The following is a 46,947-nucleotide window of genomic DNA, read 5'->3' as shown; positions in this document are numbered from 1 at the left end:
CCCATAGTGGACTTTCACCACCTAGCTAATACCCATGCCGGGCGCACTAGCAAAAGCCACTGCAATCAATTGTTGACTGCAGTGGCTTTTTGTCGTTAGAAATCATGTCGGTAGCTGACCGTGCTCCTTCCCTGGTGCGCGGTGACGATCAGTTGGTCAGGAATCTGGTCTTCTAGTTCAGTGACGTGACTGATGATTCCAATCATCCGGTGGCCACCAAGCGCCTGTAAAGAGCGGAGGGCATCCATCAGTGCCTGCTGATCTAAAGAACCGAAACCTTCATCAATAAAGAAGGCATCAATGCTGATTCCCCCACTCTGCTCTTGGATAATCTGGCAGAGGGCTAGAGAAAGGGCCAGTGAAGCCATAAAGCTCTCACCCCCCGATAATGTCCGGGCACTCCGCGTTTTACCGGCATTATCATCATAAATATTGACCTCTAAGCCCGTCCACTTTGCACCGGCCCCATGACTCTCGTTAGCAAGCTCAAATTGGTACCGTCCGTTCGTAAGTTGGGCTAATTGCGAATTGGCCACAATTAAGACGTCCCGGAAATAAGATTGAAGGACATAGCGCTCCAGACTGATGTGGGTAATTGTATTTCCCGCAATAACGTCGGTAAGTGTTTGTAATTCACTGATACGCTCATCTAATTGTTGATTATTACTCATTAGCCGGGCCACTCTACCCGTGATTTCCTGGGCTAGTTTTTGTTGTCCCCGCACTTGGCCAATTTTTTCTTGGATGGCCGCCGCCTGCTGTTGGGCCGCCGACAAGGAAGCTTTAGTTTCCTCAATATCTGGCTGCTTTTTCCCCTTTATCTGGGCCTGGAGACGGTCATACTGGACTTGTGTGTCGTGCAAGGCACCCTGGTACGTTTGAACCCTTTGTTGATACTGTTCCAGTTCGTCTAAGTCTTCCGCGGCTTCCTGAAGGAAAGACCAGGACAGGTCACGGCGGTAATCATTTAGGGCGTTGGTAAGTTCCGTATGAGCTTTTCCCTGCTCTTCTTTCAGCCTTGCTTGATTTTCCTTTGCTTGACTAATTTGGCTGCGGACAACGGCAACCTCTTCGGCCAAATCCTGTTCTTTACTCTGGCAACTTAATAGGTGGTCCTTATGCTTATCAATTTCTCGTTGCCATTTTTTAAGTTGATTTTTAGCGACCGCACTGTCGGTAAAATTAGCCGGCAACCTCCCCTGCTTTTCGTCCAGCCTGGTTTGACTCGTCGCTAAATCCCGGTTTAATTGGGTGATGGCCACCTTGATCCGGCTGAGCTTATCTTGTTGCCCTGTTAGCTGATCATTGACGGCGCTTAATTGGTCTTGCCAGTCGTGAACCAGTTTCTGCTGGTCTCGCAGGCCTTTCTCCTGTTGTGCAAGCTGTTCGCCGTAGTTAGTAATTAGTTTCTCTCCGTCGTCTTTCGGGAGGCTGTCAACGCCCAGGTCCTCACTAACCACCGCACGTGATTTATCGATCTGCTTACCCAGATCACTAGCGTTCCGTTCTCCCTGCCGCAGTTGCTCACTAAGTTTGGCAACAGTGGTGCGCAAGCTTTGCAGCTCGGCAAGGGCCTGCTTGACTTGCTCTTCGGTAACCACGGGCCCATCTTGGGAGAAATGGGCTGGCTGGGGGTGGTCAAGCGAACCACAAACTGGGCATGGGCTACCCGGTTTTAAGCGGGTAGCTAATTCAGCAATTTGCTGGCGGGCATATGCGTCGTTAAGATCTTCGTAATAGTTCTTTTGACTATCGGCAGTGGCTTTTTGGCGTTGGAGTTTATCTGCCAGTTTTTTGTTCTGCTCCTGAATTGCTAGTTGCTTATCGACCAGCAATTTGAGTTCTTGACTTTCCTGAAGCAGGCGTTGATATGCGGCTTGTTTCTTGGCAAGCTTGACCTCTTCTGCAGTCAAGTGGTCCTTGATTTTCAACTGGTCAGTAAGCTGCGCCTGTTGACTAGTCAAATGGGTTACATTAACCTGGACAGCCTTTTCCTTCCTTCGCTTATCCGCAACTTCTTTAGTCAGTGTCGCCACCTTTGACCGTGCCGCATCAAGGTCTTGAAATAGCGGAAGAACTTCTTTTAGCTGGTCATGTTGGCGTTTCAAGTCGTTAATCTTTGCTTCTTGGTCCTGAAGCTTATTCAGCTCCGCAGTCATCGCCGCATGCTTAGTTCGCTTATCGGCTAATTCTGTACTTAACTCCCCTATTTTGGCTTCCAGCTGGTCGCTACGTTTCTTGTCAGACTGCCACTGGTGATAGAGCAACTGGTGCTTTTGAAACCACTGGAGGTCGTTCACCCGTTGCGAAATCTCTTCAATGCTGGACCGTTGTTCAAGTAGGACTTTCTCCTTCTTTTTGACCTCCGCTAGCTCCTGGAAGGCCTTTTTGAGCTGTTGCTCATTGTGTAATTGATCATTGTACCCATCAACATTCTTTTGTAGCTGCTGCTGGCTGGCTTTTAAACTACTGAGCTGTTGGCCCAACGATGCGGAATATTCTGCTGCAGCGGTACCCCACTGACTATTTGGTAACTGGGAATCGACCTGGGTAAGGGATTCCTTGGCCGACTGGATTTGTGTTCGCTGCTTTTCCCAGTTGCTTTTCTGGCCCCGGAGCTGGTCCTTGAGCTTTTCAGACCATTTAGCGTATAGACTGGTCCCAAAGAGGTCCCGCAAGAGCGTTTCCTTATCATTACTATTAGAGTCCAAGAATTGGCGGAACTTGCCTTGGGGTAAGAGGACAATCTGCTTAAATTGGTCCTTGGTCATGTTGAGAAGGTCCACGATAAAGGAATCAACATCCTTCACCTTAGTTAGCTCGTAGGGTGCAGAAGAGTCTAGTGGGTAGATGAGGCTAACGGCCTGATTATGCTGAATCAGTTTCCCTCGCTTTCCCTGAAGGACCTGTTTGGGGCGCCGGGTTATCCGATAACGTGTTCCATGATGGTTAAAGGTGAACGATACCTTAGTTTCCTGATCGGCGGGAGCAAAGTCGGAACGCAGGTCCGTTGCGGAGCGGTCACGATCGTTTGTTGTTTGACCAAAAAGGGCGTAGCACATGGCATCAAAGATTGTCGTCTTCCCCGCTCCAGTGTTTCCCGCAACCAGAAAAAGGGAACGGTCATAGAACTGGGTAAAGTCAATTCCTTCATGTTTATATGGCCCAAAGTAGTCAAGAATGATTTTCTCTGGTCGCATCCTACTTACTCCCTTCAATTTCACTAAGTGTTGACTTGGCCACCTTTAATTGGGTAGGTGATAACTGGTTCCCGGTTGTTTCGCTATAAAAGTCGGTCAAAAGGTCTAAAGGCGCCGCTTGAGCCCGCTTGGTGTTAGCCTGGTTACGGGTCATTTGTGCGAAAGCAGTCCGGTGAAGGGCCACTATCTTGGGATAATAAGCCCGCAAGCGGTTTAGCACATCGGGAATTCTTCCCTGGTCAGTCAGTTCAATGTCATAGAAATCGTCAGTCGGTTGCTGTGCAGCATCCTTAGCTAGTTCAGCAAAGCTACCCTTCAGGAGGTGGATATCGTGGACCGGCTTTAGGGGGATCCACTTGACCTGGAAGGGGTCAGTATCCACTAACCACATCCCCTTCTCCTGCTTGGCCTCCGAGACGGAAAACTTCATCGGTGAGCCGCTATACTTGATTCGCTCATCATGGAGGGCGTTTTTATTGTGAAGGTGGCCGAGGGCAACGTAATCAAATGGTGCCAGTGTTTTTGTAGAAACCGGACTAAGTCCCCCAACCTCAATTAATGTTTCGGAATCCGCTGTTCTTTTACTCCCGGCTGCAAAAAAGTGAGCAATTAGGACGTGCTTCTTATCTGGGACAAACGACTTCTCCATTTCAGCCACGATTCGCTGCATTGCCAGGTCAACGTTCTTAATCTTCGGATCGTTGAAATAATTGCGAACTGTTTGGATACCAAAGAACGGGAGGAGGAAGAATTGGGTATCTTCCAGGACTACCGGGTTAAAGGCTCCTTCAAGGCTAGTCTGTAAGAAGAAGTTCTGGAATGAAAACCAGTCGGCTCCGGTACTCAGGCGGGGGGCCGAATCATGGTTCCCACTGATGGCCAGGACTGGAAATTTATCAACGAGGTTTAGCTGCTTAAGCATACCGTTTAAAACGCGAACGGCCGTCTCGTTGGGGATGCTCGAATCATAAAGGTCTCCGGCAATGACAATGGCATCAACCCGTTCTGCCTTTGCCACGCGCTCAATTTGCTTGAAAAGTTCACGCTGGTCATTCAGTAAGCTAAAGCCGTTGAGGGTTTTACCAATGTGCCAATCTGCCGTATGTAAAAATCGCATCAAAGTCCTCCTAAAATCATGTTAATCCTGGATCATTTCTAACAGGTCATCCCCGACCTCCTGATTGCGGACATAGTACTGGTTCTTTAGTGACGGGTTCCCCCACAAAGCCTTGAGAATCTTCTCGGGGTCAAAATTGTCGGCGAGTGCCCCTAGCAAAATCGCGAGGTCTTTGACCCGGCGGCGCTTTAACCGGACTTGATGCAAGTGCTCCGCAAATTTTTCGGTGTCCAACTGACTGACATCAACCATTTCCACTGTATGGAGATAGTCTTGAAGAATATCTCCATCGTATTGAGCCAACAAATGGTCAACTTGCTCCTTCTGAGTTAGTGCCAGTGCAAGATATGATAAGGCATCAAAGACCTTCTGCGCATTATATTTAGTAAAATCGACCACGGGTAAGGGGGCACTACGTAGTTGCCGACTGACTGGCAAATTATTTATCGCCGGATCAAAATGCTCAGTGAGCTGCGTATGGAGACGCATCACCAGGTGCTGCACCAGCTTGGTATCAAAATCAGCTGCTTTTGGATTTGCCCCATGATTGACTTCACGTGGCCAAACGGTGAGTCCGGTACTCAAATCAATCACCGTTAGTTGGGCGGGATCTAAGGCAGGGTATTTTTTCCATAGTCGTTGATTATTCTGAACATTAGTGGCCGTCACCTCCGCCTTTCGCTGGTCGTTCCACCGCTTAACAGTCTGGTTGAGGGTGCTGACGAGTGATCCGTCCCGGCCACTGCTGTTGTAGAAGAACCGGCACGAAGCATTATCAATTGCGATTGCAAAAACTTTATTATCCGCTAACGAAATTGGGTATATCTGCTGTGAACTGTCCTTCTGTGGGTGGTCGTCACCCCTCAGTCTTAACGGTGTAATTGTCCCTTTTTCAAGGTCAAAGGCAGCTAATCGCTCGCGGCGGCGGTTCCTAAAGGCCGTTGGAAACTTATCCATTAGCTTGGGGATGTCTTGTTCCAATGCTGACTGCTCCGGCCACTTCCGACGGGCAAAGTCTTTTCGCGAGAAACTATTGTTAGCGGTCCAGTAGGTTCGATTACCGCTCTTAGCGGTATAAACAAGGTTGACAGCCATGATAATAACTCCTTTTGAAAGTCGGTTAAGTTACATTGCCAAGATTATATCAGTTTTGGTTTACTGAATTTATTTCCGGAAGAGCCGCGAGAACAGCCCCTTCTTCTTGGTATCTTGTTGGTCCTTCATCTGTTTCATCATCTGATTCATGATTTTTGTCTGATCCTGAATAACCTGGGCGTTTTGCTCATCGCGCTTTTTCTGGAGCTTAAGCATCTCCGCCAGTTGGTCATCTTGACGTTCACTCTTATGAACCTTGTTGTAGTAGTTACGAATAAGGGGCTCGCCAATGTAGTGGTCAAACTTATCAATATTTAAAATCATCCCGTTATCGTACTGGTAGATAGCAATTCCTAATTCCCGGGGAAACATATTGAAGTAGTTATCGAGGGTCTGGTTAATATTTTCGTAGGCACTTCCCTTCAGATTATTGAAGATGGCCTTGGAGACCGTAAACTGTTGGTCATCCCCTGACGTAAAAGCAATGTGCTGGAAGCCATCATCTCTAATCAGCATCTTCCAGGTGATTCGGTTACGGTCAACCTTGTAGTTATAGTTCTCATCGATAATATCTGCGAGCTCGCCTTCTAGGTTGAAATGAGCAAGCAGTTTTTTTACGATGGCCTTCGTTTGGCTCAAATAGTCATCTACCAGGTTACTTTCGTCGATCCCGGAAAGGTTATTCAGCCGATCATTTAATTCATGGGTGACGTAACGGTAAATGTGGTCGTTCGTGTTATTAACCAGAATCTCGAAGTTGTACTTCTGCTGGTCCATTTCCAGCCACCCAGCTTCAAAAGAAAGGTAGTAAACTCGTTTGGTAATTTCCTCAAGGTTATTAATGCTACGGCTTCCGGCATTATGATTCATGGCAAAGATGTTGACATTGTGGATGCCCTTGATTGTGTTGGACCACTGTTTGATGGCGTTAGTGGAAACCTTACTGTGGAGGAAGTTATCATTTAATTCATCAATAATCATCGGTGAAACAAACCGCCCCGACTGCAGATAGTGGCCGAGAAAGTCGACTGCCCGGTTAGTATGGGAACTAATTCCCTGATTAATTTGGAGGTATTCGATACTATCTGAGTGATCGCCGATAAAACGCTTAAAGTAGTCACGAACTAGTAAAGTTTTTCCCGTCGTTCCCCGTCCAATTAGGACCATCGAAACGGGGACCTGGTCAGGACTCTTAGCAAAGTTAGAATCCCGGTAAATTTGGCGGATCTTCCAAATTAACGGTGCCGTCATCAAATACATAAAGGCAGAGAGTGCCTGTTGACTTTCGTCTCGGACCTTGTTATAGCGGAAACTCTTGATAATCTGAATAAAGTTTACAACGTCCTCACGGCTGACAGTGCTGATGTCTGCCTGGAGGGGGTAGAAGTGATTAGTTGTCGGGTCCTGGACAATCAACTCACCCTTATCACTGTATGACCACATTGGCTTGGGGTACAAGGAACTTGCTGGAACGTCAGCGGTCTGCTTATCATCCTTGAAGGACTGGTAAACGATTTTCTTGACTTTCTCCTGGGTTTGCTGTGGCGTCCGGCGTTTGTTCCCCTTCGGCGTGTAAATGGCTTTGACGATCTCCGTTGCGGCCTGAGGAAGCAATTCGTAGGAATCGTCGGTAACAGCCCTTTTGGCAACAACCTTGCGCACGTCTTCGGGAGAAAATTTGACTTCGTTGCTTTCAACCGCGTTTAAGACATCGGTTGTCAATAATTCACCGATTTCTTGGCGGCTCTTATTCTTGAGCTGGTCGATAATCTTGCGGTCAAGGTACTCAGCACTATCCTCATTGAAATTCTTTAGAAATAGCTGATGGTGAGCTTGATATAATGGATCGTCAGTTGTCCCGGTATACATCCACATTAACTCGTGGTTAGAACTCGTTGCCCGCTTGGTTAAATTCATTGAACCGTTAAATAAGCGAAAATAATCACCCGAACGAAGGATGAAGTACTTGCTGTGAAAAAGCGGCCCCTTGGTAAACTTTAAGTGGAGGGTTTGGTCTGCCAGACGGCTAATAAAATTATCACTAGTGCTTGCTAACGCCTTTGCCCGTTGGCTAATATTAAAGAATTGGTTCATCGCTTGACTGGTCTGCTGATCTTCCAGACCCAAGATTAGGTTAACTTGTCTAAACCGGGACAACAGCTCCTGATCAATAATCTTAAAACCACTTACGAAAGAAACCCCTTCAAAGTAATCGTAACCATCCAGCAGTGAAAAGAAGTCAGGTTGATTAAGCATCTGCTGCTTATTGAGATCGTATATTGTCAGCATCGTGGATCCTCCCATTCGTATTCCCCTCTTATTCTACTAGATTGCAAAATGATTAGCGAATGTAAGATACTATCCACAATTTATTTATCAATAGTTTATTGAGAAAACGCCATATTTAAGGTTTCTAAAAGGGTTCGATATTATTTAGTTAAATAATTGACTTTTATTTTAATAATCATATAATAAGTGTGTTAGGTAGTTTATGGATTTACTACTTAACTCCCCCAGAATCTAAATAATGCTCTTTCCTAGAAACCATTTGAGTGTTACTTAGTGTGAGACTTCCCTATCTTACCTGGTCGACATCATCCCTCTTTGATGTCGGCCTCTTTTTATTCATACAAAAAAGCCACCTATTAGCTGATAGGTGACTTTTATTATTTAAGCTTACTCGCCAACGGTAGTGTTAACTGAGTAGTTTGGCTGCTGTGCAGGTGCGCTTGGCCGGTAATAGTTTCCCCCCGCATTACTGCTTTGTGCCCGGTTCGAACTGTTTGACGAGCCAGTCGAGTTATTGGTGGAGCTGCTATTGTTATTACTACTATGGCTGCTCGTTGAGCTGGTCGAAGAACTGTGGCTGCTTGCGGAGCCGGAAGAAGACGATGATGACTCAGAAGAAGATGACGATGAGCTGTCCGAGTCGCTGTCCTCGACAGTCAAGTGCTTGACAACCTTCTTGTCTCCGCGGGTCGCAATGACCTTGTAATCACCGGAGTAATCAAGGGTAACGGTCTTCGTAAAGGTGCCGTCACTCTTTGAAGATTTGAACTCAGCGTACTTGGTGTCGGTCCGCTTTCCCCGAATAACAACTTTGGTGTCTGGTGAAACCTTAATCTTGACCTTGACTTCATTGTTATCGTTGAGACTAACCTTATTGTTAAAGTCAAGCATAATCTGGTCATCCTGAGTAGAACTAGAAACCGTCTTTGCTGGAGCAGGAGTTGCCTCTTCTGTTTTCGCTTGGTGGTGGTCCGCATATGCAGAGACCCCCATGCCAACCAGGCTTACTAACAGGACCAGAACTAAGAACCGGTTCAAAAATACTCTTCCGCTACTAACGTTATTCCGCCCGTTGCGGATGTTATGAACTTGCCGTAGGAACTCAAACAATAAAATAATTACGACGACAACCGCAATTATTATTAGGATATTCATTGTATTCATTTTTATATAACACCATTCATTTTTAAGATATCTTTTTCTATTCTATCACGAATTATTCAAGAAAAGGTCTAGTTATTAGCAAAACTTTTCTTGTTGAAGGGATCCCATTCATATTTTGCCCGTGGTCCCCCAATATATTTTGGCCGAGAACGCAGGTAGGTCGTGTGAGCATTGCCAATTTCCTTAATTGAGGTCCTGACCGGGACCTGGACAAACTTGACCTGCATCCCGATGGACGTATCACCAATGTCCATCCCCGCCTCGGCCTGAATGTGCTCGACTTCGACTGGGTCATCCATATTTTCAAAAGCCGCAATTTGTCCCGCACCACCGGCATGGATCTGCGGGTACACCATCACGATTTCGAGCCCGCGTTCCTTTGCGACGGCCCGTTCGACAACGAGGGCGCGGTTCAGGTGCTGACAGCCCTGAACAGCAAGGTGAATGCCTAACGGTCGCAGCGTTTCAATGATTGTTTTGATGACGGCCCGGCCAATTTCCATACTTGGGGCTTCACCAATTTGTTCAGCGCGCACTTCACTTGTACTCAGGCCCACTGCGAGGACATCTCCTTGTTGGAGGTGAGCCTGGTTGAGCAGCTCAGTAAGGCCTTGCTTGGTCTGTTTCTTGATTTGCGTTAGGTCAATACTCATTAAAATACCCCTCCCTTTAACTTCCATAGTTTAGCATAATTCACCCTCTTCTTGGGGAATTAGGCAGAGAAGATTGTCACCAAGGCCAAAATAGAGCGAGCTTGCTGAAATTTCATAAAATAGGAAATTATCATGTTTTTGATAGTTATTCTTAGTCAGTAATCTTAAATGAGCTCGGCGAGCAATGTGTGCCAAAAATAAATTTTCACAGTTTTCCTCAGGATTCATTAAAAATAAAAACCGCTGCAAAGTACCGTCTTTACGGCGTTTACAGCGGTTCTACAATTTTACAAGACTCTTCACGACTCTTAAAAAATGCGCCCCCCGAGACTTGAACTCGGATTATGAGGACCGAAATCTCATGTGCTATCCGTTACACTAAGGGCGCCCAACAGTTTAATTATAGCACCCCACTTCAAAAGTTAAAGCAAACAAACACCACCCCTGTTATAATCAATCTAACAAGGAGGACTAACGATGAAGATTAAATACATTGCGGTAGATGTTGATGGCACCCTGTTAGACGACCATGATCACTATGATGAAAAACGGCTCGTTAAAGATATTACTGCTCTTCAGCAGCGTGGCATCACCTTCATTATCGCCAGCGGAAACAGTTTAGACGCCTTACTGACCATGTTCAAGGGGAAAGTAAATAACTTCGTCGCCGAAAACGGTGGACGGATCTTCGTTAATGGTCGGGAAAACAGTGATTATCCCCACCAGCGCCCCGTCCTTGAGGAATTACTCAGGTTCATCAGCACCCTTCCGACCCCAGATCTGCTGTCGGTTTCAGGAGCTAGCCAAACTTACATTGCTGACCAATTCATTAATGTTCCAGTTCCCTTTTATCCCCATCATGCTTACTTTCACCAGTTAGCCGATATCACGGAACCCATCTACAACCTGAACGTTAGCTGGTTTAAACAACGGCCCCGCCTGGAAAAAGTTAACACGATTGTTCGAAAGATTAATCAGGCCTTTCCAACGGTTAACGCTACCTACAGTGGGGCGTTTGGGATCGACATTATCCCGGCTGGAGTAAACAAGGCGGCTGGGCTGGAGCAATTCGTTAAACAAACCGGCGGCAACCTCCGGCAACTAATTGCGTTCGGGGACACCTCAAACGATATTGAAATGCTCAGGGCGGCCGGCCGGGGCATAGCAATGAAGAACGCTACGCCAGACCTCTTGGCGGTTGCTGACCAGGTTACCACCTTCGATAATAATCACGCCGGATTACTAAAAGAAGTCGAGCGTCTCTTTCACTTGTAACCAATATGGAGGGCAGCAGCTCCCATGTTGAGCGGCGAATAGGTACAGTTCTTGAAACCAGCCACCTTCATCATGGCAAGCAGCTGCTTGGCGGACACAAACTCCTGGGCCGTCTGCTTGAGGTAACGGTAGTCCTTACGGCTGGCTCCTGCTAACTGGGCCAGCCAGGGGAAGAACCTGAAGTACGCCCGCCAGCCAGCTTTTACGAGAGGGTTCGTCGGCTGGGACATCTCAAGGCAGGCAAATTGTCCGCCCTTCTTGAGTACCCGGTAACTCTCCGTTAATACTTGATCCGCATCTGGAACATTACGCAGGCCAAAGCCAATCGTCACCACCGAGAAGGAGTTATCGGGAAATGGCAGGTGCATGGCATCGGCCTGGACCAGTTCAATGTCCTTGCTGAGGTCTAATTGGCGGATCTTCTTATCCGCAATTGCCAGCATGGCAGCGTTAAAGTCGAGACCGATTACCCGACCACTCGGTCCTGATCGCCGAGCTAGTTCAATCGTTAGGTCACCGGTTCCGCAACACAGGTCCAAACAATCTGCTCCTGGGGCAACCTTTAATTGTTGAAAGAGCTTTTTTCGCCAGAGTTCCTGGGTTCCTAAACTAATTACGTTATTCATTAGGTCATAGCGCCCAGCAATTCGTGAGAAAAGCTGGCTTACCTCTTTTTCAGAGTGATTATTAGTTCTTGTCATTAATTTTCCTCCATTTAGACAAAATAAAATCCCTGGTATCTATTATACAGGTACCGGGGACTTTATTTTACCGATCTTCAACAATAAGGTAGGTACATTCAACGGGACCATGGACCCCCACGACTAATTCCATTTCAATATCACCCGAATTGGAAGGGCCCGAAATGAAGTTAAACGTAGACGTCGACAGGCCATTGGCGGTTTGCTCATTATACTTGTTGACCGCCTCCCGTGTAGACTTAACAAGACCGCTCTTTGGAACGATCAAAAGCAACCGGGTTGGAAGGTAATCGAAGCCCCGCCCCTGAGCTGACCGGTTGATTACCGTAACGGTTCCAGTGGCGGCAATCAAATAATCACCCATTCCCACGGCGAGGTCGGCTTGGTTGGCATTCTCCTCATTTTCCTGCCGGCTCAGTTTATCTGACCAGACAGCAACGTTTTCCACGCCGGGATTCTTGCTCCATTCCATCAGGCCATACTTTTCCCATTCTTCCGGGGTATTGTTTGGCAGCAAAAGGTGACTAATATTTTCCTGCTTAGCATATGCGGTAAGAAAATCGGCTAATTGAGCGGCCGGCTTTAATACCACCTGAGCATTTACTGATTCACTGTTTTTAATAGCAATGTTAAGCAGTTCTTCCGGACTCTTATCCGCTAACAAGTCATCAGGAAGGGTATTAAGGGGCTTAAATGGGTGATCCTTCAACGCATGACGAGGACGACCGGCTGCCTTTGCAATCCGGTTCAAGAACTGTTCACGATTATCCTTATTATTTGCTTGGTCAAGCAGACTAGTCATTGGCATGCCCCCCTTCCTTTTTTACTACTGGTGCCATCTCTTCTGGTTTGTGATCTTTAAACCAGTGCCGGAAGTTCTCCTTTGCCTTTACTGGCCGAGGGACGTCCCGCGTGTCAATCCAACCATGAATTAACTTTGGCACAATCTTCGGTACGTAGTCAATTTTTCCTTCATCATACATTCCTTCAACGGCCCCGGGCTGTTCCGTTTGTGAGAACATGTTACTTGCAGGATGGGCCATCTTCATGGCAGAACCAAACAGGAATGGGGATTGGGTTCCCTTGCCAACCATCTTTAGGATCAGGTTGGTCATACTATGGTCCATATGCTTACCATCCATCTCGACAATCCGGTGCTCACGAATCAGGTGCTGGAGCGGAATTTTTACTGGGCAGGTTTCGGTGCAAGCTGCACAAAGTGAGCAGGCATAGGGAAGGTCCTTAAACTTCTCATAGCCCCCTAAGATTGGGGAAAGGACTTCTCCTAAAGGCCCAGGATAAATTGAACCGTAGCCTTTTCCACCAACCTGCCGGTAAACTGGGCAAACGTTCATGCAGGCTCCACAACGGATGCACTGCAGAATCGGTTCAAATTCGGTCCCCAGTGCCTTGGAACGACCATCGTCCACAATTACAACCCAGAAATCATCAGGGCCATCAACTTCGCCGCCCTTTTTCCGGCCGGTAAAGGTACAGTAAGTAGTGAGCTTTTGCCCCACAGCGCTCCGGGCGAGCATGTTGTCGAGAACTTCCGCTTCCTTCATGCTTGGGACGATTCGCTCCATTCCCATTACGACCACCTGAGTCTTAGGAATAGCCATCGTGATGTCAGCGTTACCTTCATTGGTATCCAGGTTAATCATTCCGTTATCGGCGATTGCAAAGTTACAACCGGTGATTCCAAAGTCCGCCTTCATGAAGTACTTCCGGAGGTAACCGCGGACAAAGCGAGCTTCATGTTGGGGATCGTCATCACCATCATAACCGAGCTTTTGGAATTCCCTTTGGATCTGGTCCCGGTTTTTGTGGAGGGTTGGGAAGACAATGTGAGTTGGTTCATCCCAGTTATCCTCCTGAAGGATAAACTCAGCGAGGTCACTCTCTAACAGGTTAGCGCCCGGAATTGAAAGCAGCGTTTTATCAAGGTCAATTTCAGTAGTGACCATTGACTTGGATTTGACAATATTCTTCGCCTTTTTGGCAATCGCTAATTCCTTGATAAAATTGTGAGCTTCGTCTTCATCTTTGGCAAAGAAAACGTGGCCGTCCTGTTTTTCAACATTGTCAGCAAACTCCTCCAGGTAGTCAGGAAGGTATTTTAAGACGTGTTGACGAATTTGTTCCGCTAAATCGCGCCACTCGTTCCAATTACCAAGCTCGCGCCGGGCTTGCGTTCGCTTGATGAATTGCGCATCCTGAGCCTTGGCGACGGCTGCCCGCATGAAGTGGTCAGCTTCGTCTTCTTTGACCCGCGTTATAAACGGCTTATCACTTGTTGAAATTCCCATAGTCTAAAACACTCCTTCCCCATTGGCTGGGACAACTGGTTCGTTGGTGTCTTTAATGTACTTAATTCGGCTTGGGTCAACATCGTGATTAAGCACTTCCGCAATGTGCATCACCTTAATGTGGTCACCATGACGGTTCATGTAACCGGCAATATTCATTAGACACGAAGTTTCCATTCCTACAAGAATATCGGCCTTTGTATCCATAATATTTTTGACCTTGTCCTGAACCATTGCCGTCGACAATTCAGGTTCCTTAGCCGAGAACGTTCCCCCGAAACCGCAGCATAGTTGAACGTTATGCAGGGGAACCCGTTTAATCCCCTTAACATGATCTAAAAGGACAAACGGCGCTGTCCGTTCACCGAGCAGGCGGGTCATGTGACATGAACGGTGGACCGTAATAGTAGCATCTAACTCCGCTCCACAATCAATAATGCCAAGCACCCGATAAATGAATTGGCTAAATTCGCAAATCTTATCAGCCAGCTTCTTTGCCCGTGGGCCATAAACTGGATCGTCTGCTAAGATCCCCGCATATTCTTTAATCATGAATACACAGGAACCAGTGGGCCCCACGATATAGTCGGCATCAATACTCAAGAGGGCGTCAATCTCGTTTTTGAACGTCTTTAGTGACCCCTTAGAATAACCACTGTTATAAGTCGGCTGGCCGCAACAGACCTGCTTCTTTGGCAAAAAGGTCTTACACCCCAGTCGTTCTAGGACCTGCACCATTGCCTTACCAACATTTGGAAAAAGTAAATCAACTAGACATGATGAAAAAATGCACACGCGTGGCTGATTATCCATGATTTAACGCTCTACCCCGCAAATTAAGGGGTGAGCTTCCTCCCTTCTTCATCTATCACCCGCTTACATTGTAAGCGTTACCCACGACAGTGTTAATTAGTATTATCCCCGATTATACAAAAATATCTATAACTGGGGACCAAATAAAAAGGGTGGGAAAGTGACCATTATTTCCACCTTTTTTTCTCACGTCTATTAATACACGGCTCCCGCGTAAAAGTTGAAGCCTGGTTTATTAAAATCATAGTTGGCTAATTCAGACATCTTAATGAAGTTGTCAGCAATTCCCCAGCTCATCAAATTAATTGAGCTACCATAGTATTCATCAGGAATAACCACTGTAATGTACTTACCAAGTGCTTGAGCCATGCCGAGTTCGACACCCATGCCGATGTCTTCCTCTTCCGGAATGTACACAGCAAGCAACATGTCAGACGTTGCGACGCCAACCCGGTCGCCATTGTAAGTGGCAGTTGCCCACTCACGGTCTTTCAAAAGTTCCGGGTGTTCATCTACCCGTAGCCCCTTATACTGGTGCTGCAAAGGAACATAAGAGTTTTCTAGGTCAATGGTCGGGTTCTTCTTGATGGCGGCCATTGCGTCTTGATAAGCTTTGTTCTGTTTGTCAGTAAACCAGCCGGCACAAAAGTAAACGGTTTTGCTCTTTGTCATTTCTTACTAATATCCTCTCTTTATTAAAGCTACTTTTCAATTGCGTTTAACGTTTGGCTAATGATCAACTTTACCGCGGCCGAAACACTAATTCCCTTCTTCAAGGAATACTGGCGAAGCTTTTGGTAGGTTTCTAAGTCGTCAGGGCCCCGCCAAATTACCCCAGTTACTTGACCATGTTCTTTTTTCATCCTATTACTCCTTCATCCATAACTTATCTGCGATTTGATTAAGAATCACCGCCCGGTCGTGTAGTTGCCGATGGGTGGTTTGGGGATAAACCTTTTGATAGTACTGAATTGTCGGGTGGCCCTTAATTAAGGACTTCAACATTTCCGACTGGATCAGCGGTACTTCGCCGTCAGTGTGGGTACTTCCGGGTTTAGTTCCCATAAAGTTGTAGATTGTTAACTTCCCGGTTGGTTGCCAATCCTTCATCTGTTTACGTAGACGAATAAAGTTTTTATCTCGCGAATGCTTAATCAGGTGGTAGTGGTAATTTAACCGTGATGAAAGGCTTTCCTCGACTGGCACCCCTAAAAAGACGACTTTGTTCAACTGAAGATCCTTTTGCAGCTGGGGTGAGTTGAGGTAGGCATGCATAAACTCGGTTCCTCCATACGAATGAACAATTACATTCGTCCGGTCGATGTGGTAACGACTATGCAGGTATGACAATGCCCTGGAAAGCTGCTTGACCTGGGGATGAAATGTTGAATCGTAGTTCCAATCATATAGGACCTGGATCAGTGCATTCTTATCTCCCTTATTGAGGTGACCAGTGACGCGGATGTTTCCCCATGGTGAAATCCAGACAGTGAGGGTTTTCTGCGCAATGTGGCGCTCTTGGTAATAATTGATTAGTTTTTGGTAGGTCACCGTGTTGCCGCCCCAACCAGGAATAAGAATGGTCGGTGTTGAAGAATAACGAACATCGGACCGGTACTTTGCCCTAGTTAGTGGGACACCTGCTGTTCCTCGCAACAGGTAAGCCTGAATTCCAGCCCCGATAAGAATGAATCCGGTCAGTAGACTCAACAAAATTTTAAATAGTTTTTTCATCGTGGTCATCCCCTGAAAACCTAAGCCAAACCGAAAAGGGGCACTGTCCTAGCTAGCCAAAAAGCCGCGCCCAGAAGCCCTTCTTCTTTGGCTCCTCAGCAGCCTGCCCTGAATTGTCTTCATGCGTCTGTTCATCTTCCTCGTATGGATTGTGCTCACCAATCCACTTAAAGAAGTCCGGTGCCTTAATTTCAACGAATTTCCCCCGCTTACCATTAATACCGTCAACGCAGAGTTCAATTGGCAAAGCGTTACGATACTCCTCAATACTGTCTGCAGTGAAGCCGTTAAGGGTGTTCAGCTTGGAAATATCGAAGAGGAGGCTATCGTCTTCCTTCCGGTATTTGAAGTCATCTTCCTGGGTAAGGTAGAGCTTAGCCCAGGTATTTCGGGAGCTTTCCTTGAAGTCATCACAGATGGTATCGGCAAAGTATGGTGGAATTTCAATTCCAGCCATTTCGTAATATGACTTGAAGATTTTCCGGGTGTTTGCTAAGAAGTCTAGACGACCCGTCTTCTGGTCAAACATTCGCCAGGCAGTATTATCATCTTCAAGCAAGTTAGCCATCCGCATCACGAAGTCCTTGAACAGAGTGTTGTTAAGGGTCTGACGAACGTTATATATGTAACGGTTAGCTTCGCCCTTTAGCCGGTCATCAATCACCTTATCGATTTGCAGATAGTAAGTCCGGCGGGCCGTTTCCCGGAGCATCGTGAAACCTGAGTCATAGTTCGTCGTTCCAATCAGCGGAGCGACCGCTTGGGGATGGTTGATGAGTTCGTTCATCGTATCAACTACCAAGTGGCGGCTGTATTGGTCCTGCTGGAAAAAGTAGGGCTCAATCTCATCGAGGAGGACGGGGTAGGAACTCCCCTCTTTCATGTAATGTTCAATTGCTTCGACCGTCTTGTTCTTCTTCTGGGCGGTCTCTTCCGGATAAATCGTTCCGAAATCGATCAGGGAGCGGTCAGTGTTCCAGGTCAACTGGTTGATAATTCTCAGTAAGGTTGACTTCCCGGAACCGGCTGTTGCGCCAAAGATTAGGAAGTTCGGAACGTCATTGCCGTCTTCTGGGTTAAGACTGGCCTTAGTCCGAATTTCCCACAGGAATGGGGCGGTAAAACAGTAGAGAATTGCCTCATAGAAGCGTTTGCCATAGTCGTCGCTGTAATCAATCACGTACTTCTGGTAGCCCTTCATCACGTCGTCAATGCTTTTGAGACTTTCCCGAATCTGGCTAATTGTTGCTAACTTACCGAACGGAATTGGGTGGGTACCCGCATCATTAGGAACGTAGAGGCCACTATTGTTGTTAACCAGGTTACGCTCCATTGGCCGGTCATACAAGAATGTTGTGTACTTCTTTTCAGCAGAACGTTGCTGCGGCGACATCCCACTGACCAGGGCCTCTTTGACCTGCTCATAAATCTTCTCACGGCTCTTGATTTTTGGCTTTGCCGCCCGCGGTGAAACAGAAGTTTTCTGGAGGGTGTAAACAGTATCGTGCTGTTTGGTATCCCGTTCGATTGCCTCCTTAACCTGGGAACGGTCCATTGTCACGTTCCGCATGGAAATCGTGGTGTCATGGGGGATGATGTTAGTGTCCATTTGCTGCTGGACGTCGTGGCTAATGATGTCCGTCATGTCCGCCGCGGCAATTGCGTTTGTCGTATCATTATCCAAAATAACGACATTGCTACCACCACTCTTATCTTTAGCACTTTCGTCAAGCTGCTTTTGGGCCGCCTGCAAGAGGTTGTCAGAGAAGTATGGCCGCAAGACCGGCTTAATATCGTGTTTAAAGTGGTCCATCAGGTTGTTAAACAGGCGCTTGTCATTATCGAAGATTAAGATCTCGCTGTACTGGTTATGCTGATCGTCAAATGAAGCCTGGTCTAAATCGATACTACCGAGGATGACTCGGGTGTCACCAGTATCGGGATTACTTAATAGGTAAAAGCGGGAGTAAATAGCCTGGACGGGGGCGTACTCAAATTGGAAGAGACCATTTAGTATGTTGGCCTGGTTACTGCTGCTCAACGCCTCAAAAAGCTTTGCCGGTTTCTTGTTGGCCACGGCAAGCAGCGCATCGGTTAGGGCCACCTTGGTGACGACCTCTTCTGCACTCTTACCACGGGCATTCTCCTGGGCACCGATCACAACCTCAGCCTGGATGAATTTACTGAGGTACTGGTTGACAAAATCTGCTTCAACGTGTCCCGTGATTGCCGTAAAATGGTTAAACCGCCGGGAGTCAAATAGCTGGTTAATTTTTAATGGGGGCGTTTTTTGCCCGTTAAATACAATGTTTAATTTAGTTAAATCTGGTTCATTACTCATAGGAATTCCTTTTCTTTCTGCAAGAAATAATTAGTTTTATTTTCGTTGATTTATGGCGATTTTGCAAGTCCTACTATCCTGGAAAGCTATTAAATGCAAAAAGGAGTCACCCAGTGTTGGGAAAACTCCTTTTGTGGAATGAATATGAAAGAAATTATCAGGAAGAATCGGTTTTAGTTGTTTATAAAGTCGTTTTCTATTTATTTGCTTTGGCAGCCCGCTCTTCTTCTGCTTTGAGACGTTCCTTGATGTACTTCGCAGAAGTGGCCAGCTTGTCCTTTTCCTCATCAGTTAAGTCCAGGTGGAGTTGCTCAACTACCCCATCGCGGCCGACAACCGCTGGATATGATAGGTAGGTTCCATACTCTTCGCGGTAGTTGGAAACCGGCATTTCGGTTCGGGCATCGCTCAGAAGGGCATTAGTTAACCGAACTGCCGCGGTTGCAACCCCGTAGTTGGTGTACTTCTTTCCTTGATAAACCAGGTAGCCACCTTGGCGGGCATGTTCTTCAATATCAGCCAAGTCCAGACCCCGTTCCTTAGCTAGGTCTAGTACACGTTTCCCTAACACACGGACCGTCGACCAGGCGGTGAACTGTGAGTTCCCGTGTTCACCAAGGTTGAAGCCAACAACTGAACGTGAATCAACGTGGAGGGCCTCACCAACACAGGCACGCATCCGTGCGGAATCAAGCAGGGTCCCTGTCCCCAGTACGTGTTTCTTTGGCAGGCCAGTTAACTTTTGGTACATTGAGGTGATGACATCACACGGGTTAGTGACATCCACCAGTTTTCCATGAAAGCCGTTATCAACAAGTTTTTTAGCGACCAATGGTACCTGGGTGCGGGTAAATTTAAATTCTGCAAACCGGTCATGGTCTGGAGTATCCACTAGCTTTGACTTACCCAGGGAAGAAACAACCACGTCGCAATCAGCAAGCTGTGAATCATCATTGACGGTTAAGTTGGTGTGGTAAGGCAGGTTGGCCATGGCGTCCCGAAAGTCGAGGGCGTCGGCGTTTACCTTGGCCTCGTTTGTATCAAAGAGCGCTAAATCATCTGTAAAGCCACCGGCAACCAAGTAGTGAGCAACCGTTGCGCCAACATGTCCCATCCCAAATACTGCTACTTTTCGTGTCATAATAAAAACTTCCTTTCAATCTATGCCCGATTTAAGTTTTGGATAATTAATCATTAACGTTAACAGTTACGTCACCAAAGCCGTGGTCAAATTTAGCGGTCCAGACCCCCTTGGTTAAGTGCGGTGGGAGAAGGAAAGTTCCGGAAGAAACCAACTGACCTGTGCGGAACTCCTTTCCTTGTTCTGCTAGTTTACCAACTAGCCAGGAGAGGGATTTGAATGGGTTACCAAGCACCTCACTCGACTGACCACTTGATTGTTTTTGTCCATTATGGTAAAGGGTCACGTTGACGTTAGCCGCATCTTCGACAGTGGCAAACACTTTATCAGCCGGACGTTCTAAACCATAGACAACGAATCCACCGACAGCACAGTCACTCATGACATTAAACTTGTTGAGGTCGGGGAACCAGTCAGTAAAACGGCAGTCGGGTAATTCAACGGTCCCGCAAACGGTCGTCTTGTGAAGGAGGTCTTCCAGACTATCATCTGGTTTTAAGTCTTCAGTAGCGCGGAAACCAAGTTCCACCTCAAGCAACGGATCCATTGTTTGCTTTTTAAGTGACAGAAGTGCGGGTGAAGGAAGAAAGTGGCTATCGACCTGTTGTCCGTAAAGTGGACAATCAGAATCAAACATGTCCTGGGTTTTCTTACTCGTCAGTGAGACCTTATATCCGCCAGTCGGAAGTTTTTTAAGGGCAGCGAACCGGTCCTGCACTGCATATGCCGTATCATCATCTGTTACAACACCATCCCAGTCAGCCATCTTTAACGGCTGGTGGTTCTGGTAAGCGTTAAAAAGTGCTTGAGCGAATGATTCTTGCTTTGCGTTTAAGGTAACATTTTCTTTAGTCATAATATCCTCCATAAAGGTTAGCCGCTGTTACCTTTTGGGGGAGTCAACCCTACTATTCGTTAACGACGACTAACTTCTTTCTCTATTTTAATTTAAATTTTTCTAATATCTTCTTAATGTTAATAATGTCGTTGTCTGACATGTTCATCACCACCTTAAATGTTTGGTAAAACGCTAAAAGCGTCCTTCTTAACTCTCTCACCAAGAGTTAAAAAGGACGCTTCTAAACGTGGTACCACCTTTCTTTACGGCTAAAGAGCCGCCTCAACCAACATCCATTAAAAGAATATCAGTCGGCACGATAATGGGTGCTACCAGTACGTTCTACTTGAAAAATCGTTCGACATACAACTCACGAGTGATTAGCTAAGTACCACTTTCTACTGATTTGCACCAACCATCAGCTCTCTGCAATCGATGATACTCGCTGTTCTCGATCAACGTCGTTTGTTTGTTTCAATTGATTGTTTGTAGAATATCATCTGTTTATGAGAAAATCAAGGGTAAAATTAAAGAAATATTAGAAATATGTAATTTTTAATTTTAATTTGTCTTGATGGCGTTTTCACATGTGCCGACTCTTAAAAATATTAATTCTATCAAAACTAAAGAGGCTGGGGAAGAAGCGCTCAAGTTGTCTAGTTACGGAGCACTCTGATGTTTTCCCCAGTCTCTTCTTAGAGTTATTTATTGTTTACGGACCGTCCCAGTTCTTATTTCTTCCACCCCATTAGTGGTTTGGAGACACAAACCACCCCTATCTGAGATGTGGTCGAATTGTCCGGCTATTTTTTTAAGACCAGATTCAACGACCACTTTCTTCCCGGCAATAAGTTGGTGTTCGCGGTAAATCTGGAGAATCTGCTCCCAACTACAGCCTGCAAGAAGGCGGATAAACTGGGCGCCAGTTTCGTCAATAATGTTTAATCGCTCTCGGTTGCTAACCATTAGTGGACTAAGGCCCCCAACCTGGTTAGTGAGTGCACTCGGTAGGTCCGGCGGTGTTACCAGGTTGATCCCCCAGCCGATTACCACCCCATGAAGGTGGTTAGCACCGTCAACTGCGGTTTCTGCAAGGATACCCGCCACTTTTTTATCACCAACATAGAGGTCGTTAACCCACTTAATTGCAAGTGAATCCATGAAGTGCCGCTCTAAAACGAGAAAAGCAGCTACCGCAGCAGTCACCGTAAGTTTGGCAGGGTCATTATTTTGGACAATGTTTTCTTCGGCTAGTCCAAGAGAAAAGTAAACCCCACTCCCGGCTGGTGAATAGAATGACCGATTCAATTTACCGTGACCAGCTGTTTGTTCCCTTGCTGATACCAGGAACGTAGTTGGGGCAGTCCCTTCGACAATCTTCTTTTTTGCGACCACGTTTGTTGATGAAAGGGTGGCGTATTCTTCAGCTGGCACACCCATTGCCGCTAATTGGGGGAATTTTTGCATATCTAATCTCCTCCTTGGATACTCTATTCTTCCTTACTCAATTTTAAAAGTAGGTCCTGACTCTTAAGGGCATCGCCAACCTTAGCAAAGACCTCTGTGACCTTACCAGTAAACGGTGCCTTAACAGCTGATTCCATCTTCATGGCTTCGGTGGTCACCAGGACTTGACCAACCTTGACCTCGTCACCAGCTTTGACGTTTACTTTAACTACGTTGCCGTTAAGTGGCATTCCCACTTGGCCGGGATTTTCGGGATCAGCCTTTGGGACGCTGGCAACCTTTCCCTTTAACTGCCGATCCTTGACCTTTAGTTGGAGAGTTTGACCATTAAGCTCAAAGAACAGTGTCCTGTTCCCTTCGTTATCAGCTGGGGAGACAAAGTCAAGCTTTAGTAGCATTTTCTTCCCTGTTCCATAGCTGACCGTTAAGTTTTCTCCGGGACGCATTCCCTGGTAGTAAGTAGTGGTATCCAGGTCCATCACGTTTCCGTATGATTGGTGGTTGTTGAAGTAGTCAATGAATACCTTCGGATACATGATGTAGCCCTGGAGGTCATCTTCCGTTGGCTCCTGGTGAATTTTTGCTGCCAACTCACTCTTGACGGCATCAAAATCAACCGGCTTGGCAAGGCCGCCGGGACGGACGGTAATTGCCGGATGATCCTTTAGGACAACTTTTTGGAGGTCCTTAGGAAAACCACCATATGGTTGACCAAGGTCGCCCGCAAAGAAGTTCACAACCGAATCCGGGAAGTCAACGTGCTGGCCCTTTGTTAGGATATTGTCCTTGTCCAGATGGTTTTGAATCATGAAGATTGCCATGTCACCAACGACTTTGGAACTCGGCGTGACCTTGATAATATCGCCGAGTAGTTCATTAACTTCCCGATATTTGGCCTCGACCTTACCAAAGTCACTGATTCCTAAAGACTGGGCCTGTTGTTTCAGGTTCGAATACTGGCCCCCTGGCATTTCAGTCTGGTAAAGGTCCGGTTGGGGAGCATTGACACCGTTACTGAAGTCACTGTAGAGGGGACGGACGTTTGCCCAGTACCTATTAAGAACCGCAACATTGTGCATGTTTAATTCTGGCTGACGGGAATCCCCTTCCAAGGCATAATAGAAGGTCCCAAGACTAGGTTGACTAGTGGTACCCGCCATTGCCGCCATTGCAACATCAACGATATCAACACCGGCTTTTGTAGCTGCCACATAGGTTGCCACGCCGTTCCCGGTGGTGTCGTGAGTGTGAAGGTGAACAGGGACATCGAACTTAGCCTTAAGGTTGCCAACCAGTTCATAGGCCGCCTGGGGCTTTAGTAGGCCCGCCATATCCTTAATGCCAATTACCTGGGCACCTGCATCGACCAGCGATTGAGCCATTTTCATATAGTAGGCTAGCGTATATTTACGTTCACTTGACTTTAAAAAGTCACCGGTGAAGCACATTGCCCCTTCGGCAATCTTACCGGTCTTACGAACGTAGTCAATGCTTCTTTGCATCTGGTCAATCCAGTTTAGGGAATCAAAGATCCGGAAAACGTCAACCCCGGTCTTGGCACTGTGGTCAATAAACCGTTTTAGGGCATTATCAGGATAGTTCCGATAGCCGACCGAGTTAGAAGCCCGAAGAAGCATCTGTTGAAGAGTGTGGGGCATGTACTTCTTAAGAAGGCGGAGCCGTACCCAAGGGTCTTCACCTAAGAAACGGTAGCAGACGTCAAATGTTGCCCCGCCCCAACTTTCGACCGAAAAAAGGTGCGGCATGGCCTGGTCATATACCTTCATAGCCGGGAGCATGTCATGCGTCCGCATTCGGGTAGCAAACAGGCTTTGGTGGGCATCCCGCATGGTCGTATCGGTCAAGAGAACCTTCTTTTGCTGTTTGACATAGTCTAATGCAGCGTCTGCACCCTGCTCATCGAGAATACCCTTGACCGTTTTGTCTGCTTGTGAATCGTTTTCGATTTGCCTGGCCTGCGGCTCCTGCATGTCAGGATGAGCAAGTTTTGCTTTCTTTGTTACACCAGCAAAACCGTTAACCGTGACATTTCCAATGTAGTTTAACAGTTGCAGCGGTGTGTCTGACTGAGTGTTAAAGTGGAATAAGTCTGGATTTTCGTCAATAAACGTGGTTGAACAGTTTCCAGCAATAAAAGTTGGGTGCTTTAAGACGTTAATCATGAACGGAATGTTGGTTTTAACGCCACGAATATGAAATTCATTAAGGGCGCGCAACATTTTTACCCGCGCCTCGGCGAAGTCTTCACCCGCAGCGCAGCACTTGACGAGAAGAGAGTCAAAGTAAGGTGTCACGGTGTAACCCGGGTAGACGTTTCCATCTAGTCGAATACCTGTACCACCGGGGGCATGGTAGGTCATGACCTGCCCGGTGTCCGGCATAAAGTTGTTCTCTGGATCTTCGGTTGTTACCCGGCACTGGATGGCTGCACCATGAAACTTGAGGTCCGCCTGTTCCGGGAGACCAATGTCCTTATGAAGGTCTTCGCCGGCCGCAATCCGGATCTGTGTCTTAACAATGTCAATGCCGGTAATCATTTCCGTTACCGTATGTTCAACCTGGACCCGGGGGTTAACCTCGATAAAATAGAATTGCTCTGGTGTTTCCAGAAATTCAATTGTGGCGGCATTTTGGTAGTGAACGCTCTGCATCAATTTAACCGCCATGTTGCAGACTTCTGCCCGCCGTGCGGGAGAAAGAACCTTACTAGGGGCAAACTCGATTACTTTTTGGTGGCGACGCTGAACAGAACATTCCCGTTCGAATAGGTGCATGACGTGCCCATGCTCATCGGCAATGACCTGCACCTCGATGTGCTTGGGATGCTGGATGTCCTTTTCAACATACATTTCGTCGGAACCAAAGGCCTTTTTAGCCTCGTCTTTAGCCTGCTCAAATTCTTCATCAAGTTGCTGATCATCCTTGATGATCCGCATTCCACGGCCACCTCCACCGTTAGCCGCCTTAACCATAATTGGGTATCCATGCTGGTGAGCAAATTTTTTAACTTGTTCAGCATTAACCACGTCGCCTGATAAGCCCGGAATTGGTTGGAGGCCGGCCTTGACAGCTACCTGCTTGGCAACTAACTTATCACCAAACATTCGCAAGTGTTCTGGCTTGGGACCAATAAATTTAATTCCGTTATCGACACAGGCCTGCGCAAGGTCCGCGTTTTCTGCTAAGAAACCATATCCTGGGTGAATTGCCTCTGCTCCTGATTCCTTAGCAACCCGAATAATTTCATCGATGTCAAGATAAGCTGCAAGGGGTTGTTCTCCTTGGCCAATCAGATAAGCTTCATCGGCAGTAAAACGGTGGGCACTGTATTCATCTTCTTTAGCGTATACTGCCACTGCCTTGATGCCGAGTTCGTGACAAGCACGGACAATTCGCGTTGCAATTTCTCCACGGTTAGCAATTAATACCTTTTTAAACAAGTTCATGCACCATCCTTCTGTATTGTGCTTCACATACAATAACTAACAACATTAGTGCAAATATTAATATTCTTCATTTTGTTCGCCCTCTTTAATCTTTTTCTAATTTAACATCAACTATACTCATCGTATTTTAATACGTCAATATATTATTAGCAATTTTTGAAAAGTAGTTTAAAAATTAAAAAAGGCCTGACATGATCCTTTAATCAAGACAATAATCGAGTAGGCCCCCAGCGTTAAGAACACTGGAGGCCCGTTCAGGTATTGGGGGAATTTCATGAAAATCGTTTCGCATTATTAAACAAGTAAACACCTGGTGCTATCCCCCATTTGTAATTTTTCAATTAATTGGATAGATTCCCAATACAACGAAAATAGCCTATCACATCATATTTGTTCAAATAAATTTATGGCTCTTAATACTGGAGCTTGGCCTCCTTGAAGGCTACGGTAACCAGCTTGCCCAGTAAGATTGTGGCCTCCTTCATAGCGATGTCAGCCATCCGTTGGTTAGCATGGGTGAGCTGGTCCTGTGGGGATGCCGTGTCCACCTCTTGATCAGTGGTCCGCTGGATCTGCCGGCAAGTGGCGACAACTTGCTGCTCATAGGCTTCTACCGCTACCCGTGCCTGTTCATAATGAGCATCACCGATGGCAGCGATGGTGTGAGTCAACCAGTACATGCTACCGGAGGCAAAGTCGGTTGGGGTGTCTCGGTAACTGGCCGGGGTATTGGTAACGTTGGCGTAGAATGGCACAATCGTGTTGAAGGCGTTCGGCCCAAAGGCAAGCCAGTGGACTCCAGAAACCGCGTCCGGTACACCGTTACGGATCTGCAGAATATGGAGCTCCAGGTTCCGGTTGAGAGCAATCGACCGGTACGGAACCTGGTCATGCTCATAAGGGTCGTACGGGGTGCCCTGGTAATGCGAACTCATCACTCGCTTAATGTCTTCAATTGAGATTCTACGCCGTGGATGACAGATAAATGGAAGATTCTGATCAGTTGGATTGCCGGTTGGATTGTCACTCAACTGTTGTTGCACGTACCAAACCCGCGGGTTGTTGTAGTGGGCGTCAGTAACGGTCTGGCTTCCAAAAATTTCCCGCAGATTGTAGTGACCGTCGAGGGCCGGGTTGAGCTGATTGCGGTCAATCAGGTCCTGTAAGTCAGGAGAGCAGGCAGTTTTGTCGGATGCAAAGTCAAAGTTATCGATTGTCAGCCGGTTCGGCCCAATCACGAAGGCATCGTCTGGGATCCGGACAGCAGCCCAGTGGTGCCCACCGATTGTTTCCATATACCAGACCTCTTCATGATCACCAAAAGCCAGGGCATTTGACTCATAAGTCCCGTATTTTTCTAGCAGGTGACCCAATCGTTTTACCCCTTCCCTAGCTGTCTTGATATATGGCAAAACTAAGGTGACCAAGTCTTCCTCACCAATCCCATCAGTGGTGTTAAAGGGATCAATCCCGAGGATTCGGGAGTTAGTAGTGATTGTCAGTGTTCCAGTCATGCTGACGTTGTGCTGGTTAATCCCGCCAGCAGCAAATACGCCGGCGGAACTGTCGGCGTCCGGCGTCGAGGTATAACCGACCGGGTCGTCAGGCAAGTCAATCTTAAAGGACGTTGACTTGCTCTCGTAGTGGCGTGGCTGCTCTGTTGGCTTTACGTATACACAACGTTGTGGATCAAAAGCATTGGAATAGTCTTCCTCCCGACAGACAATCGTTGAGCCGTCCAGGGTTGCCTTCTTCCCCGCCAAAAACATCGTACAAGTGTGTGTTTCCATTATCTTCATCCCTTTCCCCTATATTTTAATGTACTGACTAGAAGATTCACAGCCTTTTCAAGAGACATCCACAACAGCAGTTCCAGAGCCTTGGGATTGATGAAGCTGGGAAAACGCCTTTGACTAGTATAAGACGATTATTGACACAATACGGGCCGGCGACTCATAGTGAAGTTCCTCATAATTGTTAGACAAAGGATCCAATGTTTAACCGGAGAAGTAAAAAACAGCCACAAGAACTATTTCTCATGGCTGTATGTCTTTTATTATCGCTGTGTTACAGCTCCCGTTGCGTAGTTAATATTGATATTGCGCTGGCAATTGGGCACGAATACGTTAAACTTCAAACTTCCATCTTTCGAAAGAGCCTCAATATGGGCACCAGAGGGAACAACGTTGTCGCCGTCGTAAAGGTCGGTAACCCGGTAACGGATCTGTTTCCCCTGGTCGAGCGCCTGGCGAACCAGGCCTTCATAGTAGTTTTGCCCCGTTGATTCTGGGCTGCGCGCTTCGTTTGCCCAGGCCGTCTGCGTTGCAATATTTGCCGGGTTTGATTCCGAGGCATTGAAGTTACGGATTCCGCCAACCAAGGCATAACCGAGGAGGTGGCCACGATCATATGCATGACGGTACCCGTTCTTAAGGTTATACGCCTGTAAGAAGCCCGCCGGTCGCCAGTTTGTTGCTCCGTTCCCGGTTTCAGAACGGTTTCTGTATTGACGGGTCGTTCGGTTTAGCCAGGCATCTCCCCGCCATGCCCTTCCCTGCCGATCTTTATAGTTAACCGCGTAGGGAGCACTATTGATATTAGCGTTTAGCCTGGGCTGGTTATTATTAATGATGAATGCCCCGTGACCATTCCACGAAACGGACGAACCAAGTTGGGAACGAATCCCCGACGTGAGAACTGCCTCGGCTTGTTGCTTAGTCGGTGGAAGTGTCGTTGGTTGACTGCTTCGCTGACTCTGGTTTCCCCAGGAAGCAAGCTGTTGGATTCCTTGTGACAGTGCTGCTTTACCGTTATCCGGTTGATTAACGAGCCCACCAACCGCAAAGAGGATTCCCAATGCGAGGATAATCCGCCAGAATTTTCTTTTGAGACGATACATGATTAAAACCTCTCTAATTCTTAATACCTCTATCTTACTATATTTTGCCGAACGTGTGGTCAAACATTTTGTATTCAGACAAAAAACACCATTAATGCAGCGCGCGCAGCATTAATGGTGTTTTACTGATTTATTTAACTACAGCCTTCTTCCGCTCCTTAAGCTGGTATACTAACCAGATGATGAAGATGAAGATGACCCCGACGGAAACTGATACCCGCGTATCTGGATTGAAGAACATAAATACGAGGATAATTGTTAAGGCAATCAGACTGAAGTAGTTATATGCCGGGTAAAGAGGCATCTTAAATGGGTGGTTAACCAGGTCTTGCGGATTATGCCGGCGGTAGTTTAATTCGGCCAGCAGAATGATAAACCATGGGACCATCCCGGGAAGAACACTTGAACTATAAACGATAACGAAGATGTTCTTTGCGTTAGCGTCGACCATTGAAAGGATTGAGTTCAGGGCGAAACCAACGAAGATCCAGAAGGCGATTGTCAAAACGGCCACGTTAGGAACAACCCGCTTTGAAAGCCGGCTGAATACTTTTGGTACTTGACCATCAATTGAAAGCTTAAACAGCATCCGACTGGCACTGTAGATACCAGAGTTGGCACCGGACAGGGCCGCCGTTAAGACAACGAAGTTAATGATCCCGGCCGCACCAGTGATTCCGACCTTAGTAAAGGTTTCAACGAATGGTGAGCCGACCGCTTTCAGTTGGTTCCAAGGGTAAATCGAAACAATGACGAAGATTGCACCAATGTAGAAGATCAGAATCCGCCAGATAACGGATTTAACAGACTTAACAATTGCTTTGCGCGGAGAAGCAGCCTCACCAGCAGTAATCCCCAGAAGTTCGATTCCTTGGTAGGAGCCGGCAATAACAGAAAGGGAGAACATGAAGCCCATGAAACCGCCGGTGAAGAATCCGCCGTGTGTCCACAGGTTAGAAATTCCAACCGGGTGCCAGTTATTACCAAGACCGAGGACAATCACGCAAAGACCCAGGATAATCATGGCGATGATGGTTACCACCTTAATCATGGCAAACCAGAATTCCAGTCGCCCGTAGGCCTTCGCAGAAACAATGTTAGCCAGGGTCAGGATTGCAATCATAATGATTCCGGAAATCCAGTCCTGAAGGTTGGGCCACCAATAATTCAGGTACTGACTCATGGCAATAATATCTGAGATACCAACAATGATGAATTGAAAGATATTACTCCATTTTGTTAAGTAGCCAGCAAAGGGATGAATATACTTCTCACCGTAGTCAGCAAAAGATCCGGTCCCTGGATTTATATATATCAGTTCACCTAATGCGCGCATGACCCCGTAAAGGACCAGGCCGACGAGGGCGTAAGCTAGTAGGACAGATGGCCCGGTCCACTTGATGGTCGACGTTGCCCCCATGAAAAGACCACTACCGATGGTTCCACCGATTGCAATCATTTCCATTTGTCCGGGAGTCATCGTTCTTTTTAATTTAACCTTTTCATGCATTGACATAATAAAACCTCTCTTCTCCAACAAAAAAAACCATCCAATTTACCCAATCAGCCACACACTTTAATAAGTAATTGTGGTTGAGTAAATTGAATAGCTGTTAATTAACAGAATCAAATACGTGTTTAATTATTCCCCAACCACGGTCTTAGTTGTTGTGGTTGTGGTGGAGGTTAGCGATAGTTTTTTATGTTGTACAATTGATAATTGCATTCTAACTTCCTCCATTCATTTTCAACTGTTATTAGAATACTATGAGAAAATTAAAAATGCAAGTACTAATCTAAATTTATTTGGATTTACACTTTAAAACGAAGAGGCTAACGGCAGCTGTCCAGGCAGTTGTTACTAATCCTAACAATGCTGTTTTAGTACTGGACTGGTTATTACCCGTTTGAGGAAGCTGATCATTATGGGTTGTAATTGGTTCATTTTCTAAGGAGCGGAGCGGATCCTGAATCCGGTTAAGTTCTCGTTGAAGATGGTGGTCAAGTCCGGGCCGACCTTGAGACCGCATACTTGTCGGGTCAGCAGAGTTATCTGAGAACGGGTGATTAGCAAACATTTCTGGAACATCGCTCACCGGACCTTCCCCTGCTTGGGTATTACCGTTAAGTTGTCGACTATTGTTTTCCTCGGAATCCCCTTTTTCAGCGACTTGCGAATCATTCTCCTTAACAGCTTGGTGAGCCGGACTGCTATCGTCTGCATAAACTGGTTGATGCGTTTGGGTTGTTGTATTTGATCCTTCTTCCTGGTTATTCTGGCTTGCCTGGCCCTTGCCTTGCGACTCGTCAGTTTGGGTGCCATCACTAGTTTGGCTGCCTGATGCTTGGGTAGCAGTTGAAGTCACCCCAGAATTATCGGTCTGAGTACCAGTAGTGGTAGTGTTCTCATCCGTCTGCGTACTTGATGAAATAATACTACTAGGGTCAGTCTCCATTTGCGATCCTGTTGACACAAGTTGTGCGCTTGAAGAACTACCGTTTACATCGCCGGTTTGTGTTTCTGCATTGTTCCCGACTTTCAGGCCCGTTTGAACGCCTTCCCTAGCGTCACTTTCCTCTGTTTGTGTACCCGACGCAACATTCTCGATAGTACCGCTCGTTTGGATCCCAGTAGAAACCTTCCCCAGATTATTAGTTGTCTGGGTCGTCGATGAATCTAGTCTGAGCGTTTCTGTCTGCGTACCAGCGCTTTCCTCGGTAGCAGAATCAGTTTGCACACCTTTGGAGACACCGTTATCTTCAGTTTGAATTGCTACAGAAGCAGTTGACGAATGAGTTTCTGTCTGCGTACCGACGGAAACACTAGGTGTAGTTTGGGTCCCGGTAGAATTCGTCAAAACACCATCGGTCTGGGTGGCCACAGAGCCCCCTTGAACCTCATTATCTGTCTGGGTAGCACTCGAGCTGGTCTGAATATTAGGTTCAGTCTGGGTTGCCGTTGAAGCTTTCTCAGGATTCTCTGTCTGGGACGCCGAATCTTCCATCCCTACCACGGCTGTCTGGGAGCCCTCTTCCTTTGTTTCGTCTCCATCGGTCTGGGTGCCTGCAGATACTCCCCCGCTGGTTTGAGTGTTTTCACTGGCTACCTGCTGTTTAGACGTTTGGGTCCCGGCATCTTTACTATCGGTCGTTTCCGTTTGGGTTGCTGATGACGTGCTTTCACCTACCTGCGTGCTTGCGTCTCCTTTTTCAGCCTCACTGGTCTGAGTATCTGTATCTTGTCCCCTGTCAGTATCTGTCTGGGTAGAAGAACTAATCCCTGAATTCTCGGTTTGAGTGCTGCCGTCACCTTTCGCGGTATCCGTTGTCTGACTGCCTTTTTCCTGACCGGTTTGGCTAGTGGCGGTTGATGAATCCTTTGAGTCGGATTTTGAGCCTTGCGCCATCTCCTCCCCTTTCTCTTTACTACTATCCTTTTGGTCACTTGTATTCTTACTGTACTGGACCTCAAATGTCGGTACAGGCTGGTTAATTGCATTTTCTTCAATTTGCAAATCAGGAACACATTTGACCGTCGACACATACCCATCCACTTGCGGAACCATTAATTGCGGGAAAGATTGAATCATCCAGCGGCCGTTCAAAAAATCAGCCCGTGCAGACTGTTCAATAACCTTGTCACCAGCCGGTAAGTGGAAAATGACTTTCCGGGTTAAAACCTTACTAGCGGGCTTTTCTTGATCATTTTCATCCTTTTTGACCGTCAGGTGGAAGCTGGTGTGACCGGTATTTGGAAAGTACTGAATTTCTTTTGGCAGATTCGTGATGAAGTAGTGGTATCCTGCCGGCGGGGTCGGTAATTTATAACGGCCAAATTGATCAGAATGGACTGGAATTAAAATTGATGATTTACAAGGACTGTCAACGTCATCTAACATAAAAAAACGGGTTGCAGGGGCGACCTTGTCAGTAAACGGTTGGTATTCAATCGTTACCTTTCTTGACTTCATCTGGGGAGTCATCTTGACGGGGTCCAGCTGAAGTTCGGATGGTCGGTAACCAGCAAACTCTGGGGCCACAAATTCAGGCCACATGTCAGGATGCTTCGCCTTTATCCGCTCAACATTAATAGTGGCAACCTGTTTAATGACTGTCTTCTCCTTGCTTAGGGGGTTCACAACCGTTATTTCCCGGATAACCGTCCGCTCCATTGGGTCGGTAACTTTCCCGGCTGACGTACTTTCTGCACTGTTAATTGCCTTTGCGTTTACCGTCGTCACCGTTATTGAAACTAGGGCTAGTGTAGAAAAAAGTGCTAATGTTGTTTTAATATGTTTGCTTTTCATATGTTCTTCTCCTCGCATTATTGGTCTCACTTAATAAATACGAAGCTAAGCCATTTTGGCATCTAAGAATTTTTAATAAACTATCGGAAATAATTTAATGACGTTTAGGAACGAACTAGGTGATTACCTAATTGTTTATTTCTGAGAATCATTTATCTTAGATGTTATAGGAGGAGAAAGAAATATGAATAGTACAAAATCTTTTTCAAAAGCGCAGTTGTGGGGCGTTGAATTAAACTTAATTTCGCTCTTGTTCAGTAGCATTAGCCCGGTGCTTAATAAGTTCTCACTAACGAGTCTCAGCCCAGTAATCGGGGGAATATTTACCAGCTTATTTGCGGCCGGGTTTGTCTTAATAACAATTATTTTCAGGCATCAAACTATTAGCTGGCATTCTTTCGCCAACCCTTGGCTATGGCTTCTCGGGGGGACAAACGCCATAGGAATTATTCTCCAGTACGTGGCGCTATCTTTGCTAAGTCCAATTACCGTCACCCTAATCGAGCGAATGTACCTAGTCTATGTTTTCGTGCTCTCTTACATTTTTCTTCGTGAAAAGATTGAAGGATTGGACTATCTCGCCATTGTCCTGTGCATCATCGGTTCTTTCTTGATTTCTGGTGGCTGTCTGCAACTCAGTGATAATGGATGGGGCATTATCTGTGCCTTTATCTATCCGCTAATGTATGCCGCAAATAACATCACTGCTAAGCATCTGGTTGCGGACGCTCACCCAAACAGCGTCCTCTTTTACAACCATTCAACCTCAGCAATACTATTACTTATCTTTGCTCTAGCGAGTGGGACGTCCTTTAAAGGATTTTCATCTTCAGCGGTGGCCTTTAACTTTGGTGGGGCCTTCTTTAACGGTTTTCTCTCCCTTCTCCTCTTCTACACGAGCTTAAAATTTATTTCTGCGGGAAAGGCAAACATTGTACGCGCGATTGGACCGGTTATTGTGATCATCTATTCCGCTTTTTTCTTCCCGGTTCAAGTGACCCCATCGTTGATTTTAGGAGCCATCTTAGTGCTTACGGCAAGCGTTATCGTAACCTTCACCAAGACCCTTCACCGTTAATCTCACAATGAAATTTATAGATAAACATTAAAAAGCATTCAGTGCTCGGATTATTACATGAGCACCGAATGCTTTTTTATGGTTAATTGCGGATTTTTAGTAGGCGTTAACCCGCCGCCGGTAAACGATAAAGCGCCGGAACATGTATTGCCATGGCAGCGTTAATGCGTGAACTAGACGGGTGTATGGGAAGTAGCCAAAGATAGCAAATCCACATAAAACGTGAACCTTATAAATCAGCGGCACGGAAGCCATCAGTTGCCATTGTGGATGGAAGGTAAAGAGACTTCGTACCCAGGGACTAATGGTTACTCGGTAGTCGAAGTCGATAAATGCACCTGAAATAGTGCATGCCAACCCCAGTGTAATGGTAATCAAGAGGGCCCAGTCAACGATAATATCGTTCAGACTACTAGTCTTAAACACCCGCCTTACCGTCATCCGCCGGTAAGTCAGGATTGCAATTCCAATGAAGGCAAGCAACCCAGCAGGAATCCCCATTACTAGTGATCCGAACAGGTGGTACATGTGGTCAGTAATTCCGAAGTACGCTGTCCAGCTCTTGGGAACCAGCATTCCCAGGCAGTGACCAAAGAAGGCTAGGATAATCCCCACGTGGAATGTGATACTCCCGGCAATTAATTTCTTTTTTTCAAAGATCTCGCTAGATTTCGCCGTAATACTAGCGTGGAAATACTTAAAACGGATGAAGTTACCGATAATGAATGACGCCAGCATGGCATATGGGTAGATAACCCAGAAAAAGATCGACCAATTATTGTGCATCTGTTTTCACCTCTGTTTCAACACTCGAACCGACAATTTCACGGATGAATTTTACAAGTTTGATGTAGGGATTTTCACTATCAATAACCGCATTTTTAAGAAGGTTATAGGTTCCATCCTCAATAACGCTAAGGGCAAGCTGAATGTCCTTACGTCGGGGATCATCAAGAAAATCACCGACAGCCAAAAAGTCCAGCATCAGCGGTAGGTAATCTGACAACTCACTAGTCGTTTCCGCAACACCAAACATCTCATACAGCATCTTCAGTTTTGCCAAAACAGTCCCCCGCTCGCGAGAATCCGTCATCTTGTAGTAGGACATGTATAAGGTGTAGCGACGGTTCATTTCAAACAGGCCCGTATAGTTGGTCTGCTGCTTAAGCAAGACGGGCTTAGCGAGTTGGTCAAATATTTCAAGTAAGGACCGCCGCTCGTCTTTTGACAGGGCCTTATCTTGTTCGATGAGGGTACGATTTGCTTCTGTAAACGTGTCTTCTGTCGGATAGTCAATCAGTAATGACAGAACCTCTAAGATTGGGCGGTTTGCCGATAGCTTTTGATAATTAATCACGCCAAATTCCCCCATAGAAACTCTCCGCGTAAATTTCATTGGTCGACTTACCGGCTTCGGCCTTCTTGAACATGCTGGTATGCTGTGGTGCCAGGGCACACCCCTCACACTCGTCATAACCCAGGCCACCCTGCTCACTCTGAGCATCCTCTAATTCAGCCTTTTGACTACGTGGAATGACAAAACGGTCCTCGTACTTAGCAATCGCAAGGAGACGGTAAAGTGATGTTGCGCTGGCTTCGGTTAAGCCCACCCGCTCCAGCTTGCTGGTATCAAAATCCTGGCCACTTGTTTTGGCCCGCATATATAACCGCATCATGGCTAATTTGTAAAGGGCGTTTTTAACAAGCGGTACATTGCCACCGGTTAAAAGACTGGCGAGGTATTGGACTGGAATCCGCATTTGGTCAATTCCGGGGAAAATCATCTCCGGATTCTTGATTGAATCTCGGCCCTCAAAGTAGGACATCACAGGTGATAGTGGTGGAATGTACCAAACCATTGGCATTGTCCGGTATTCTGGATGAAGCGGGAAGGCAATCTTTTCTTCAACCGCCATCTTATAAATCGGTGACTTTTGGGCAGCTTCAATCATTTCTTCAGAGATACCATCCTTAAGCGCCTGCTTGACAACCTTAGGATCATTGGGATCCAGGAATAGCCTCAACTGAGCTTCATACAATTTGCTTTCGTCGGGTGTCGATGCCGCTTCTTCAACCCGGTCGGCATCGTAAAGCAGGGCGCCAATGTAACGAATCCGGCCAACACAGGTTTCGGCGCAAACCGTTGGCTGTCCTTCCTCAATCCGCGGGTAGCAGAAGGTACATTTCTCCGCCTTATGCGTCCGCCAGTTGAAGTAGACCTTCTTGTATGGACAACCAGTCATACAGAAACGCCAACCCCGGCAGCGTTCCTGGTCAACTAAGACTATCCCATCCTCGTCGCGCTTGTACATGGCCCCGGAAGGACATGACGCAACACATGGCGCGTTCAAGCAGTGTTCACACAGGCGTGGCAAATACATCATGAAGGCCTGCTTAAAGTTATTCTTAATGTCACTCTCTATTTTTTGCATATTCGGGTCCTGGTGAACGTACTCAGTTGAACCAGCTAAGTCATCATCCCAGTTAGGACCCGTCTTCAGTTCCATGGTTTCACCAGTAACCTGCGATTTTGGCCGGGCAACCGGTTGGTGCTTACGTTCAGGCCCAAAGAGCGTTTTGTAATCGTAAGTCCACGGCTCGTAGTAGTTATCCATCTCGGGCATATCATTGTTATAAAAAATTTTCCCAAGAGCAATCTTATTCAACTTATTCCCAGCACGCAGCTGGAGCTTGCCCTTCGCGTTGAGTGTCCAGCCACCATGATACTTGTCCTCATCTTCCCACCGTTTCGGGTAACCTACTCCTGGCTTTGTTTCGACGTTATTAAACCACATGTACTCAGCACCGGGACGGTTTGTCCAGGTGTTCTTACAGGTAACCGAGCAGGTATGGCAGCCGATACACTTGTCAAGGTTTAACACCATCCCAATTTGTGCTTTAATCTTCACTCCAGTTCACCTTCTTTAATTTTCGAACGTTTACATAAAGGTCACGCTGGTTACCAGTTGGCCCATAGTAGTTCCATGCATAGCTTAACTGACCATATCCACCAACCATGTGCGTTGGCTTAACGTGAATTTGCGTTGGCGCATTGTGCGAACCACCACGGTTTCCGGTAATCGTTGATAATGGTTCATAAATTTCATTATCCTGGGCGTGATACATATACATCGAACCCTTCGGCATCCGGACAGATACGACGGCTCGGGCAGTAACAACCCCGTTCCGGTTATATGCTTCGACCCAGTCATTATCCTTGATATCAATCTTTTCGGCATCCTCGGGACTCATCCAGACGGTCGGGACACCACGGAAGAGGGTCAACATCTCAAGGTTATCATAGTACATCGTGTGGATATTCCACTTACCGTGTGGTGTCATGTACTTAAGAGTGATTTCCTTTTTAGCTGGTTGAACATCGGTATCACTTGGTGCCATCACGATCGGTGGTAGCGAAGGTTTGTAGGTTGCCAGGCCCTCACCGAATTCCCGGAAGACTTCGTGGTCCAGATAGAACTGTTCACGGCCGGTCAGTGTCCGGTTCGGAATTTTGCGTTCCGTCATCAACGAGAATGGGGTATACCGGTCACCACCATGCTTAGCAGAGGTCCCGATTGGGGTTGGGTAAGCCTCCTGTGGTTGGGCGGTGATCTTCTTAAAGGACATCACATCATCAGCGTGACCGCGACCAATGTCGGTCAGGTGCTCACCAGTCTGTTGCTCCTTCTTGTGCCATGCGCGGTCTGCTAACTTCCCATTAGAGGCAGTTGACATCCGCAGGATTGCGTCACAGACCTTTTCATCCTCATCCAGGAGTGGGCAGCCAGCCCCGACACCTTGGTCAGCGGTCCCGTTCATATCCTTTAGGTAGTCATACTGGTCCTGAACATCGTACGGGTAGTTGTTGACAACATTTGGTCCTAGGGTAATGAACTTATCGTAAACTTGACTATAGTCACGTGGTACTAGCTTCAAAGAAGGCATCGTCTTTCCCGGAACAGGTTCAACCTCTCCCTTCTTCCAATCCTTGACGTCACCGTATGGTTGGGCAATTTCACCTGGCGTGTCATGGCCCAGTGGCGCGCTCTTCAAGTCATAGTGCGTTCCTGGGTAGTACTTAGCAGCCATCTGTGAGAAGGTCTTGGCCAGCAACTTAAATTGTTGCCAATCTGACTTGGATTCCCACATTGGGCTAATTGCGTCATTGAATGGGTGGATGAACGGGTGCATATCGGTTGAAGAGAGGTCCTTCTTTTCATACCAGGTAGCTGCCGGTAAGACAACGTCTGAGTACATCGGGGTGGAAACCATCCGGAAGTCCATATCAACGACGAGGTCGAGCTTACCAACTGCCGCCTTGTCGTGCCAAACCATCTCTTCTGGTTTACGCCGGTCGTTTGGCTTAGCCAGTAAGCCGTTTTCCGCGCCCAAGAGGTGCTTCATAAAGTATTCGGCACCCTTACCAGATGATGCGAAGAGGTTCGAACGCCATAGGAAGAACGCTTTAGGCTGGTTCTCGCTTGCGTCCGGATCTTCGGCAGCAAAGTGGAGGCTCCCCTTCTTCAGTTCGTCAACAACCCGCTGCGAAATTTTAACAATATCAGTTGTTTGGTAATCCTTAGCAAAGGAAAGTGGGTTGCGGTTAAACTGCGGGTAAGATGGTAACCAACCAAGCCGAATTGCCAACTGGTTGTAATCGGCGTTATGAAGATAGGAATGTTTACTCTTCCAAACTGGGGACTTCTGGGCCTGGTTATCGATTTCCTCGTAGCGCCACTGGTCAGTTGCAAAGTAGTACCACGTGGTTCCCTGCATCTGTCGGGCGCCACCCTTTTCCCAGTCATTGGCAAAGGTGATGTTTGCCCAGCCTTCCTGTGGCCGCAACTTTTCTTGACCAACATAGTGGGCCCAGCCACCGCCGGTTTTACCAATACAGCCACAGAGCATCAGCATATTGATAATCGTCCGGTAGTTCATATCAGCGTTGAACCAGTGGTTGACACCACCACCCATGATTACCATGCTGGCACCGTCATTTTCAGCGGCATTTTGGGCAAATTCACGGGCAATCTGGATGACCTGATCAGCCTTTACACCAGACCGACTCTCCTGCCAGGCAGGCGTAAAGTAACTGTTGGCATCGTGAGCGTCCTTGGCAGCGAGCTCATCGTGGCCGGTACGGTTAATTCCCATCTGGGCCATCATCAGGTCGTAAACGTTGGTGACCAGGTGTTCCTGTCCATCAGCGAATTGGATCTTCCTAACCGGAATGTGGCGGACAACCACGTCATTACCATCATTACTGAATGCAGGGAAGTCGATTACGGCTTGACTAACATCGCCGGATTCAGTAATTGAAAGGGCCGGATTAATCGAATTGCCTGCCGCATCCTTTAGTTCCAGATTCCACTTTTCTTTTGGATCGTACTTCTGGCCCATTGTCCCGTTTGGCACAACAAACTGGTGACTATTTTTATCGTAAACAACCGTCTTCCAGGCGGGGTTGACAATCGTATCGTCTGCTACGAGGTCATTAATCCGGACAAAGCGGCCGGCAGTCAAATGATCAGCATTTGCCACGCTGGGCTCCAGTTCGACCGCAAATGGCAAGTCAGTATATTGCTTAGAGTAGTTTATGAACCGGTCAACAGGATGTTTTTGATAGAATTCATCCAAAATCACGTAGGTCATTGCCTGAGCAACGGCCGAGTCGCTCCCGGGATGAGGAGCCAGCCAGTCGTCGGCAAACTTGACATTTTCTGCATAATCCGGACTAACCGCGACCACCTTAGCACCCTTATAACGAGCTTCGGTCATGAAGTGGGCATCTGGTGTCCGCGTCAACGGGACGTTTGAACCCCACATGATAATATAAGAACTGTTGTACCATTCGGCTGATTCAGGCACATCGGTTTGCTCACCCCAAATCTGTGGCGATGCCGGTGGTAGGTCTGCGTACCAATCGTAAAAACTCATCTGCTCTCCACCAAGCAGGGCAATGAAACGGGCACCCGCACTAAAGCTCATCATTGACATCGCTGGAATTGGCGTAAAGCCACCAATACGGTCGGGGCCGTACTTTTTAATAGTGTAGAGGCAGGCAGCAGCGATTAGCTCAAGGGCCTCGTCTCGGTGAACACGGACGAGGCCGCCATGTCCCCGAACACTCTTGTATTCTTTAGCTTTTTTTGGGTCTTCGACGATGCTAGCCCAGGCATCCAGTAGATTTTCATGCTCTTTCTTTGCGGCCGACCACATTTCCCACAGGCGTCCCCGAATATACGGGTACTTAATCCGGACGGGACTGTATTCGTACCAAGAAAAGCTTGCCCCCCGTGGACATCCCCGGGGTTCGTAGCCGGGAATATTGGCCCCACACGACGGGTAATCCGTTGCCTGGTGCTCCCAAGTAATGATTCCTTGCTTAACGTAAACGTTCCATGAGCACGAGCCCGTACAGTTAACACCGTGAGTTGTCCGCACAACCTTGTCATGCGCCCATCGTTGACGATAGAGTTTTTCCCAACGACGATTATTTTCTTCAAGTTGTGTAAAGGTTCCGTTAAACTTTTCAACTTTGTTAAAGAACCGCGACTTCATCGTTGATATACCTCCCTTAATTGTTTGGCCTTGGGTATGGTAAACCTAAAGTAAGCCTTTTCCCTAATATAAAGGTTATCATTAATCCTGTTATACTACGACTAGGGAAAAACCTATATTTTTCAATAGTTGGAGGGTGAATTAGACATGGATCGCTATGATCGTCAAGAAAGAGTGAATCAAATAGGCACGGCGGGGCAGGCCCGAATCAGTCAAGCAACGGTTTTGATTGTCGGTGTTGGCGGACTCGGAAGTTATGCTGCCGTAATCTTAGCCCGGGCGGGGGTCAAGAAGCTTATTCTTGTTGATCCAGATACCGTTTCCCTAACCAACCTCCAGCGTCAGGCCCTCTTTACTGAAAACGATTGCCAAGAGCATCGCTTCAAAGTTACGGCGGTCAAAAACCACTTGCAAGCAATCAACAGCAGTGTTGAAGTCGTTGCAATTCCTTCACCACTCACGGCAGATCTAGTAAGCGACAACCATTTTGACCTCTGCCTGGACTGCTTGGACAACTACCGTGGACGGGCCCTCCTCAACGAACTGGCAATTGAACACCACTTTGATTATGTATTTGCTAGCTGCGCCGGAAACTACGGCAACGTGATGGCCATTTCGCCGCAAGAACACCCCTGCCTTGCTTGTCTCTTTCCAGACATCAAGCAGCTGATGAACACCGATTGCGACATTATTGGGGTCAATGCTGCCCTCCTACCACTAGTTGCGGGGATGCAGGCTTCCATTGCCCTCCACTACCTTGTGGACCAGTCAACAGTTGATTTTGACCACCTCATTACCTATGATAACTGGTCAATGACGGCCAATCGCTTCAAAGTAAGTAAGCAGGCGACGTGTCCGGTTTGCCAGCGCCACCAGCAAATTAGCACGGGTCAAGGCGGTTCGCAGCTAACAATGCTTTGCGGTGCGAATGCCTACTACGTTAGGTTAGCCCATGGGGTGAAACTTACCAGCTGGGCCTACCACCTGAATTCACTAGGTGCCCTTATCACCAGTAACCCCCTCTTTATTCAATTTAAGTGGGTCAATCGGCCAGTTAGTCTGTTCAAAAATGGTAAGCTAGTAATGTATGACCTGGCGAACCGGGCAGACGCCGAAGGCCAGCTCAATAGGATTATTAAACTTGCAAACGAAATAAGGGAGATAACTTCAGATGAATCAAGCTGCCATTCTAACAATTAGTGATAGCCGGAGCTTAGCGGATGACCGTTCCGGCGATTTGATTAGTGACCTGTTAACTAAAAACCACATCACCATTATTGACCGACGCATCGTTAAAGATGATATCGTCGATATTCAAACAGCCTTTTTGGAACTAGAGCAGGCCAGGCCAGATATCATCATCACAACGGGGGGAACCGGAGTTGCGCGAAGAGATGTCACCATCTCCGCCGTCCGTCCCCTTCTCCAGCGAATCATACCAGGCTTCGGCGAGATGTTTCGTCAAATATCATTTCATGAAATTGGGACGCGGGCACTTGCCTCCCAAGCACTAGCGGGATTTAACTATCGCTGGCAGCTTACCTACTGCCTTCCCGGTTCACTAAATGCCTGCAAGACCGCACTAGACCGGCTCATCATTCCTGAATACCAGCATTTACTTTATGAAATTAGTAACCAACGAAAGGACGACCACAATCATGCTCACTAGAAGAACGCCAATTTCAGTTACTGAGGCGCAAAAACGGGTTCAATCGATTCCGCTAAAGACGGCAACCGAGATTATTCCACTAGAAGAGGCTAACCACCGTGTCCTGGCAAAAGATGTCCGGGCAAAATATGAGTACCCCCACTTTCGCCGGGCAGGGATGGACGGTTACGCAATTCGAGACACTGATGATAATGACTTCCCCAAAGAATTCAGTGTCCTGGGAGAAATCCAAGCCGGCGCGACCTGGGACCAGCCCCTTACCCCAGGTACTGCTGTCCGGATTATGACGGGGGCTTATGTCCCAAATGACGCCGCAAAGGTAATCCGGATTGAGAAAACCCGTCCGGTTGATGGCAATCCATCTCGTGTTCAAATAATGACCAGCGAGAATAAGAGTAATATTACTGAGGCCGGGACAGATGTCAAAAAGGGCGCCGTCATCCTTAGCCATGACCAAGAAATTAATCCCGGTGGTCTAGCTGTTTTACGGGCTTTCGGCGTTAAAGAAGTCGAGGTTTACCAGCGTCCCCGAATTGCAATTATCGCAACGGGAACTGAGCTTCTTAATTCAGACGCCCCCATTGCTCCGGGGAAAATCTATAACAGTAACGGCATCATGCTCAAAAACCTGGTCGAGGAAACCGGCGGGAGAGTTGATTTTGAGACTCAGCTTCCGGACGATGCCTCAACAATCAGGAAAGTGTTGAATGAGCAAATTGCTAGCCACGAAATTGTCATCACTGATGGTGGAGTTTCAGTCGGCGACTTTGACTATATTGGTGACCGTGCCCGGCAGGCCGACCGCTTGCTCTTTAATAAGATTAAACAGCGGCCCGGGAGTGTGACCACTGCCTTTGTTCAGGATGGTACCCTGGTAATGGCCCTTTCTGGAAATCCGGGAGCCTGTTTCACCGGTTTCTACCTGTATATGGAGCCCCTCATTCGTCGCTACCAACATCAATCGTCGCGGATTCGCAAGGTCCGGGCAACTCTGGCGGCGCCGTATAACAAGACCAACGGGTTTGACCGCTACCTCCGTTGCCGGTACGCCATCAAGGATGGTCGCTGCCTGGTATATCCAAATGGCATTAACCGTTCAGGATCTTTGGCCAACCTTCAAACAACGACCTGCCTGGCCTTGATTCCACACAGTACTACTCCGATGCAGGTCGGAACGGAGACGGACGCATGGCTGTTACCATTCAAATAGTTGGTCCCAAGGACTCGGGAAAAACCGCAGTGGTCACGCACTTAATCAGTTGCCTAACGAAGAAGCACTTCCGGGTAGCAGCAATTAAACACGACGCCCATTCGAGCAGCATGGACATTCCTGGGACCGACAGCTACCAGATGAGCGCAGCAGGTGCCCGCCAGGTGGTGCTAGAGTCGAACAACCAGCTCTTCTTTCACCAGCAGGGACAAAGGCCGCCACTCGCCGCCCTGGTAAGGCTGCTAGGAGCAGAAAACGATTTCGTAATTATTGAGGGACACAAGGCAGCTAGTTATCCCAAAGTAGTGTTAATAGGCGATGATAAGGCAAACAACCAAGATTTTACCGCCGTGATAACGGCCCCCGTCAGGCTGGTTCAAAACGCTCATTTAGATATTCAGGCCTGTGACCACTTAGTACAAGAAATATACAACTATTTAATAAGTCAGATGGGTGATCAATCATGATTGGAATTGTCCTAGCTGGCGGTCAATCAAAACGTTTTGGAACCGACAAGGCGACTTACCAATTAGGCAGTTTGAACGCTAGTAACGTTCAATTAGCGGTCAGTAAACTCCTACCGTTTTGTGAACAGGTAGTGGTGAGCGTCAACCAGAAAAACCAGCAAGCGATTTGTAAACAACTACGGGCGTTCCCACGAACCATCCTCGTCGGTGACCTTCCACCCTTTGACCAACATGGCCCGTTAAGCGGTCTACTGGCAGTAACCAAGCACTTTCCGGGTAGGCATGATTATCTGATGGTTGCGGTCGACTATCCCTTTTTGCGTTCGGAAACGATCCAGGCCTTAGCTAGGCACCAACAAACAGTCATTACTACGGGGGATCACCTTCACTATTCACTGGCCCACTTCCGGACTGACTACCAAACGATCAATACTTGGTTAATGGATAATAATTGGCGACTCGGTGCTTTTTTAACCGAATGCTGCCGGTGTCAGCCCTTATCCTTTCCCCAACGACAAGAATTTACCAACCTGAATTACTTAAATAAGAAGGAGTAACCATGAAATCAAAAGCAATGATGTCTGAACCGGATTTTCAAAAATTAATAGCACTGGTGCTTAATGACTTAACGATTCGACGCACAATGCTGGAAAATCGTGAACAGGAAGTTAACCAGCAAATGAGTTCACTAGAAAAGGACGCGGAACTGGAGCAACTAGACGATCAGATTCAGCAAATTCAGCGTGACTACGACCATTATCAAGCATACCGCGATCCCAATTTTGATTTTGACAGCCAGCAGTATTATCAGGGACCTTCAATGGGCCTTCCTAAATTTCCCTAGTAAGGAAGATGACTAATGATGGCTTTAGAACAAGCAAAGACAAATAAAGATTACGCGCGGCTAGTTAACCGTATTTACCACACTAGTGATTTTGAGTTTGTTGGAATTGCTCTTCAAGAGACCTACTACCCCTTTGTAATTAAGTGGCGCTTTGCCGCTGGTAACCAGAGTGAGCAATTCCGCCAGATTGTTCTGCGTAAGGGAATCGGCATTGCTGGATTAGTCTTTCGAACCGGTAAGCCCTTCTACGATAACAACCTAAGTAAGTACAGCTTTTCAAATAAGATGTACACACCGATTGCCAATGCGGAGTCCCTATGGAGTGCGGTAGCAATTCCGGTTGCTTCCAGTTTGGGAACCGTCAACGCCGTTCTGTTAGCCGGTTATCGCCGTAAGCAACCGGTGAGTCTCGAAACTGTGGCGCACTTAGGTGAATATTTACATGGGTAACACTGTCTAGTGAGGGGATTCAGTTGATAAAAGATAAATACTTAGAAAAGTACGTTGGGCAGTCCCGGTCAGCAATCATGTTTTTTGCTGGCGACCAGCTGATTGCCAGTAACCATTCTGCAGAGGAACTCCAAAGACGGTATGGCCTTGACCCGTGTTATTTGCGTCAGATTGCTCAAAATGGTAAGTCATCGTCAACAGCAGGTTATCAGGTACGGACAAACGTCGTCACTATCCCAACAAAGGAGAAGGAATCTCTTCACCTTTCCTTATGCTACCGCCTCCTGGATCAAGAAGAAGATGTATACTCGCTCACCATCAGAAACCTACAACACGAAGAACAACTGTCCGCACAAGAACGACAACACCTGCTAACCCGTTACGTCAACCGGGCCCATGAGAAGGAACGGCAGCGAATATCACAGGACCTTCACGACAGTATTGCCCAGGGTGTCTATTCGGCAATCATGGGTGTCCGCCGCTTTACGCAGGGTGACCTGAGCCCGGCAGAACAGCAAGAGACTAGCCAAGCCATTGAAATCCAGTTGCAGGAAACCCTGACGGAAATAAAAGAGATGGCGCTTGATATTCGCCCCGCCGTTCTGGATAGCTTCGGCCTGGTACCCGCAATTAAGGCCCTTGCCAAGCGGCTCCAGGCTAATTCCGGAGTGATAATTAATGTTTTAGCGGTTGATGAACAAGCAATTCAGTTGACTAGTGACGAGCAAAGCGTTCTCTACCGCGTCTGTCAAGAAGCAATTAATAACGCCCTCCGACATGCCCACCCTAGCGAAATCACAGTTTTACTCTCCAACCATCCCCACGTGATTCAGATGCAGGTCCTTGATGATGGGGATGGGTTTAACCTCAAAAAAAATGCCCACTTCAATGGCCACTCGTTAGGCCTAATGAATATGAAAGAGCGGGTTACTGCCTTAAATGGCGTATTTGAAATTAGTTCACACCCGCATGAGGGAACCACGCTAACCGTTAAGTTCCCGCTTAATACAGTTAGATAAGGATTTGGTGAAATTATAATGTATAAGGTTTTAGTGGCAGATGACCACGCCATCGTTCGTGCCGGTATATCGTACCTTGTTAATCAGCAGGCCGGGTTCGAAGTGGTTGATGAAACCGCTAGTGGAACAGACACATACATACGAATTGAACGTGGTGATATTGACATCGTAATAATGGACCTCAGTATGCCACCGGGAGAGAACGGTTTGATTACGACCAGGCGAATTCATGAAAAGTTTCCCGCGGTCAAGATTATTATCCTCTCGGTTCATGAGGACCAGGAATACATTAATAAGGCTATGCATAATGGCGCGATGTCCTACATCCTGAAGAGTTCTTCTGATGAGGAAATCATTAAGGCTCTTAAGGAAGTTGCGGCTGACCGCGACTACTTAGATTCCAATATTATGATCAGTAAAGATGACTTAAAAAGAATCAATGCCGACGGGGCCCACGTGAACCTGAAGGGTTACAACTCCCTTTCCAAGCGTGAAAAGGAGGTCTTCCCCCTCGTTGCTCTAGGCTATTCCAACAAGGAAATCTCGGAAAAGCTCTTTATCTCGACAAAGACCGTTGAGGCCCATAAGGCCAACATTACGCGTAAGCTTCACCTTCATAACTGAAACTTGAAAGCACGAAAACTAGCCGGAGCTGCGTCAGCTTCGGCTTTTCTCAGCCTAAATTAGACTTTTAGATGCCAGTATTCAATGCTTTTTGGATCGTTATTGGCAACTGAGCTATGAATCGATTAATGATGTCATCAATGTGATCAGTTAGGCTGAGCTGAGCTCAGCTCGACCCAGTTCATGAAATAAGTAGACCAATGCGTCCATAAAAC

At 47.2% G+C, this 46,947-nt stretch carries 37 protein-coding genes and 1 other annotated feature; of the genes, 11 read left to right on the top strand and 26 right to left on the bottom strand.

Going from position 1 to position 46,947, the window contains the following annotated elements:
- Nucleotides 1-95 precede the first annotated feature (95 nt).
- The 6 genes from FD32_RS01365 to FD32_RS01340 all read right to left on the bottom strand — a co-directional run bounded on the left by FD32_RS01365 (nucleotide 96) and on the right by FD32_RS01340 (nucleotide 9,518).
- Nucleotides 96-3,200: an AAA family ATPase gene (locus FD32_RS01365; protein WP_047769544.1), complete on the bottom strand. Its 3,105-nt coding sequence runs from the start codon at nucleotides 3,198-3,200 to the stop codon at nucleotides 96-98.
- A gap of 1 nt (nucleotide 3,201) precedes the next feature.
- Nucleotides 3,202-4,317 (bottom strand): exonuclease SbcCD subunit D, encoded by a 1,116-nt coding sequence (locus FD32_RS01360; RefSeq protein ID WP_047769546.1) that lies wholly within the window; start codon nucleotides 4,315-4,317, stop codon nucleotides 3,202-3,204.
- Nucleotides 4,318-4,338: 21 nt separating this feature from the next.
- Entirely contained in the window at nucleotides 4,339-5,412 is a 1,074-nt protein-coding gene (locus FD32_RS01355) for a hypothetical protein (RefSeq protein WP_047769548.1), read from the bottom strand.
- Nucleotides 5,413-5,481: 69 nt separating this feature from the next.
- The gene (locus FD32_RS01350) at nucleotides 5,482-7,701 is read right to left on the bottom strand and encodes a phospholipase D family protein (protein WP_047769550.1); all 2,220 of its coding nucleotides are present in this window, start codon (nucleotides 7,699-7,701) and stop codon (nucleotides 5,482-5,484) included.
- A 387-nt stretch (nucleotides 7,702-8,088) separates the two neighbouring features.
- Complete coding sequence (locus FD32_RS01345) at nucleotides 8,089-8,865, bottom strand: hypothetical protein (RefSeq protein ID WP_047769552.1); 777 nt, start codon at nucleotides 8,863-8,865, stop codon at nucleotides 8,089-8,091.
- A 68-nt stretch (nucleotides 8,866-8,933) separates the two neighbouring features.
- Nucleotides 8,934-9,518, bottom strand: a complete 585-nt coding sequence (locus tag FD32_RS01340) for a TIGR01440 family protein (RefSeq protein WP_047769554.1) — start codon at nucleotides 9,516-9,518, stop codon at nucleotides 8,934-8,936.
- A gap of 477 nt (nucleotides 9,519-9,995) precedes the next feature.
- Here FD32_RS01340 and FD32_RS01330 point away from each other — a divergent pair, with 477 nt between their 5' ends.
- Nucleotides 9,996-10,793, top strand: coding sequence for an HAD-IIB family hydrolase (locus FD32_RS01330; RefSeq protein WP_047769556.1), 798 nt, complete (start codon nucleotides 9,996-9,998; stop codon nucleotides 10,791-10,793).
- Here the strand turns inward: FD32_RS01330 and ubiE are convergent.
- The 16 genes from ubiE to FD32_RS01255 all read right to left on the bottom strand — a co-directional run bounded on the left by ubiE (nucleotide 10,784) and on the right by FD32_RS01255 (nucleotide 32,810).
- A complete protein-coding gene (ubiE, locus tag FD32_RS01325; protein WP_047769558.1) occupies nucleotides 10,784-11,494 on the bottom strand; it encodes a bifunctional demethylmenaquinone methyltransferase/2-methoxy-6-polyprenyl-1,4-benzoquinol methylase UbiE in 711 nt (236 codons plus the stop codon). The genes FD32_RS01330 and ubiE overlap by 10 nt on opposite strands.
- A 67-nt stretch (nucleotides 11,495-11,561) precedes the next feature.
- Nucleotides 11,562-12,296: a LutC/YkgG family protein gene (locus tag FD32_RS01320; protein WP_047769559.1), complete on the bottom strand. Its 735-nt coding sequence runs from the start codon at nucleotides 12,294-12,296 to the stop codon at nucleotides 11,562-11,564.
- Nucleotides 12,289-13,803, bottom strand: a complete 1,515-nt coding sequence (locus tag FD32_RS01315) for a LutB/LldF family L-lactate oxidation iron-sulfur protein (protein WP_047769561.1) — start codon at nucleotides 13,801-13,803, stop codon at nucleotides 12,289-12,291. Before FD32_RS01315 ends, FD32_RS01320 begins: the two co-directional genes overlap by 8 nt.
- A gap of 3 nt (nucleotides 13,804-13,806) precedes the next feature.
- On the bottom strand, nucleotides 13,807-14,616 hold the full coding sequence (locus FD32_RS01310) for a (Fe-S)-binding protein (RefSeq protein ID WP_047769563.1): 810 nt from the start codon (nucleotides 14,614-14,616) through the stop codon (nucleotides 13,807-13,809).
- A 195-nt stretch (nucleotides 14,617-14,811) separates the two neighbouring features.
- Entirely contained in the window at nucleotides 14,812-15,288 is a 477-nt protein-coding gene (locus FD32_RS01305) for a nucleoside 2-deoxyribosyltransferase (protein ID WP_047769566.1), read from the bottom strand.
- Between the two features lie 29 nt (nucleotides 15,289-15,317).
- A complete protein-coding gene (locus FD32_RS10080; protein WP_169746080.1) occupies nucleotides 15,318-15,479 on the bottom strand; it encodes a hypothetical protein in 162 nt (53 codons plus the stop codon).
- A gap of 4 nt (nucleotides 15,480-15,483) precedes the next feature.
- Complete coding sequence (locus FD32_RS01300) at nucleotides 15,484-16,350, bottom strand: alpha/beta hydrolase (protein ID WP_047769568.1); 867 nt, start codon at nucleotides 16,348-16,350, stop codon at nucleotides 15,484-15,486.
- Nucleotides 16,351-16,402: 52 nt separating this feature from the next.
- The gene (locus FD32_RS01295) at nucleotides 16,403-18,691 is read right to left on the bottom strand and encodes a P-loop NTPase family protein (RefSeq protein ID WP_047769571.1); all 2,289 of its coding nucleotides are present in this window, start codon (nucleotides 18,689-18,691) and stop codon (nucleotides 16,403-16,405) included.
- Between the two features lie 196 nt (nucleotides 18,692-18,887).
- On the bottom strand, nucleotides 18,888-19,832 hold the full coding sequence (locus FD32_RS01290; protein ID WP_047769573.1) for an L-lactate dehydrogenase: 945 nt from the start codon (nucleotides 19,830-19,832) through the stop codon (nucleotides 18,888-18,890).
- 46 nt (nucleotides 19,833-19,878) lie between these two features.
- Nucleotides 19,879-20,688 (bottom strand): 2-keto-4-pentenoate hydratase, encoded by an 810-nt coding sequence (locus FD32_RS01285; protein ID WP_047769575.1) that lies wholly within the window; start codon nucleotides 20,686-20,688, stop codon nucleotides 19,879-19,881.
- A 210-nt stretch (nucleotides 20,689-20,898) separates the two neighbouring features.
- Nucleotides 20,899-21,138 (bottom strand) — a binding site (T-box leader).
- A 237-nt stretch (nucleotides 21,139-21,375) separates the two neighbouring features.
- The gene (locus tag FD32_RS01280) at nucleotides 21,376-22,137 is read right to left on the bottom strand and encodes a biotin--[acetyl-CoA-carboxylase] ligase (protein ID WP_053003070.1); all 762 of its coding nucleotides are present in this window, start codon (nucleotides 22,135-22,137) and stop codon (nucleotides 21,376-21,378) included.
- A 23-nt stretch (nucleotides 22,138-22,160) separates the two neighbouring features.
- Nucleotides 22,161-25,604, bottom strand: coding sequence for a pyruvate carboxylase (locus tag FD32_RS01275; protein ID WP_047769577.1), 3,444 nt, complete (start codon nucleotides 25,602-25,604; stop codon nucleotides 22,161-22,163).
- 413 nt (nucleotides 25,605-26,017) lie between these two features.
- Complete coding sequence (locus tag FD32_RS01270; protein WP_047769587.1) at nucleotides 26,018-27,394, bottom strand: C69 family dipeptidase; 1,377 nt, start codon at nucleotides 27,392-27,394, stop codon at nucleotides 26,018-26,020.
- Between the two features lie 266 nt (nucleotides 27,395-27,660).
- Nucleotides 27,661-28,503 carry a DNA/RNA non-specific endonuclease gene (locus FD32_RS01265; RefSeq protein WP_047769579.1) on the bottom strand — a complete coding sequence of 281 codons (843 nt, stop codon included), beginning with the start codon at nucleotides 28,501-28,503 and terminating at the stop codon, nucleotides 27,661-27,663.
- A 130-nt stretch (nucleotides 28,504-28,633) separates the two neighbouring features.
- Nucleotides 28,634-30,013, bottom strand: a complete 1,380-nt coding sequence (locus tag FD32_RS01260; RefSeq protein WP_047769590.1) for an amino acid permease — start codon at nucleotides 30,011-30,013, stop codon at nucleotides 28,634-28,636.
- A 292-nt stretch (nucleotides 30,014-30,305) separates the two neighbouring features.
- Nucleotides 30,306-32,810: a hypothetical protein gene (locus tag FD32_RS01255; protein WP_056962090.1), complete on the bottom strand. Its 2,505-nt coding sequence runs from the start codon at nucleotides 32,808-32,810 to the stop codon at nucleotides 30,306-30,308.
- 184 nt (nucleotides 32,811-32,994) lie between these two features.
- Here FD32_RS01255 and FD32_RS01250 point away from each other — a divergent pair, with 184 nt between their 5' ends.
- Complete coding sequence (locus tag FD32_RS01250) at nucleotides 32,995-33,888, top strand: DMT family transporter (protein WP_047769594.1); 894 nt, start codon at nucleotides 32,995-32,997, stop codon at nucleotides 33,886-33,888.
- 96 nt (nucleotides 33,889-33,984) lie between these two features.
- Here FD32_RS01250 and narI read toward each other — a convergent pair whose 3' ends face one another.
- The 4 genes from narI to FD32_RS01230 are packed head-to-tail and all read right to left on the bottom strand — an operon-like array spanning nucleotide 33,985 to nucleotide 40,449.
- Nucleotides 33,985-34,674, bottom strand: a complete 690-nt coding sequence (gene narI / locus FD32_RS01245) for a respiratory nitrate reductase subunit gamma (protein WP_047769596.1) — start codon at nucleotides 34,672-34,674, stop codon at nucleotides 33,985-33,987.
- Complete coding sequence (gene narJ, locus FD32_RS01240) at nucleotides 34,664-35,245, bottom strand: nitrate reductase molybdenum cofactor assembly chaperone (RefSeq protein WP_047769607.1); 582 nt, start codon at nucleotides 35,243-35,245, stop codon at nucleotides 34,664-34,666. Before narJ ends, narI begins: the two co-directional genes overlap by 11 nt.
- Complete coding sequence (narH, locus tag FD32_RS01235; RefSeq protein ID WP_047769598.1) at nucleotides 35,238-36,797, bottom strand: nitrate reductase subunit beta; 1,560 nt, start codon at nucleotides 36,795-36,797, stop codon at nucleotides 35,238-35,240. The genes narJ and narH overlap by 8 nt, the downstream gene beginning before the upstream one ends.
- Complete coding sequence (locus FD32_RS01230) at nucleotides 36,787-40,449, bottom strand: nitrate reductase subunit alpha (protein WP_056962089.1); 3,663 nt, start codon at nucleotides 40,447-40,449, stop codon at nucleotides 36,787-36,789. Before FD32_RS01230 ends, narH begins: the two co-directional genes overlap by 11 nt.
- A gap of 147 nt (nucleotides 40,450-40,596) precedes the next feature.
- Here FD32_RS01230 and FD32_RS01225 point away from each other — a divergent pair, with 147 nt between their 5' ends.
- The 9 genes from FD32_RS01225 (at nucleotide 40,597) to FD32_RS01185 (ending at nucleotide 46,732) form a co-directional block, all read left to right on the top strand.
- Nucleotides 40,597-41,649 carry a HesA/MoeB/ThiF family protein gene (locus FD32_RS01225; RefSeq protein WP_047769602.1) on the top strand — a complete coding sequence of 351 codons (1,053 nt, stop codon included), beginning with the start codon at nucleotides 40,597-40,599 and terminating at the stop codon, nucleotides 41,647-41,649.
- Complete coding sequence (locus tag FD32_RS01220) at nucleotides 41,621-42,118, top strand: MogA/MoaB family molybdenum cofactor biosynthesis protein (RefSeq protein WP_047769605.1); 498 nt, start codon at nucleotides 41,621-41,623, stop codon at nucleotides 42,116-42,118. The genes FD32_RS01225 and FD32_RS01220 overlap by 29 nt, the downstream gene beginning before the upstream one ends.
- Nucleotides 42,108-43,328 carry a molybdopterin molybdotransferase MoeA gene (locus tag FD32_RS01215; protein ID WP_047768393.1) on the top strand — a complete coding sequence of 407 codons (1,221 nt, stop codon included), beginning with the start codon at nucleotides 42,108-42,110 and terminating at the stop codon, nucleotides 43,326-43,328. Before FD32_RS01220 ends, FD32_RS01215 begins: the two co-directional genes overlap by 11 nt.
- Nucleotides 43,307-43,795: a molybdopterin-guanine dinucleotide biosynthesis protein B gene (mobB, locus tag FD32_RS01210; protein WP_047768386.1), complete on the top strand. Its 489-nt coding sequence runs from the start codon at nucleotides 43,307-43,309 to the stop codon at nucleotides 43,793-43,795. The genes FD32_RS01215 and mobB overlap by 22 nt, the downstream gene beginning before the upstream one ends.
- The gene (locus tag FD32_RS01205; protein ID WP_047768384.1) at nucleotides 43,792-44,352 is read left to right on the top strand and encodes a molybdenum cofactor guanylyltransferase; all 561 of its coding nucleotides are present in this window, start codon (nucleotides 43,792-43,794) and stop codon (nucleotides 44,350-44,352) included. Before mobB ends, FD32_RS01205 begins: the two co-directional genes overlap by 4 nt.
- 2 nt (nucleotides 44,353-44,354) lie before the next feature.
- A complete protein-coding gene (locus tag FD32_RS01200) occupies nucleotides 44,355-44,639 on the top strand; it encodes a hypothetical protein (RefSeq protein ID WP_047768382.1) in 285 nt (94 codons plus the stop codon).
- A gap of 15 nt (nucleotides 44,640-44,654) precedes the next feature.
- Entirely contained in the window at nucleotides 44,655-45,089 is a 435-nt protein-coding gene (locus FD32_RS01195) for a GAF domain-containing protein (protein ID WP_235803735.1), read from the top strand.
- Between the two features lie 77 nt (nucleotides 45,090-45,166).
- On the top strand, nucleotides 45,167-46,108 hold the full coding sequence (locus tag FD32_RS01190; RefSeq protein WP_047768388.1) for a sensor histidine kinase: 942 nt from the start codon (nucleotides 45,167-45,169) through the stop codon (nucleotides 46,106-46,108).
- A gap of 18 nt (nucleotides 46,109-46,126) precedes the next feature.
- Nucleotides 46,127-46,732, top strand: a complete 606-nt coding sequence (locus FD32_RS01185) for a response regulator transcription factor (protein WP_047768380.1) — start codon at nucleotides 46,127-46,129, stop codon at nucleotides 46,730-46,732.
- Nucleotides 46,733-46,947 lie beyond the last annotated feature (215 nt).

Source organism: Limosilactobacillus panis DSM 6035 (assembly GCF_001435935.1).
Classification (GTDB): domain Bacteria; phylum Bacillota; class Bacilli; order Lactobacillales; family Lactobacillaceae; genus Limosilactobacillus; species Limosilactobacillus panis.
The sequence above is the reverse complement of the archived record's forward strand: the minus strand, read 5'-3'. Positions and strand labels throughout refer to the sequence as shown.

Excerpts from the sequence above, each read along its gene's own strand:
- FD32_RS01365 (WP_047769544.1), bottom strand. The coding sequence starts at position 3,200 with ATGCGACCAGAGAAAATCATTCTTGACTACTTTGGGCCATATAAACAT.
- FD32_RS01360 (WP_047769546.1), bottom strand. The coding sequence starts at position 4,317 with ATGCGATTTTTACATACGGCAGATTGGCACATTGGTAAAACCCTCAAC.
- FD32_RS01355 (WP_047769548.1), bottom strand. The coding sequence starts at position 5,412 with ATGGCTGTCAACCTTGTTTATACCGCTAAGAGCGGTAATCGAACCTAC.
- FD32_RS01350 (WP_047769550.1), bottom strand. The coding sequence starts at position 7,701 with ATGCTGACAATATACGATCTCAATAAGCAGCAGATGCTTAATCAACCT.
- FD32_RS01345 (WP_047769552.1), bottom strand. The coding sequence starts at position 8,865 with ATGAATACAATGAATATCCTAATAATAATTGCGGTTGTCGTCGTAATT.
- FD32_RS01340 (WP_047769554.1), bottom strand. The coding sequence starts at position 9,518 with ATGAGTATTGACCTAACGCAAATCAAGAAACAGACCAAGCAAGGCCTT.
- FD32_RS01330 (WP_047769556.1), top strand. The coding sequence starts at position 9,996 with ATGAAGATTAAATACATTGCGGTAGATGTTGATGGCACCCTGTTAGAC.
- ubiE (WP_047769558.1), bottom strand. The coding sequence starts at position 11,494 with ATGACAAGAACTAATAATCACTCTGAAAAAGAGGTAAGCCAGCTTTTC.
- FD32_RS01320 (WP_047769559.1), bottom strand. The coding sequence starts at position 12,296 with ATGACTAGTCTGCTTGACCAAGCAAATAATAAGGATAATCGTGAACAG.
- FD32_RS01315 (WP_047769561.1), bottom strand. The coding sequence starts at position 13,803 with ATGGGAATTTCAACAAGTGATAAGCCGTTTATAACGCGGGTCAAAGAA.
- FD32_RS01310 (WP_047769563.1), bottom strand. The coding sequence starts at position 14,616 with ATGGATAATCAGCCACGCGTGTGCATTTTTTCATCATGTCTAGTTGAT.
- FD32_RS01305 (WP_047769566.1), bottom strand. The coding sequence starts at position 15,288 with ATGACAAAGAGCAAAACCGTTTACTTTTGTGCCGGCTGGTTTACTGAC.
- FD32_RS10080 (WP_169746080.1), bottom strand. The coding sequence starts at position 15,479 with ATGAAAAAAGAACATGGTCAAGTAACTGGGGTAATTTGGCGGGGCCCT.
- FD32_RS01300 (WP_047769568.1), bottom strand. The coding sequence starts at position 16,350 with ATGAAAAAACTATTTAAAATTTTGTTGAGTCTACTGACCGGATTCATT.
- FD32_RS01295 (WP_047769571.1), bottom strand. The coding sequence starts at position 18,691 with ATGAGTAATGAACCAGATTTAACTAAATTAAACATTGTATTTAACGGG.
- FD32_RS01290 (WP_047769573.1), bottom strand. The coding sequence starts at position 19,832 with ATGACACGAAAAGTAGCAGTATTTGGGATGGGACATGTTGGCGCAACG.
- FD32_RS01285 (WP_047769575.1), bottom strand. The coding sequence starts at position 20,688 with ATGACTAAAGAAAATGTTACCTTAAACGCAAAGCAAGAATCATTCGCT.
- FD32_RS01280 (WP_053003070.1), bottom strand. The coding sequence starts at position 22,137 with ATGCAAAAATTCCCCCAATTAGCGGCAATGGGTGTGCCAGCTGAAGAA.
- FD32_RS01275 (WP_047769577.1), bottom strand. The coding sequence starts at position 25,604 with ATGAACTTGTTTAAAAAGGTATTAATTGCTAACCGTGGAGAAATTGCA.
- FD32_RS01270 (WP_047769587.1), bottom strand. The coding sequence starts at position 27,394 with ATGGAAACACACACTTGTACGATGTTTTTGGCGGGGAAGAAGGCAACC.
- FD32_RS01265 (WP_047769579.1), bottom strand. The coding sequence starts at position 28,503 with ATGTATCGTCTCAAAAGAAAATTCTGGCGGATTATCCTCGCATTGGGA.
- FD32_RS01260 (WP_047769590.1), bottom strand. The coding sequence starts at position 30,013 with ATGCATGAAAAGGTTAAATTAAAAAGAACGATGACTCCCGGACAAATG.
- FD32_RS01255 (WP_056962090.1), bottom strand. The coding sequence starts at position 32,810 with ATGAAAAGCAAACATATTAAAACAACATTAGCACTTTTTTCTACACTA.
- FD32_RS01250 (WP_047769594.1), top strand. The coding sequence starts at position 32,995 with ATGAATAGTACAAAATCTTTTTCAAAAGCGCAGTTGTGGGGCGTTGAA.
- narI (WP_047769596.1), bottom strand. The coding sequence starts at position 34,674 with ATGCACAATAATTGGTCGATCTTTTTCTGGGTTATCTACCCATATGCC.
- FD32_RS01230 (WP_056962089.1), bottom strand. The coding sequence starts at position 40,449 with ATGAAGTCGCGGTTCTTTAACAAAGTTGAAAAGTTTAACGGAACCTTT.
- FD32_RS01225 (WP_047769602.1), top strand. The coding sequence starts at position 40,597 with ATGGATCGCTATGATCGTCAAGAAAGAGTGAATCAAATAGGCACGGCG.
- FD32_RS01220 (WP_047769605.1), top strand. The coding sequence starts at position 41,621 with ATGAATCAAGCTGCCATTCTAACAATTAGTGATAGCCGGAGCTTAGCG.
- FD32_RS01215 (WP_047768393.1), top strand. The coding sequence starts at position 42,108 with ATGCTCACTAGAAGAACGCCAATTTCAGTTACTGAGGCGCAAAAACGG.
- mobB (WP_047768386.1), top strand. The coding sequence starts at position 43,307 with ATGGCTGTTACCATTCAAATAGTTGGTCCCAAGGACTCGGGAAAAACC.
- FD32_RS01205 (WP_047768384.1), top strand. The coding sequence starts at position 43,792 with ATGATTGGAATTGTCCTAGCTGGCGGTCAATCAAAACGTTTTGGAACC.
- FD32_RS01200 (WP_047768382.1), top strand. The coding sequence starts at position 44,355 with ATGAAATCAAAAGCAATGATGTCTGAACCGGATTTTCAAAAATTAATA.
- FD32_RS01195 (WP_235803735.1), top strand. The coding sequence starts at position 44,655 with ATGATGGCTTTAGAACAAGCAAAGACAAATAAAGATTACGCGCGGCTA.
- FD32_RS01190 (WP_047768388.1), top strand. The coding sequence starts at position 45,167 with ATGTTTTTTGCTGGCGACCAGCTGATTGCCAGTAACCATTCTGCAGAG.
- FD32_RS01185 (WP_047768380.1), top strand. The coding sequence starts at position 46,127 with ATGTATAAGGTTTTAGTGGCAGATGACCACGCCATCGTTCGTGCCGGT.